55 protein-coding genes, 1 tRNA gene and 1 other RNA gene (2 of these 57 running past the window's edge) are annotated in these 55,756 nt (G+C 62.7%); 32 read left to right on the top strand and 25 right to left on the bottom strand.

The genetic code is table 11. The features are described 5' to 3' along the window. Window positions 1-2,401 carry the 3' portion of a DNA translocase FtsK gene (locus ACT53S_RS00795; protein WP_476065580.1) on the top strand. It extends 734 nt beyond the left edge of the window, so 2,401 of the gene's 3,135 nt are visible here — the last part of the coding sequence; its start codon lies beyond the left edge, outside the window; its stop codon occupies window positions 2,399-2,401. 65 nt (window positions 2,402-2,466) lie between these two features. Here the strand turns inward: ACT53S_RS00795 and ACT53S_RS00790 are convergent, their stop codons facing one another. After that, on the bottom strand, window positions 2,467-3,276 hold the full coding sequence (locus tag ACT53S_RS00790; RefSeq protein ID WP_113376986.1) for an SDR family oxidoreductase: 810 nt from the start codon (window positions 3,274-3,276) through the stop codon (window positions 2,467-2,469). A gap of 152 nt (window positions 3,277-3,428) precedes the next feature. On the opposite strand from ACT53S_RS00790, the gene ACT53S_RS00785 reads away from it, so the two are divergent. After that, entirely contained in the window at window positions 3,429-3,938 is a 510-nt protein-coding gene (locus ACT53S_RS00785; RefSeq protein WP_476065579.1) for a ferritin-like domain-containing protein, read from the top strand. A 41-nt stretch (window positions 3,939-3,979) separates the two neighbouring features. Here the strand turns inward: ACT53S_RS00785 and ACT53S_RS00780 are convergent, their stop codons facing one another. The 9 genes from ACT53S_RS00780 to ACT53S_RS00740 form a co-directional block, all read right to left on the bottom strand. After that, entirely contained in the window at window positions 3,980-4,423 is a 444-nt protein-coding gene (locus ACT53S_RS00780) for a hypothetical protein (protein WP_476065578.1), read from the bottom strand. A gap of 88 nt (window positions 4,424-4,511) precedes the next feature. After that, on the bottom strand, window positions 4,512-5,486 hold the full coding sequence (locus ACT53S_RS00775; protein ID WP_476065577.1) for a glutathione S-transferase family protein: 975 nt from the start codon (window positions 5,484-5,486) through the stop codon (window positions 4,512-4,514). Between the two features lie 120 nt (window positions 5,487-5,606). Then, window positions 5,607-7,415: an N-acetylglutaminylglutamine synthetase gene (gene ngg, locus ACT53S_RS00770; protein ID WP_476065576.1), complete on the bottom strand. Its 1,809-nt coding sequence runs from the start codon at window positions 7,413-7,415 to the stop codon at window positions 5,607-5,609. A 2-nt stretch (window positions 7,416-7,417) separates the two neighbouring features. Beyond that, the gene (locus ACT53S_RS00765) at window positions 7,418-9,193 is read right to left on the bottom strand and encodes an N-acetylglutaminylglutamine amidotransferase (RefSeq protein WP_476065575.1); all 1,776 of its coding nucleotides are present in this window, start codon (window positions 9,191-9,193) and stop codon (window positions 7,418-7,420) included. Between the two features lie 236 nt (window positions 9,194-9,429). Continuing rightward, on the bottom strand, window positions 9,430-10,842 hold the full coding sequence (locus ACT53S_RS00760; RefSeq protein ID WP_476065574.1) for a PepSY-associated TM helix domain-containing protein: 1,413 nt from the start codon (window positions 10,840-10,842) through the stop codon (window positions 9,430-9,432). Window positions 10,843-10,875: 33 nt separating this feature from the next. Then, complete coding sequence (locus ACT53S_RS00755) at window positions 10,876-11,553, bottom strand: helix-turn-helix domain-containing protein (RefSeq protein ID WP_113376980.1); 678 nt, start codon at window positions 11,551-11,553, stop codon at window positions 10,876-10,878. A 98-nt stretch (window positions 11,554-11,651) separates the two neighbouring features. After that, a complete protein-coding gene (locus tag ACT53S_RS00750) occupies window positions 11,652-12,050 on the bottom strand; it encodes a hypothetical protein (protein ID WP_476065573.1) in 399 nt (132 codons plus the stop codon). A gap of 113 nt (window positions 12,051-12,163) precedes the next feature. Beyond that, the gene (locus tag ACT53S_RS00745) at window positions 12,164-12,376 is read right to left on the bottom strand and encodes a SlyX family protein (RefSeq protein WP_113376978.1); all 213 of its coding nucleotides are present in this window, start codon (window positions 12,374-12,376) and stop codon (window positions 12,164-12,166) included. Window positions 12,377-12,458: 82 nt separating this feature from the next. Then, window positions 12,459-12,746 carry a hypothetical protein gene (locus ACT53S_RS00740; RefSeq protein ID WP_142072479.1) on the bottom strand — a complete coding sequence of 96 codons (288 nt, stop codon included), beginning with the start codon at window positions 12,744-12,746 and terminating at the stop codon, window positions 12,459-12,461. Window positions 12,747-12,904: 158 nt separating this feature from the next. Here ACT53S_RS00740 and recF point away from each other — a divergent pair, with 158 nt between their 5' ends. From recF to ACT53S_RS00725, 3 genes are read left to right on the top strand one after another with little or no spacing between them, the layout of a single operon-like run. Next, window positions 12,905-14,032 (top strand): DNA replication/repair protein RecF, encoded by a 1,128-nt coding sequence (gene recF / locus ACT53S_RS00735; RefSeq protein WP_476065572.1) that lies wholly within the window; start codon window positions 12,905-12,907, stop codon window positions 14,030-14,032. Window positions 14,033-14,074: 42 nt separating this feature from the next. Next, complete coding sequence (locus tag ACT53S_RS00730) at window positions 14,075-14,827, top strand: molybdopterin-synthase adenylyltransferase MoeB (RefSeq protein ID WP_476065571.1); 753 nt, start codon at window positions 14,075-14,077, stop codon at window positions 14,825-14,827. A 7-nt stretch (window positions 14,828-14,834) separates the two neighbouring features. Further along, window positions 14,835-15,311 (top strand): GNAT family N-acetyltransferase, encoded by a 477-nt coding sequence (locus tag ACT53S_RS00725; protein WP_476065570.1) that lies wholly within the window; start codon window positions 14,835-14,837, stop codon window positions 15,309-15,311. Between the two features lie 19 nt (window positions 15,312-15,330). On the opposite strand, the gene ACT53S_RS00720 is transcribed toward ACT53S_RS00725, so the two are convergent. Further along, window positions 15,331-16,335: a 2-hydroxyacid dehydrogenase gene (locus ACT53S_RS00720; RefSeq protein ID WP_142072471.1), complete on the bottom strand. Its 1,005-nt coding sequence runs from the start codon at window positions 16,333-16,335 to the stop codon at window positions 15,331-15,333. A 200-nt stretch (window positions 16,336-16,535) separates the two neighbouring features. Here ACT53S_RS00720 and ACT53S_RS00715 point away from each other — a divergent pair, with 200 nt between their 5' ends. After that, window positions 16,536-17,078, top strand: a complete 543-nt coding sequence (locus tag ACT53S_RS00715) for an SH3 domain-containing protein (RefSeq protein ID WP_142072469.1) — start codon at window positions 16,536-16,538, stop codon at window positions 17,076-17,078. On the opposite strand, the gene ACT53S_RS00710 is transcribed toward ACT53S_RS00715, so the two are convergent. Further along, window positions 17,071-18,063, bottom strand: coding sequence for an adenosine kinase (locus ACT53S_RS00710; RefSeq protein ID WP_476065569.1), 993 nt, complete (start codon window positions 18,061-18,063; stop codon window positions 17,071-17,073). The genes ACT53S_RS00715 and ACT53S_RS00710 overlap by 8 nt on opposite strands. Window positions 18,064-18,440: 377 nt before the next feature. Between ACT53S_RS00710 and ACT53S_RS00705 the strand changes: the two genes are divergently transcribed. After that, complete coding sequence (locus ACT53S_RS00705) at window positions 18,441-19,385, top strand: AEC family transporter (RefSeq protein WP_476065568.1); 945 nt, start codon at window positions 18,441-18,443, stop codon at window positions 19,383-19,385. Between the two features lie 77 nt (window positions 19,386-19,462). Here the strand turns inward: ACT53S_RS00705 and ACT53S_RS00700 are convergent, their stop codons facing one another. Beyond that, on the bottom strand, window positions 19,463-20,146 hold the full coding sequence (locus ACT53S_RS00700) for a c-type cytochrome (protein ID WP_476065567.1): 684 nt from the start codon (window positions 20,144-20,146) through the stop codon (window positions 19,463-19,465). 155 nt (window positions 20,147-20,301) lie between these two features. Here ACT53S_RS00700 and ACT53S_RS00695 point away from each other — a divergent pair, with 155 nt between their 5' ends. The 3 genes from ACT53S_RS00695 to ACT53S_RS00685 are packed head-to-tail and all read left to right on the top strand — an operon-like array spanning window position 20,302 to window position 22,552. Further along, complete coding sequence (locus tag ACT53S_RS00695) at window positions 20,302-21,066, top strand: 3-deoxy-manno-octulosonate cytidylyltransferase (protein ID WP_476065566.1); 765 nt, start codon at window positions 20,302-20,304, stop codon at window positions 21,064-21,066. Window positions 21,067-21,070: 4 nt separating this feature from the next. Beyond that, window positions 21,071-21,922, top strand: a complete 852-nt coding sequence (locus ACT53S_RS00690; protein WP_476065565.1) for a prephenate dehydratase — start codon at window positions 21,071-21,073, stop codon at window positions 21,920-21,922. Window positions 21,923-21,934: 12 nt separating this feature from the next. Beyond that, window positions 21,935-22,552, top strand: coding sequence for a hypothetical protein (locus ACT53S_RS00685; RefSeq protein ID WP_476065564.1), 618 nt, complete (start codon window positions 21,935-21,937; stop codon window positions 22,550-22,552). Between the two features lie 51 nt (window positions 22,553-22,603). Here ACT53S_RS00685 and nudC read toward each other — a convergent pair whose 3' ends face one another. Together nudC and ACT53S_RS00675 are read right to left on the bottom strand one after the other, a co-directional pair. Continuing rightward, window positions 22,604-23,563 (bottom strand): NAD(+) diphosphatase, encoded by a 960-nt coding sequence (gene nudC, locus ACT53S_RS00680; RefSeq protein ID WP_476065563.1) that lies wholly within the window; start codon window positions 23,561-23,563, stop codon window positions 22,604-22,606. Then, window positions 23,560-23,967, bottom strand: coding sequence for an HIT domain-containing protein (locus tag ACT53S_RS00675; protein WP_476065562.1), 408 nt, complete (start codon window positions 23,965-23,967; stop codon window positions 23,560-23,562). Before ACT53S_RS00675 ends, nudC begins: the two co-directional genes overlap by 4 nt. A gap of 92 nt (window positions 23,968-24,059) precedes the next feature. On the opposite strand from ACT53S_RS00675, the gene ffs reads away from it, so the two are divergent. From ffs to ACT53S_RS00660, 3 genes are all read left to right on the top strand, one after another. Further along, an RNA gene (gene ffs, locus ACT53S_RS00670) (signal recognition particle sRNA small type) lies at window positions 24,060-24,156 on the top strand. A gap of 80 nt (window positions 24,157-24,236) precedes the next feature. After that, complete coding sequence (locus ACT53S_RS00665; RefSeq protein ID WP_476065561.1) at window positions 24,237-26,114, top strand: DNA polymerase III subunit gamma/tau; 1,878 nt, start codon at window positions 24,237-24,239, stop codon at window positions 26,112-26,114. A gap of 46 nt (window positions 26,115-26,160) precedes the next feature. After that, complete coding sequence (locus ACT53S_RS00660; protein WP_113376963.1) at window positions 26,161-26,484, top strand: YbaB/EbfC family nucleoid-associated protein; 324 nt, start codon at window positions 26,161-26,163, stop codon at window positions 26,482-26,484. A 22-nt stretch (window positions 26,485-26,506) separates the two neighbouring features. On the opposite strand, the gene ACT53S_RS00655 is transcribed toward ACT53S_RS00660, so the two are convergent. Next, window positions 26,507-27,397 carry an alpha/beta hydrolase family protein gene (locus ACT53S_RS00655; RefSeq protein WP_476065560.1) on the bottom strand — a complete coding sequence of 297 codons (891 nt, stop codon included), beginning with the start codon at window positions 27,395-27,397 and terminating at the stop codon, window positions 26,507-26,509. Between the two features lie 78 nt (window positions 27,398-27,475). After that, the gene (locus ACT53S_RS00650; protein ID WP_476065559.1) at window positions 27,476-28,096 is read right to left on the bottom strand and encodes an MOSC domain-containing protein; all 621 of its coding nucleotides are present in this window, start codon (window positions 28,094-28,096) and stop codon (window positions 27,476-27,478) included. Between the two features lie 57 nt (window positions 28,097-28,153). Between ACT53S_RS00650 and recR the strand changes: the two genes are divergently transcribed. Together recR and ACT53S_RS00640 are read left to right on the top strand one after the other, a co-directional pair. After that, window positions 28,154-28,759: a recombination mediator RecR gene (recR, locus tag ACT53S_RS00645; protein WP_113376960.1), complete on the top strand. Its 606-nt coding sequence runs from the start codon at window positions 28,154-28,156 to the stop codon at window positions 28,757-28,759. A 22-nt stretch (window positions 28,760-28,781) separates the two neighbouring features. Further along, window positions 28,782-30,041, top strand: a complete 1,260-nt coding sequence (locus ACT53S_RS00640; RefSeq protein WP_476065558.1) for a lytic murein transglycosylase — start codon at window positions 28,782-28,784, stop codon at window positions 30,039-30,041. Between the two features lie 218 nt (window positions 30,042-30,259). Here ACT53S_RS00640 and ACT53S_RS00635 read toward each other — a convergent pair whose 3' ends face one another. Next, window positions 30,260-31,888, bottom strand: a complete 1,629-nt coding sequence (locus ACT53S_RS00635; RefSeq protein WP_142072444.1) for an MFS transporter — start codon at window positions 31,886-31,888, stop codon at window positions 30,260-30,262. Between the two features lie 236 nt (window positions 31,889-32,124). Between ACT53S_RS00635 and rimP the strand changes: the two genes are divergently transcribed. The 11 genes from rimP (at window position 32,125) to ACT53S_RS00580 (ending at window position 44,997) form a co-directional block, all read left to right on the top strand. Then, window positions 32,125-32,721: a ribosome maturation factor RimP gene (gene rimP, locus ACT53S_RS00630; protein WP_476066613.1), complete on the top strand. Its 597-nt coding sequence runs from the start codon at window positions 32,125-32,127 to the stop codon at window positions 32,719-32,721. A 56-nt stretch (window positions 32,722-32,777) separates the two neighbouring features. Continuing rightward, the gene (gene nusA, locus ACT53S_RS00625; protein ID WP_113378317.1) at window positions 32,778-34,385 is read left to right on the top strand and encodes a transcription termination factor NusA; all 1,608 of its coding nucleotides are present in this window, start codon (window positions 32,778-32,780) and stop codon (window positions 34,383-34,385) included. Beyond that, the gene (locus tag ACT53S_RS00620; protein WP_142072442.1) at window positions 34,385-35,068 is read left to right on the top strand and encodes an RNA-binding protein; all 684 of its coding nucleotides are present in this window, start codon (window positions 34,385-34,387) and stop codon (window positions 35,066-35,068) included. Before nusA ends, ACT53S_RS00620 begins: the two co-directional genes overlap by 1 nt. 101 nt (window positions 35,069-35,169) lie before the next feature. Next, complete coding sequence (gene infB, locus ACT53S_RS00615) at window positions 35,170-37,863, top strand: translation initiation factor IF-2 (RefSeq protein ID WP_476065557.1); 2,694 nt, start codon at window positions 35,170-35,172, stop codon at window positions 37,861-37,863. Between the two features lie 157 nt (window positions 37,864-38,020). Further along, window positions 38,021-38,425 (top strand): 30S ribosome-binding factor RbfA, encoded by a 405-nt coding sequence (gene rbfA, locus ACT53S_RS00610; protein ID WP_113378320.1) that lies wholly within the window; start codon window positions 38,021-38,023, stop codon window positions 38,423-38,425. Between the two features lie 12 nt (window positions 38,426-38,437). Further along, a complete protein-coding gene (truB, locus tag ACT53S_RS00605; protein WP_476065556.1) occupies window positions 38,438-39,367 on the top strand; it encodes a tRNA pseudouridine(55) synthase TruB in 930 nt (309 codons plus the stop codon). Between the two features lie 164 nt (window positions 39,368-39,531). Then, a complete protein-coding gene (gene rpsO / locus ACT53S_RS00600) occupies window positions 39,532-39,801 on the top strand; it encodes a 30S ribosomal protein S15 (RefSeq protein WP_112513272.1) in 270 nt (89 codons plus the stop codon). 315 nt (window positions 39,802-40,116) lie between these two features. Continuing rightward, window positions 40,117-42,261 (top strand): polyribonucleotide nucleotidyltransferase, encoded by a 2,145-nt coding sequence (gene pnp / locus ACT53S_RS00595; protein ID WP_476065555.1) that lies wholly within the window; start codon window positions 40,117-40,119, stop codon window positions 42,259-42,261. A 100-nt stretch (window positions 42,262-42,361) separates the two neighbouring features. Then, complete coding sequence (locus tag ACT53S_RS00590) at window positions 42,362-43,378, top strand: class I SAM-dependent methyltransferase (RefSeq protein ID WP_476065554.1); 1,017 nt, start codon at window positions 42,362-42,364, stop codon at window positions 43,376-43,378. A 117-nt stretch (window positions 43,379-43,495) separates the two neighbouring features. Next, window positions 43,496-44,524: an AraC family transcriptional regulator gene (locus tag ACT53S_RS00585; RefSeq protein ID WP_476065553.1), complete on the top strand. Its 1,029-nt coding sequence runs from the start codon at window positions 43,496-43,498 to the stop codon at window positions 44,522-44,524. A 212-nt stretch (window positions 44,525-44,736) separates the two neighbouring features. Then, entirely contained in the window at window positions 44,737-44,997 is a 261-nt protein-coding gene (locus ACT53S_RS00580) for a helix-turn-helix domain-containing protein (RefSeq protein ID WP_476065552.1), read from the top strand. 155 nt (window positions 44,998-45,152) lie between these two features. Here ACT53S_RS00580 and fabB read toward each other — a convergent pair whose 3' ends face one another. Next, window positions 45,153-46,376: a beta-ketoacyl-ACP synthase I gene (gene fabB / locus ACT53S_RS00575; protein ID WP_476065551.1), complete on the bottom strand. Its 1,224-nt coding sequence runs from the start codon at window positions 46,374-46,376 to the stop codon at window positions 45,153-45,155. Window positions 46,377-46,419: 43 nt separating this feature from the next. Beyond that, window positions 46,420-46,935, bottom strand: a complete 516-nt coding sequence (gene fabA / locus ACT53S_RS00570) for a 3-hydroxyacyl-[acyl-carrier-protein] dehydratase FabA (RefSeq protein WP_113378327.1) — start codon at window positions 46,933-46,935, stop codon at window positions 46,420-46,422. A 308-nt stretch (window positions 46,936-47,243) separates the two neighbouring features. Between fabA and irrA the strand changes: the two genes are divergently transcribed. Next, a complete protein-coding gene (gene irrA, locus ACT53S_RS00565) occupies window positions 47,244-47,660 on the top strand; it encodes an iron response transcriptional regulator IrrA (RefSeq protein WP_113378328.1) in 417 nt (138 codons plus the stop codon). Window positions 47,661-47,663: 3 nt separating this feature from the next. On the opposite strand, the gene ACT53S_RS00560 is transcribed toward irrA, so the two are convergent. After that, on the bottom strand, window positions 47,664-48,299 hold the full coding sequence (locus ACT53S_RS00560) for a trimeric intracellular cation channel family protein (protein ID WP_142072429.1): 636 nt from the start codon (window positions 48,297-48,299) through the stop codon (window positions 47,664-47,666). 129 nt (window positions 48,300-48,428) lie between these two features. Here ACT53S_RS00560 and ACT53S_RS00555 point away from each other — a divergent pair, with 129 nt between their 5' ends. After that, entirely contained in the window at window positions 48,429-48,902 is a 474-nt protein-coding gene (locus ACT53S_RS00555; protein ID WP_113378330.1) for a hypothetical protein, read from the top strand. A 6-nt stretch (window positions 48,903-48,908) separates the two neighbouring features. Here ACT53S_RS00555 and ACT53S_RS00550 read toward each other — a convergent pair whose 3' ends face one another. Continuing rightward, on the bottom strand, window positions 48,909-49,700 hold the full coding sequence (locus tag ACT53S_RS00550; RefSeq protein WP_476065550.1) for a YdcF family protein: 792 nt from the start codon (window positions 49,698-49,700) through the stop codon (window positions 48,909-48,911). A 141-nt stretch (window positions 49,701-49,841) separates the two neighbouring features. On the opposite strand from ACT53S_RS00550, the gene ACT53S_RS00545 reads away from it, so the two are divergent. Further along, window positions 49,842-50,039, top strand: coding sequence for a hypothetical protein (locus tag ACT53S_RS00545; protein ID WP_476065549.1), 198 nt, complete (start codon window positions 49,842-49,844; stop codon window positions 50,037-50,039). A 120-nt stretch (window positions 50,040-50,159) separates the two neighbouring features. Here ACT53S_RS00545 and ACT53S_RS00540 read toward each other — a convergent pair. Together ACT53S_RS00540 and ACT53S_RS00535 are read right to left on the bottom strand one after the other, a co-directional pair. Continuing rightward, window positions 50,160-50,235: transfer RNA gene (locus ACT53S_RS00540), tRNA-Ala, on the bottom strand. 154 nt (window positions 50,236-50,389) lie between these two features. Beyond that, a complete protein-coding gene (locus tag ACT53S_RS00535; RefSeq protein ID WP_113378333.1) occupies window positions 50,390-50,773 on the bottom strand; it encodes a TIGR02300 family protein in 384 nt (127 codons plus the stop codon). 288 nt (window positions 50,774-51,061) lie between these two features. Here ACT53S_RS00535 and cmk point away from each other — a divergent pair, with 288 nt between their 5' ends. Continuing rightward, on the top strand, window positions 51,062-51,694 hold the full coding sequence (gene cmk / locus ACT53S_RS00530) for a (d)CMP kinase (protein WP_476065548.1): 633 nt from the start codon (window positions 51,062-51,064) through the stop codon (window positions 51,692-51,694). Window positions 51,695-51,847: 153 nt separating this feature from the next. Continuing rightward, on the top strand, window positions 51,848-53,551 hold the full coding sequence (rpsA, locus tag ACT53S_RS00525) for a 30S ribosomal protein S1 (protein ID WP_062277411.1): 1,704 nt from the start codon (window positions 51,848-51,850) through the stop codon (window positions 53,549-53,551). 76 nt (window positions 53,552-53,627) lie between these two features. On the opposite strand, the gene ACT53S_RS00520 is transcribed toward rpsA, so the two are convergent. Beyond that, window positions 53,628-55,295, bottom strand: coding sequence for a hypothetical protein (locus ACT53S_RS00520; RefSeq protein WP_476065547.1), 1,668 nt, complete (start codon window positions 55,293-55,295; stop codon window positions 53,628-53,630). A gap of 240 nt (window positions 55,296-55,535) precedes the next feature. On the opposite strand from ACT53S_RS00520, the gene ACT53S_RS00515 reads away from it, so the two are divergent. Then, a protein-coding gene (locus ACT53S_RS00515; RefSeq protein ID WP_476065546.1) for a nicotinate phosphoribosyltransferase crosses the window boundary here: on the top strand, window positions 55,536-55,756 show its 5' portion. The gene runs 1,177 nt beyond the window's last position; 221 of the gene's 1,398 nt are visible here — the first part of the coding sequence; the start codon lies at window positions 55,536-55,538; its stop codon lies beyond the right edge, outside the window.

Below are 55,756 nucleotides of genomic sequence, written 5' to 3'. Positions count from 1 at the left end.
TATGACGGCCGAGGCCAATGTCCCGCCGCACCTGCAACGGTCGCTTGCGCAGCAGGCCGAGACGGCTCGCCTTGCCGCACAGCAGACGGCACCCGCGATACGCCCGCCGATGGTGCGCAATGCGTTTCTGAGGACGCCCCCCGCACAGGGCGGCGTGCAGCCGGCGGCGGCTCCGCAGACGGCCACGCAGGGGGGCGCGCCCGTCGCACAGAGCGCCTCGCCTACGACATCTGGCTTTGCCGCCTGGACGCAGATGACCACTCCTTCGGCTGCCATGGTCGAGGCCCCGGCTGCGATTGCTCCCCCCGCTGCCGATGCGCCGGCCCAAAATACACGGCTTCCGATTGCCGCCCTGCTCTCGGACCACATTTTCTTCGAAGCGCTGATCGACCAGACGGATGCGCCTGCCGAGATCGAGATGGCGCGTCCCACCCCATCCAACCCCATGGTCGCCTCGCCCAAACCGATGGCTGTCCAGCCGAAACAACAGGTTGCGCCGGCACCGGCCCCGAGCATCCCGGCGCGCATCCCTCAGGCGCCGGCTGCTATCCGCGCCGAGGTTGTCCGCTATCGGCCAGCGGGCTTGTCGACGCAAGTCTCAACAGGCAGCATTCGCAAACCGGCATTCGAGGCGACGCCGGGTTCGGTCGTCGCACTCTACCGGGAAGTGGCCCGTCGCCAGATCTCGGCATCCACATTGGACGGCGCTTCGCCACAGCACGCCGTGACCGAAAAACCGCCGGAGGCGGCGGTTCCGACCCCTGTGCAGGCGCCCCATCCGGCTTCCGTCTCCATCTCTGCAGCACAGCCGCGCCAGCCGCTGTTCCGTGCCCAGGAAGCGCTGGGTGAAGGCGAATACGAGCTGCCCTATCTCGACTACCTGCAAATGCCGCCGGTGCAGACAGGCGTGACGATGACGGCAGAAGCGCTGGAGCAGAGTGCCGGTCTCCTGGAAAGCGTGCTCGAAGACTTCGGCATCAAGGGCGAAGTGATCGACGTGCGCCCTGGCCCTGTCGTTACGCTGTATGAATTCGAGCCGGCCCCGGGGGTCAAATCCTCCCGCGTCATCGGTCTCTCCGACGACATCGCCCGGTCAATGTCGGCGCTTTCGGCGCGTGTCGCCGTGGTGCCCGGCCGCAACGTGATCGGCATCGAGCTGCCCAACCCGGTGCGCGAGACGGTCTATCTGCGCGAGCTGATCGAGACGCCCGATTATGCCGAGACGCGCTACAAGCTGCCGGTTTGCCTCGGCAAGACCATCGGTGGCGAGCCTGTGATCGCCGAACTTGCGAAGATGCCGCATCTGCTCGTGGCCGGCACCACCGGTTCGGGCAAGTCGGTCGCGATCAACACGATGATCCTGTCGCTGCTCTATCGCTTCCGGCCGGACGAATGCCGCTTGATCATGGTCGATCCGAAGATGCTGGAGCTTTCCGTCTATGACGGCATTCCGCATCTCCTGACCCCGGTCGTCACCGACCCGAAGAAGGCCGTGATGGCCTTGAAATGGGCGGTGCGCGAGATGGAGGACCGCTATCGCAAGATGAGCCGCCTCGGCGTGCGCAATATCGACGGCTACAATGCCCGTGCGGCCCAGGCGCGCGAGAAGGGCGAGACGATCACTGTTTCCGTCCAGACCGGCTTCGACCGGCAGAGCGGCGAGATCGTCTACGAGGAGCAGGAGCTCGACCTCTCGCCGATGCCGTACATCGTCGTCGTGGTCGACGAGATGGCCGACCTGATGATGGTCGCCGGCAAGGAGATCGAAGGGGCGATCCAGCGGCTGGCGCAGATGGCGCGTGCAGCCGGCATTCACCTGATCATGGCGACGCAGCGGCCTTCGGTCGATGTCATCACCGGCACGATCAAGGCGAACTTCCCGACGCGCGTTTCATTCCAGGTGACCTCGAAGATCGACAGCCGCACCATTCTGGGTGAGCCGGGTGCCGAACACCTGCTTGGCCAGGGCGACATGCTGCATATGGTCGGCGGCGGGCGCATTGCCCGCGTGCATGGACCCTTCGTTTCCGACGAGGAAGTCGAGAAGGTGGTTGCGCATCTGAAGCTACAGGGCCGTCCGGAATATCTGGGCACCGTGACCGAGGATGCCGACGAGGCTGAGGACGAGCCGGAAGAGGATGTTGCGGTCTTCGACAAGAGCGCCATGGGCGAAGAGGACGGCAACGACCTCTACGACAAGGCGGTCAAGGTTGTGCTGCGCGACAAGAAGTGCTCGACCTCCTATATCCAGCGCCGCCTGTCGATCGGCTACAACAAGGCCGCCTCGCTGGTGGAGCGCATGGAGCAGGAAGGCATCGTGGGCGCTGCCAACCATGTCGGCAAGCGGGCGATCATCGTCGGCGGGCGCGAGGTGAGCGGCGAAGGCGACTTCGAAGGCTGAGGCTTAGAACTTGACGCAATTCCGGACGGAAACCGCACACACTTTCCTGGAATTGCTAGGCGAGATCAGGGCCGGAACTCGGCCTTGACCTCCTTCATCGCCATGCGATCGACGATCTGAGGCGCGAGCAGCCTAAGCCAGCGACCGAACTTCATCCGGGGCGTCATGAGAACCTCACGGCGCCCCTTTTCCATGCCTTCGCGGATGAGCCGGGCACAGGTTTCCACCGGCATGGCACGGTCGTCCCGGATCATCGAGACGCCGGCCGGTGAACCGCCGGGGCCGAAACCGCGTTTGCGCAGATCGGTGTCGATCGTGCCGGGATAGGCGATCATGACCCTCAGCCCCTTTGGAGCGAGTTCGGCGCGAAGGGCCTCCAGAAAACCGTTCATGGCGAATTTGGTGGCGCAATAGGCGGTGCGGCCCGGCACGCCGACGAGGCCGGCCACCGAACTGACGCCGACGACGAGACCCCTGGATGCCAGCAGATGCGGCAGGGCGGCCTGGGTGAGCCAGACGACGGACCAGTAATTCATCACCATCAGTCTTTCCGACCAGTCGAGATCGGCATCGGTGAAATCAGAAAAATTGGCATGGGCCGACATGCCGGCATTGTTGACGAGCACGTCGATGCGGCCGAGGCGGGTCATGGTCTCGGCGATCAGGCGGCGGCAGGCTTCACGGTCCGTCACATCGGTGGGGATGATCTCGACGCGGGTACCGTGGCTGCGCAACTCGATCGCAAGGTCTTCCAGGCGCTCGGCATTGCGGGCTGCAAGCACCAGGGCGGTGTCTGCCTTGTCGCGGGAGGCAATCTGGCGGGCCAGCTCGCGACCGATACCTTCGGATGCGCCCGTGATGACGATGACCTTCATGCTCTGATCCTCCCGTTCGACCTTGCGGCGTCATGCGCCTTTTGTTCGCAACAGGCTGTTTCGGGCGAGAGGTCCCGTCAAGCCATGTTGCGGCGGAACAGTTTCCCGATGCGGCGGTTCGAGCAGAGCAACCGAAACGGGAGAGATCCACAATGGTAGAAGACCGACGCTCGCTATTCGTCACCGGGCTGAAGAACGCCCATGCGATGGAGAATCAGGCGCTCTCGATCATCAAGCCGCAATTGAAGCGGATCGAGAACTATCCGCAGGTCGCGGCCCGCCTGGAGACGCATCTGCAGGAAACCGAGACACAGATCACGCGGCTGGAGGACATCCTGGCGAGCCTCGACGAAGACAATTCGACGCTGAAGGACTGGATGCTCTCTGCCGGCGGCAGCATGGCGGCCATCGGGCATTCCATGGCAGACGACGAAATCCTGAAGAATTCCTTCGCCAATTTCGCCTTCGAGAATTTCGAAATCGCCGCCTATAACTCGCTGATCACGATGGCCGAACTCGGCGGCTTCCAAGGGGCGGTCGCCGGACTGCAGCAGAACCTCGCGGAAGAGAAGGACATGGCCCTCTGGCTCGAAGACAATCTGCGCGAGGTCACCACCGAGTTCGTGATGCGACGGGAAGCGGGCGAAAGCGCTAAAGTTTAGAGAGAGCGAGCAAAGCCCGTCGCCGACGGGCTTTGCATTCATCACATTTGTACCGGGCGAATGGTGTCGGTGGAGATTTCGCCTTCGAGGATAGCGCGTTTGAGATCGGATCTGTCACGATCGATCTCGACCACCGTGTAAAGCTTGTCCGACCGGAACGCACTGGCCATGGTCGTCGTCACATCTTCAGCCGGCTTGGCATCGATTTCCATGTAGTCGAGCTCGCGGGCCGAGGCGACGATGCGGGCATCACCGGCGGTGCGCGCGGCGACGACCACCGTGCCCTGGAAGGGCGAATTCTCCCAGCGCGGATCGTCGGCTTCGGCGATCGGCTGGAGCCGGTAGACGTTCAGGCGCTCGGGATGCGCATCGCCGCCCTGCCCGGCCTTGGCGGCATCGGCCTCGCGGCCGGCCCTCTCCAGGGGGCGAGCAGTCTGATCCGCTTTCGTCATGGCATGGTTGTTGTCGTCATTGTGGGGATCCATGGTCCTCTCCCTCGGTTCGGTCGTTATATCCAACCGCCAGAGATCGGCATGGTTCCACTGTTTGGCGGAAGCCAGCGACCGCGAGCTTTCAGGACGCAGTGCGGGCGAGCAAATCGATGACATGCTGCGGGCCGGTTGGGACGATGCCGGTCGCATTCAGCGTCTTGATGGAATAGTAGCCGCGCGTGATGTGGTCCATGTTGACGGTGGCGCGCACGCCGTAGAGCCTCAACACGCGCTCCATGTAGGCGGACAGGAACGGATAGTCGGCAATGCGGCGACGGTTGGTCTTAAAGAGACCGTGGTAGGCGGCATCGAAGCGGATCAGGGTGACGAAGAGGCGGATATCGGCTTCGGTGAAGCCGCTTCCGAACAGGAAATCGCGGCCATCCGACAGACGGGTCTCCAGTTCGTCGAGCATGGCGAAAACACCCTCGACCGCCTCGTCATAGGCGGCTTGCGTCAGCGCGAAACCGGCCTTGTAGACGCCGTTGTTCAGCTGGTCGTAGACGCGGGAATTGAGCACGTCGATGTCGGCGGCCAGCTCCTGCGGGTGAAGGCGCAGGTCCGACGGGACGAGACCTTCGAAGGCGGTGTCGAGCATGCGGACGATATCGGCGCTCTCGTTGTTGACGATGGTGCCGGTCTTTTCGTCCCAGAGCACAGGGACTGTTGCGCGGCCGGTGAAATCGGGATCGGCGCGGGTGTAGAGTTCGTGGAGGTAGGTGGCGCCGAAGAGCGGATCGGCATCGGCCCCCGGATAACCGCCGAACTGCCAGCCCTCTTTCGAGAGGGCCGGGGCGACGACCGTGACGGCGATGACGTCTTCAAGGCCCTTCAGGGCGCGGGCCATCAGTGTGCGCGAGGCCCAGGGGCAGATATAGCCAACATAGAGACGGTAGCGGCCGGCTTCGGCCGGGAAGCCGCCCTCTCCGGTCGGACCGGGGGCACCATCGGGGGTGATCCAGTGGCGGAAGGACGAGGTCTGTCGGACGAACCGGCCCTTCTCGTCAGCCTTTTGAACCGGCTGCCAATCCTCGGTCCATTTTCCATTCACCAGCATCGCCAATCTCCGTCACGCTGCAAGGCTCACGCCTCTCTTGATGACGTGATTATGAGCGGTTCGGTCGTTCAGTGAAATCGGAAGTTTCTTGAAAAACTGTTCGATGATGGTGAACGCGCATCAGGATCCCGGATCGGCCCGGCTGCCGGGAAAGAGGAGTTCGATGAAGCGCTCCGCCGTCGGCTGCGGTTCGTGATTGGCAAGGCCCGGGCGCTCGTTGGCTTCGATGAAGACATAGTCGGGCTGGGCCGGGTCTCGCACCATGAAATCAATGCCGACGACGGGGATCTTGATCGCTCTGGCGATCTGGCAAGCGGCATCGACAAGGTCGGGATGCACGATCTCGGTGACGTCATGGATGGTGCCGCCTGTGTGGAGATTGGCGGCCTTGCGGACCGTGATTTCCACGCCATCCTCCAGCACGGTGTCCAGGTCGAGGCCCTGTTCGGCGAGGCAACGTTTGGTCTCGACATCGACCGGGATGCGGCTTTCGCCACCGGTCGCGGCGGCGCGGCGGCGGGACTGCTGGTCGATCAGTTTGCGGATCGAGGAACGCCCATCACCGACGACACGCGGTGGGCGCCGGACGGCGGCAGCGACCAGACGGTAATCGATGACGACGAGGCGCAGATCCTCGCCCTCAAAGCAGGCTTCCAGCAGGACGCGGTCGCAGACCTGGCGGGCCTGCTTGATGGCCGTGGTCAAGGCCTCCAATGTGGAGACACCGACCGAGATGCCGCGACCCTGCTCGCCGCGTGCGGGTTTGACGACCAGCTTGCCATGTTTCTTCAGGAAAGCCTCGCGCTCGGCTTCCGGGGCGTCGGCAGAGATCTGCTCGGGCACGGTCAGGCCCGCCGCTTCGGCAAACCGGCGGGTGACCGCCTTGTCGTCGCAGATCGACATGGCGACGGCGGAGGTCAGATCCGACAGGCTTTCGCGGCAGTGGATGGCGCGGCCGCCATGGGCCAGACGGAAGAAACCGCCTTCGGCGTCCGTCACCTCGACATGGATGCCTCGGCGCAAGGCTTCGTCGACGATCAAGCGGGCATAGGGATTCAGCGCCTCATAGGATGCGACCGGCTGGGCGAAGAATTTCTCGTTGATGGCGTTCTTGCGCTTAACGGCAAAGAGCGGCACGCGGCGGAAGCCGAGCTTTTCATAAAGCCGGATCGCCTTTTCATTGTCGTGGAGGACGGAGAGGTCGACATACGAAAGCCCCCTCGCCTGGAAATGCTCGGCGAGCGTGCGCACCAGGCCCTCACCGATGCCGGGCTGGCGGGCCTGGGGATGAACAGCGAGGCACCAGAGGGAGGCCCCCTGCTCGGGATCGTCGAAGAGGCGTTTGTGGTCAATGCCGGTGACCGTTCCGACGATCTCGCCGGTCACGTCGTCTTCTGCGACGAAGTAGGTGACGGGGCGGTTGTCGCGTTCGCCGGCGAAGAAATCTTCGCGGACCTGCACCATTCCACAGGCGGCATAGACCGCATTGATGCCGCCGGCATCACCCTCGACACCGAGGCGGCGGATGGTGATGCCCCGTGGGCGACGGCCACCTGGCCTGTACGTGGCAAGGTCCAGGCGGTAGGTGTGCGATGGATCGAGGAAGATCTCCTGCGGGCCCCGCGACAGGAGGACATGCGGGTCGCCGACATAAAAGGCGATGTCGCGGCTCAGCGGCGCCTCGTCCTTGAGGGCAGCGAGCAGGGTGGCATCGTCTTCGAAGGTGCCGGCAAACAGAAGCCGGCCCCAGCCGCAGTCAAGCACCACGTTGCGTCCCGGCGCCGGCGCATCACCGGAGCGTGGCTGGCCCGTTGCGCCCCCCTTGCCAGGCTGGCGCAGCCGGGCCAGTCGATGGGAAAGGGCCTTGCTGATGCGCGGCTTGCGGGCGGCGCGCGGGGTGGCCAAAACGACCTTGTCGAGTTTCTTCATCGTCAGACCTCGTGTGCCTGCAGCCACATTTCCAGGAGCCCGATCTGCCAGAGTTCGGAGCCCTGCAGCGGGGTGATGTGTTCGGACGGGGACGCCAGCAGACGGTCGACATAGTCTTGCCGGAACAAGCCGCGCTCACGGGCGGCCCGGGAGGCGAGCGTGTCGCGGAGCATATCGAGATAGGGGCCGGCGATGTATTTGAGCTGGGGTACGGGAAAGTAGCCCTTCTTTCGGTCGATCACTTCACTCGGGATGACCTTTCGGGCGACGTCCTTGAGGATGCCCTTGCCGCCGTCGCGCAGTTTCTCCTCGGGCGGGATACGGGCGGCGAGTTCGACGAGTTCGTGATCGAGGAAAGGGACGCGGGCTTCGAGGCCGAAGGCCATGGTCATGTTGTCGACGCGCTTGACCGGATCGTCGACCAGCATGACGTTGCTGTCCAGCCTCAAGGCCCGGTCAACCGGGGTGTCGGCGCCTTCGGCGAGCAGGTGTTCGCGGAGAAGGTCGCCGCTGACGTCGCGGTCGGCCATCCAGCGGTCCTGGAGTTGTGTCTTGAGGGTGTCATGCGAGCGGTCGCGGAAGGCGCGGCCATAGTCGCGGACCACATCATCGGAGCCGACCAGCGGCGGATACCAGTGATAGCCGCCGAAGACCTCGTCGGCGCCCTGGCCCGACTGCACAACCTTGATATGTTTCGAAACCTCCTTGGAGAGGAGGTAAAAGCCGACATTGTCGTAGGAGACCATCGGTTCCGACATGGCGGCGATGGTGCCCGGGAGAGCGCCCATCAGATCGGCCGAGGGGACGAAGATCTTATGGTGGTCGGTTGCGAATTCGCGGGCAATGAGATCGGAATAGACGAACTCGTCTCCCTTTTCGCCATTGGCTTCCTCGAAGCCGACGGAGAAGCTCATCAGCCCGGTCTGGCCGGCTTCGGCGAGAAGGCCGACGATGAGGCTGGAATCGACTCCACCGGAGAGGAGGACGCCGACCGGCACGTCCGAGATCATGCGGCGCTTGACTGCAATGCGAAGCGCGTCGAGAAGGCGTTCCTGCCATTCCTGAGGGGTCACCGACCGATCATCGGCGCGGCGCTGGTAGGGTGGGTTCCAGTAGCGGCGATCGGTGAAAGTGCCGTCGCGATTGTAGACGCGCAGTGTGGCCGGCGGCAGCTTGCGCACACCCTTAAGAATGGTGCGCGGCGGCGGCACCACGGCGTGAAAGGTCATGTAGTTGTGGAGCGCGTCGACATCGAGACTGGTGTCGACGCCACCCGTCTTGACGATGGCGGGTAGCGAAGAGGCGAAACGCAGACCGCCGGGCATTTCGGCAAGGTAGAGCGGCTTGATGCCGAAACGGTCGCGGGCCATAATGACGCGCCCGCTGTCGCGCTCGTGGATGACAAAGGCGAACATGCCGTGGAAGCGGGAGACGCAGGCCTCGCCCCATGCGTGCCAGGCCTTCAGGATGACTTCCGTGTCGCCACCTGAGAAGAAGCGGTAGCCCTGCCGCTCCAGTTCAATGCGCAGTTCGCGGAAATTGTAGATGCAGCCATTGAAGACCAGCGAGAGGCCGAGATCAGGATCGACCATCGGCTGCTGGGATTTGTCCGAGAGATCCAGGATGCGCAATCGCCGGTGACCGAGGCCGACATTTCCACGCACCACGACCCCGGCGGAATCCGGACCTCGAGGGGCGAGCACATCCGCCATGATCGAAACTGCCTGAACCGACGGCGCGCTGCCATCGAACCTTACTTCTCCACAAATGCCGCACATGAGCCTGGCTGGAACCTCCGTTCAAAGACAAAACAAAAGGTGCCGACAGGCCGGAGTTCACCCCCGGCTCATCGAGCACATGTTTTGCAAATGACCGGAGGAGCGCATTGTTCCACGCTTTTTTCGGTGATCTCGCCGCAGCTCGTATGACGGTTGGTGCCGGCAGGCCGCCTCTCGGTGGCGAACGTCGGGATCGGAACCGCCCGTAAGGAGGGCGGTTCCATTTCGGCAAGCAATCAGCTGAGCGCCTTTTTCAGCGGCGTAATGTGGCGGAAGACCAGGAGGTCGAGCAGGAGAACGGCGACGAGGACCGCTCCGCTCAGCGGGAAGAGCAGCGAGACGGCGACCATGACGATCGCGCCGGTTTTCCAGAGGGGGCCGGGTTCGCCGGCGTTCGGCGCAACGAGGCGGGCGGCACCCTTGGGGCGACGCTTGAGCCACATGACGAAACCGCTGACCGAGAGGAAGATGATCGACAGACAGAAGACCGTGACCAGGACGAGGTTCCACAGCCCCATGTCGCCCTCGTGGAAGGCGATGCCGGCTGCCATGGCCTTGCCGGCGACGCCATAGTCGGCAAAGCCGACATCGGCGAGGATCCGGCCGGTATACTGGTCGATGTGAACGATGCGGTCGTCGAGCGGATTGGCGCTGTCATTGCTCATGGTGTCGCGCGAGATGCTCCAGACGCCGGTTTCATCGCCGGGGAAAGCGAGCTGGAAGCGTTGATCGAAGCCGAGTGCACGGGCGAGCGTGACGATGGCATCGAGGGTGACGGGCTGGCCTTCGGGCGTGCCTACAATGCCCGCTTCAGAGCCGGAGGCCGGCATCGGGGTCTGCTCGAGCGCCCAGGGCACTTCCTTGACGCCGTTGTGGTTCATGCTGGCATGGGTGACATCCGACAGGGGGACGTTGTCCCATTTCTCGGCCGGGAAGGTGCTCCAGGCCTGGGTGTATTTCTCGCCCCAGATCCCGGCCCAGGTGAGGCCCGACAGCAGGAAGACGACGAGGAAGAGCGAGGCATAGAAGCCGACCGACAGATGCAGCGACTTCCACAGCTGGCGGCCCTTGGCGGACAGCTGTGGGACGAGCACCGAGCCGAAGCCCCTGCCATCGCGCGGCCACCAGAGATAAAGGCCCGTGATGACCAGCACGATGCCAAAGCCGGCGGCGATTTCGATCAGACGGTCGCCGAGGTCCCCGATCAGAAGCGTGCCGTGGATCGTGTCCGCGAGATCGTAGAGACCGTTGCGGCGGTCCCAGTGGCCGAGGGCCTTGGCCGTGTAGGGATCGACGGCGACCATGAAGGAGGATTCGCCCTGGTTCACCCGGAAGAGCGAGGCCTGTTCGGGCGTGCGTGGGGCAATATACTGGACGATCTGGCCCGCGATCTCGCCATAGGCGGCTTCGGCCTGGGCCGAAACAGGGGCGGTCGTGGCCTGAGGAGCGACCACATAGGTCTTCTCACCGTCGCGGCCATAGAGCGTGGCCGTCCAGAGCATGATGAGGCCGGTGACGGCGAGCATGATCAGGAAGGGCGCGACATAGAGGCCGGCATAGAAATGCCAGCGCCAGGCGGTGATATAGAAACGGCGCGCGAGGCCCGCAGATTGTGCCGGAGGCACGGAGACGTCTGAAAGTATGGTCATTGTGGAAAGTCCTCGAAGAATAGGTTCGGTGTTTCAGGACAAGGGTCGATCGCCCGAGGCAATGCGGGCGAGATGCAGCGGCTCAAGCAGGGTCACGCGGTCGCTGTGCTGGAAATCGATGAGGCCGGCCTTCTTGAGCCGGGTGAAACACCGGCTAACCGTCTCGACCGTCAGCCCGAGCCAATCGGCGAGATCCGTGCGGGTGGGGAAGAGATGAAAGGTGACGGCGCCGCGCTTCTGCTGGCGGGCGGGACGACCAAACTGGCCGGCCAGGTCAAGCAGGGCCGAGGCGACCCTTTCCGGGGCCGTCTTGCGACCGAGCAGCATGGTGAGCGCCTGTGAGCGCGCCAGCATTTCGTTCAGCGCGGTTTCAAGATCGCCGTGGGACAGGGGTTCTGCGATCGGTTCGAGGCGTGTGAGACCCAGGGTTTCCGCAGAATAGCGGTTCCGGTCACCCAGCCCCAAGCCGACGAGGCGGCCGGGACCGACCAGATCGATGATCTGGCGCCGGCCATCCGACAGGGTCTGCGAGGTGGCAACACAGCCATCGACTACGCGGTATTGCGGGGAGCGGGAGAAGCCTTCGAGGAAAACCGTGGTGCGGGGCGGCAGGAGGGTCTGGTCCTCAGATCTCACCCTTTGCAGCGCAGTCCTCACCACAGCAGGGGACGGCGCCTTCTGCGCCTCACCATCGGCAAGCATTGACAACATGACGGATATCCGGATTGCGACCGGACATGCGTCAAACCCATGATCCCCGGCCTGATGATACGATAAGCCTTGCGCAGGAGCGCGAGGCCGTTGATCGATCAGGTCAGGACTGGAGGCGCACGAGGGGCGCTGTTGGGCGGGAAGAGCTGGCGATAATGCGCTTCTGCCGGCTGCGGCAGAACGGCTGCGATGACGACCGGCAAACGGATGCCGACGAGGTCAGCCGGAGCCGGCAATGCAAAGGCTGCGGAAATGCGGCAGGCTTCGCAATCTGAGGCCATCGTGTGGGACTTGGACTTGCCGTCCTGATCCGTGCCGGGAAGGCAGAGTTCCGGAAGTGTGCCATCCGGCAAAGTGAGACGCGCGACTTCGGCGGGGCTCAGCGTGGGGACGGCCGGCAAGGGCGGACGGTGCGCGAGGCCAAGCAGAACGAGCGCGACGACGCAGATGATGCGTATCGCTCGATCAAACCCGGTCCGGACGTCCCTTGATGCCATTCTATCCCCCGATAGGTGTCTCGTGGATAGCACCGGGATTTTCGCTCCGCAAGCGGGCGAAACTGTCGCATGCGGGGCGGCGTGTCACAGGCAGTGGGAGCAGCTGACGAATGTCAATAATGCGGCGGACGGGTGATGGCGGGAGCGTCGAGGGATTGCTCCTCAAGGGTCAGGAAGCGTTCCGTCAGGCGATCAAGCTTGGCGCGGGTTTGTTCGACGACCTTCCACTGCTCGGCCAGCTGGTCCGACAGTTCCTCGATCACGCGCGTCTGGTGGGCAACCGTTTCTTCGAGGCGCATGATGCGGTCATTCTCAGCGTCTGCCATCGTCGTCTCTCCGTCGGGTTCGGTTGCGCGCCCTCCTTGCCGGAAGACGGCCCGGGCGTCAAATGGGGGTCTGCCCCATCTGTCAGCGCTGCTTCTTCTTGCGATAGGGCATCAGCATGACCGCCGAGGCGGTGACAGCGGCGGCGAAGGTGAGCGCGAGCGGCACGACCATCATCAGAGCCGGGAGAATCGGGTGGAGCGAACGGGACAGGGACGTGCCGACACCGCCGATATCGAGCCAGAGGATGGCCAAGCCGACGATCAGGCCGAGGCCTGCGCCAACCAGCGCGTTGACGGCGAGAAAGCGCAGCATTTCCCAATGGTCGCGCCGTGCCTCCTCCGGCGTCAGTTCGTCGGATTGTCGCTGCATGATCGTCTCCCACGTTCCTCAAGCGACGACCATAGCAGAAAAAGGAGGTGCCTTCAGGGCGCCAAGGGTCGCAGCCGACACGTGCTCGGAAAAACATGCTGCACCTTGCCTTGGGCGCGCAATCGGCCTAGCTCAGAGTGCTGCAACTGATGCGACCGATGACACAGAAAACCTTTATCCAGCGGCTGAAGCTCACCGATTTCCGCAACTACACCCAGGCCGGCCTCTTGCTGGACGGGCGGCATGTGGTGCTGGTGGGCAAGAACGGCGCCGGCAAGACGAATTTCATGGAGGCGATTTCGCTTCTCTCCCCCGGTCGAGGCCTGCGGCGGGCGGTTCTGTCGGACATGCCGCGAATCGGGGCGGAAGCCTCCTTCACCATCTTTGCCTCGATCGACGGCATGAACGGCGAGGCGGATATCGGCACCGGCACGGAGACCACGGAAGAGGACAATCTGGTTCGGCGGCTCAGGATCAACGGCTCACCGGCAAAATCCGTCGACGATCTCACCGACCATCTGCGTATCCTCTGGCTGACGCCGGCGATGGACGGGCTGTTCACCGGACCATCGGCCGAGCGGCGACGGTTTCTCGACCGGCTGGTGCTGTCGCTGGACCCGGCGCATGGACGGCGGGCGAATGATTTCGAGCGGGCGATGCGTAGCCGCAACCGGCTGCTCTCCGAGGGGCGGTTCGACCCCTCCTGGCTGTCCGGTATCGAACAGCAGATGGCAGCACTCGGGGTTGCGATGGCGGCGGCGCGGCGCGAGATGTTGGGGCTCTTGGCCGGACTGATCGAGGCCGATCGGCAGACTTCGCCCTTTCCTTCGGCCGAGCTTTCCCTGACCGGGTTTCTCGACGAGCTCGGCGACCTGCCGGCCTTCGAGCTGGAAGAACGTTACATCGAAGTGCTGGCGCAATCGCGGCACCGGGATGCGGCGGCGGGGCGCACACTGGAGGGGCCGCACCGGGCGGATCTCACCGTGCGCCATATCGAAAAGAACATGGATGCGGAGCGCTGCTCGACCGGCGAACAGAAGGCCCTGCTGATCGGGCTGGTCCTTGCCCATGCGCGGCTGGTGGCGACGATGACGGGCTTTGCGCCGATCCTGCTCCTGGATGAGATCGCGGCGCATCTCGATGAAGGGCGGCGGGCGGCGCTGTTTGACCGGATCGATGCGCTTGGAGGCCAGGCCTTCATGACCGGGACAGATGTCGCGATGTTTTCGGCGCTCGGGGACCGGGCGCAGATCGTCACCGTGGAGGATGGCAGCCTCGATGTCTGAGACGACTTTGAATGACCACGAAGCAATGGCAGGATGGTGACCATGGACCCGCTGCTGCCCGAGGAAATCTCCCGCTATCACCGCCATATCCTGCTGCCCGAGGTTGGCGGGCATGGACAGCAATTGCTGAAGGCGGCGCGGGTCATGGTGATCGGGGCCGGCGGGCTCGGATCGCCGGTGCTGCAATATCTGGCGGCGGCTGGCGTCGGCAGGCTGTCGATCGTCGACGATGACGGGGTGTCGCTCTCCAACCTGCAGCGGCAGGTGATCCACGACACCGGTACGCTGGGAGAGCAGAAGACGGAGAGTGCGGCGCGGGCGATTGCACGGCTCAATCCGCATTGCCGGGTGATCCGCTTCGAGGAGCGGTTCGACGCGCATTTTGCGAGAGATCACCTGGCGGGCCAGACGCTTCTGATCGACGGCTCCGACAATTTCGAGACGCGTTATGCGGCAGCGGATGCGGCTGAGGCGGCGAAGGTGCCGCTGGTGACGGGGGCCGTGGGACGCTTCGACGGGACCGTGACGGTGCTGAAACCTTACGAGGCGGGACCGGATGGCACGCTTTATCCGCGCTACCGCGATCTCTTCCCGGAGCGGCCGCCGGAGGGGCTCATTCCGTCCTGCGCCGAAGTGGGGGTGATCGGGGCGCTGACCGGGGTGATCGGCACGCTGATGGCGATGGAGGCGATCAAGCTGATTACCGGGATCGGCGAGCCGCTTGTCGGCAGGCTTTTGATGTATGACGGGCTTTCGGCCCGGTTCGATACGGTGCGATACAAGAGACGAGGTTGAGCTCGAGATGGTGATTTTGCAGCGGATCGGCACGGGTGGATACGACGATCATGAGGCGCTTTTGGCGCTCATCCTCCGATCCTTCGCCTATATGGACGGCGTGATCGACCCGCCCTCCTCCGCGCATCGGCTGACGGCGGAGAGCCTGGCAAAGAAGGCCCGCGACGAGATTGGTCATGTGGCACTCGACGGAGGTGTGCCGGTCGGCTGCATCTATCTGCGACCGGAGGCGGATTGCCTTTATGTCGGCAAGCTGGCCGTCGAGCCTTCCGCGCAGGGGCGCGGCATCGGGCGGCGGTTGATGGATGAGGCGGAGGCGCTTGCGGACACGCTATCGCTGCCGGCACTCAGGCTGGAGACGCGGATCGAGCTTACAGGAAACCATCGCCGCTTCGGCGCCTGGGGGTTCGGCAAAACGGCGGAAAAAGCCCATCCGGGTTATGACCGCGTCACCTTTATCGAGATGAAGAAGCCTTTGGGATAAGGCCGCTCGGATCCTGCGCTCAAGCCCGGTTGGGCAAGACCCGGTTGGGCGGGCGGTGGCCGTCGAAATAGGTGCGGATGTTGATAATCACCTTGTCGCCCATGTCGATGCGGCCTTCGATGGTGGCCGATCCCGTGTGGGGGAGAAGCACGACCTTGCCCTCGTTGGCGAGCTTGACCAGCTTCGGGTTGACGGCGGGTTCCTTTTCGAACACGTCGAGGCCGGCGCCGGCGATCTTGCCCTCACGCAGGCACTGGATCAACGCATCCTCGTCGATGATGTCGCCACGGGCGGTGTTGACGATGTAGCTGGTCGGCTGCAGCAGTGCGAGACGGCGGGCGGACAGAAGATGGAAGGTGGCGGGCGTCGAGGGACAATTGACCGAGACGATGTCGACCCTCGCCAGCATCTGGTCCAGGCTGTCCCAATAGGTCGCTTCCAGCTCGTTTTCGGTGGCCGGATTGACCCTCTTCCGATTGTGATAATGGATCGACAGGCCGAAGGCCTTCGCGCGCCGGGCAACGGCCGTGCCGATACGGCCCATGCCGATGATGCCGATGCGCTTGCCCCAGATGCGGCGTCCGAGCATCCAGGTCGGCGACCAGCCTTCCCATTCGCCCGGACGGTCCATCAGGACACGGGCACCCTGAACGAGGCGGCGAGGCACGGCGAGGATCAGCGCCATGGTCATGTCGGCGGTGTCTTCGGTCAGCACATTCGGCGTATTGGTGACGGTGATGCCCTTGCGGGCGGCGGCATCGATGTCGATGTGATCGGTGCCGTTGGAGAAGCTGGCGATGAGCTTGAGCTGCGGCCCGGCCTCGTCGATCAGACTTGCATCGATTCGGTCGGTGACCGTCGGAACGAGGACGTCGCAGGACTTCACGGCGGCGATCAACTCTTCGCGCGTGCGGGGTTTGTCGTCGATGTTGAGCTCGGCTTCGAAGAGCTCGCGCATGCGCGTTTCCACGGCGTCAGGCAGTTTCCGGGTGATATAGACCGAGGGTCTTTTCCTGTTCGTCATGGGATGGTTCGATGCCTTGTTCAGAACTCGTTAACCAACGCGGAGGATACTCTCTCCCTTGAAGGGCAATTTCTAGCAAACCCGTCGGGGAAGACAAACAAAACTCGTCGCGGCGTCGCGGATTTGTCCCGGGCCCGTCGTCAGCCCGCCCCGAAGGGCCAGATAAGTCCTTTGTTTCCATTGCTTAGTCCGGAACGACCATGTTTGCGAACCTGTCCCGAGTCAGCCTTCTCTCCGGTGCGCTTGTCCTGTTCCTGATTGCAGGGACGCAGCCGGGTCTTACCCAATCGACCACCAAGGGGTCGAGCGGCCTGCCGCTGCCGCGTTTCGTCAGTCTGAAAGCGGAAAAGGTCAATCTCAGGATCGGACCGAGCACGGACTATGCCGTCTCCTGGCGCTACCTGAAGTCCGGCCTGCCGGTCGAGATCATCCGCGAATATGAAAACTGGCGGCAGATCCGCGATGCCGACGGGACCGAAGGCTGGGTGAGCCAGACGCTTCTATCCGGTCAGCGCACCGCCGTGGCCGCCCCCTGGATGCGCGGCAAGGGCAGCAATGTCTATGTGATGATGCGGCGCGATTCGATGTCTTCGGCTGCCGTGATCGCCAAGCTCGAGCCCGGCGTCGTCGTCAAGATCGAAGAGTGCAACGGCAACTGGTGCAAGGCCGAGACGCAAGGCGTCACCGGCTGGGTTTCGCAGGAAGAGATCTGGGGCGCCTATCCGGGCGAGGCCTTCAAATAAGGCCGATCTCGGCAGCGCCCTTCTTCAGGGACATCATCGGGCGCGGGCCGATCTGCTGGATGACGATGCCGGCGGCATAACAGCCGAGGCGGGCGCAATCTTCCAGCGTGCGATCCTGCGTGTAACCAAAGAGGAAGCCGGCGGCGAACAAATCGCCGGCGCCCGTCGTGTCGACGAGGCTTGCAATCTGGGTTGCGGGTACGCGAATGCGCTCATCACCCTTGACCACCACGGCACCCTGATCGCCCATGGTGACGGCCGCCAGCTTGCAATCCTGCGACAGGCGGGTGAGCGCTTCGGCGAAGTCATCGGTCTCATAGAGCGAGAGCGCTTCCTGCTCATTGGCGAAGACGATATCGACAGTCCCTGAGCGCATCAGGTCGAGGAATTCTTCGCGGTATCGGCCGACGCAGAAGCTGTCGGACAACGTCATCGACATTTCGCGGCCGTTCTCATGGGCGATGCGGGCGCAATCGAGGATCGCCTGCTTGGCGCGCGGCGGATCCCAGAGATAGCCTTCGAAATAGGTGACCTTGGACTGGGCGACGACCTCGGGCTCGACATCCTCAGGGCCGAATTCGACGCAGGCGCCGAGATAGGTGTTCATCGAACGCTCGCCGTCTTCGGTGACGAAGATCATGCTGCGGGCGGTCGGCGGCTGGGTCGTGCCGGGCGCCGTCTCAAAATGCACGCCCTGGGCGCGGATGTCGTGGGTGAAGATGTGGCCGAGCTGGTCTTCGGCGACCTTGCCGAAATAGGCGGCCTTGCCACCGAAACTGGCGATGCCGGCGGCGGTGTTGCCGGCACTACCGCCCGAGGCTTCCACGGCGGGGCCCATCAGGGAATAAAGCCGTTCGGCACGCTCGGCGTCGATCAGGTTCATCGCGCTCTTGGTGATGCCGTTGTCGATCAGGAACTGGTCCTGACAGCGGGAGATAATGTCGACGATCGCATTACCGACGGTCAGGACATCGAACTGGCTCATGGAAAGGGGCTCCGAATTTCTCGCTCGCCGGTCATAGTCGTTTTTATCGGTTAGGAAAGAGAAAAGACGGCTTTGCGGCCACTGTCATGTGCATGTCACTCATCCGGGTTATCCGGAGATGCGAGTGGCGCTCCCCCGCCACTCCTGAAAGCCATCAGGGCTTTCCTTTCGGGTACCGACCACGGATGTACTGGCGGCGACCCACATCTCGGATGATCCGAGCGGAAAAGCAGGCAAGGCCTGCTTTTTGACGTTCTGGGGTCCCTTCCTCTCGCACGTCTAGATCCGCGATCTTGTACTCGCGACGCGTTTGCGGTTGGCGCAACCCTGGCCTGCTCCTATGAATGGATCTTCCTCAGCAGACGAGTCGCCATTTCATGACCGCCATTGCCCAAGACGTCCTTCCTATCTTCATTCTGATCCTGTTCGGCTTTCTGCTGGTGCGGCTGAAGATCTTGTCGGCTTCGGTCGGTGACGGGCTCGGGGCCTTCGTCTTCAATGTGGCGGTGCCGATGCTGCTGTTTCGCACCATTGCCAATGCCGATTTTCATGGGGCCTCGCCCTTCCGGCTGTGGGTCTCTTATTTCGCCGGCGTCTTCGTCGCCTGGACGATCGGTCATCTGATCGCGACCCGGCTTTTCGGGCGGGACCGGCGGGAAGGCGTGCTGGCCGGCGTGTCCTCGGCCTTTGCCAACAATGTCTTCATCGGCCTTCCCCTGGTGGACCGAACCGTCGGGCCCGACGGGATTGTCGCGATGTCGATCCTGCTCGCCATCCACCTGCCGCTGATGATGATCATCGGGACCGTGCTGATGGAGCGTGCCGAACAGAAGACGAGCGGCCAGCCTTCGAACGGCATTCTCGCCGTCTCCCGGCAGGTGGGCCTCAATCTTCTGCGCAATCCGCTGGTGATCGGGCTGATTGCGGGCATGGTGGTGCAGTTGCTGGGCGGGCCGCTGCCCAAGATGATCGACGGGCTGGTCGGCCAGGTTGCCGGAACCGCAGCACCGCTCGCCTTGATTTCGCTTGGCATGACCCTGAACAAATACGGCATGCTGGGCAATATGCGGATCGCGGGGTCGATTTCGACGGTGAAGCTGGTGGTGATGCCGGCAACCGTCTGGCTTTCTTCGCATCTGCTGGGGCTGTCGCCGCAATGGACCGCAGCGCTGGTGCTGACATCCTCGGTGCCGACCGGCATCAATGCCTGGCTGATTGCCAACCGGTTCGGCGTCGGCCAGGGACTTGCCGCGTCGGTGATTACGCTCTCCACCGCCGTCGGTGTTCTCAGCGTCTCGCTGTGGGCTCTGTTGCTGCTCTGAGAACCAGAAACGCAAACGCCCGACCACGAGGGCCGGGCGCATGAATGGGCAAATCAGAAGCGTTCAGCGTTCGCCGATCACGGCGTTGCCGGCTGAGCCGGAGCGGCTTCGGCAGGTGCTTCTGCCGGTGCGGCAGGCGCGGCTTCCGCAGGAGCCTCTGCCGGTGCGGCAGCGGCATCGGCCGGTGCTGCGTCGGCTGCCGGGGCAGCGGCAGCGTCAGGAGCCGGCAACGGCAGCGGGCTGTCGGACTGGCTGTTCAAATATGCGATCAGGTTGGCGCGCTCGTCGTCTTTCTTGATCCCAGCGAAGCCCATGGCGGTGCCCGGGATGTGCTTCTTCGGCGCGGTCAGGAAGGCGTTGAGGTGGTCGAAGGTCCAGTGCTCCGATTGGCCCTTGGAGAATTCGGTGATGGCGGCCGAATAGCTGAAGCCTTCGTGGCTGGCGATCGGACGGCCGACAACGCCCCACAGGTCCGGACCGACCTTGTTCGGTCCGCCCTTCTCAATGCTATGACAGCTCGCACACTTCTTGAAGACGCCTTCGCCAGTCGCAGCATCGGCGCTGGCCAGCAAGACGGCGATCGGCGTCGCAGCAGCGGCCTCTTCGGCAGCCGGCGCTTCGGTTGCTTCGGCAACGATGGCGAAACCTTCCTTCTCAGGCGTTTCCGAATGGAAAATACCTTCCGAAGCGATGGACACGGTCATCAGCACGAAGACGGTCCCGAGAAGGGCACCGACGGCCATATTCATTTTAGAGTTCATCTGCAAAGCTCCCCATGCAGCCAGCCGATCAGCAACCGGACGATCTTGAAATCGCGCGGAACCTATGTCTTTTGCATAAGACATGCAACACGATTATGGTCCCGCAACTGGGACTTTTTGACACTTCTGTGCGGTGATTTGAAGGGGTTAGGACCATGAATAACGGCAAAAGCGGTGAAACGCTGGTCCTCATCCCCGCCCGCATGGCATCCACCCGTTTGCCGGGCAAGCCGCTGGCCGACATTGCCGGACTGCCGATGATCGTGCAGGTGGCAAAACGCGCGCAGGAAGCCGATGTCGGGCGAATCATTGTCGCCGTTGACGACCAGCGGACCTATGACGCAGTCGCGGCTGCCGGCTTCGAGGTGGTGATGACGCGGGTCGACCACCAGTCGGGTTCCGACCGGATTTTCGAGGCGCTCAGCAAGGTCGATCCGGAAGGGCGCGCAGAAATCGTCATCAATGTCCAGGGCGACCTGCCGACGATCGATCCTCAAACGATCCGCGCCGCTCTGAGGCCGCTTCAAGACCCAGCCGTCGACATCGCGACGCTGACGGTGGAGATCGAGGACGAGCAGGAAAAGACCAATCCGAATGTCGTGAAGGTCGTGGGATCACCGATTTCCGGCGACAGACTGCGGGCGCTCTATTTCACCCGCGCGACCGCTCCTTACGGTGTCGGGCCGCTTTATCACCATATCGGGCTTTACGCCTATCGCCGCGCAGCGCTCGAACGCTTCGTCTCCCTTTCGCCGTCGACGCTCGAAAGACGCGAGTCGCTCGAGCAGCTTCGCGCGCTCGAGGCCGGCATGCGCATCGATGTCGAGGTGGTGAAGACCGTGCCGCTCGGCGTCGACACGCCCGCCGATCTCGAGAAGGCGCGCCACATCCTTTCCGCATCCTCCAACGCAGGACACTGATCCCTTGGCTCCCACGAACAAGATTTCCTTCCAGGGCGACTACGGCGCCAATTCCGACATGGCCTGCCGGGATATGTTCCCGAATATGGAGCCGCTGCCCTGCCCGACCTTCGAGGATGCCTTCGTGGCGCTGGAGACGGGCGAGGTGGATCTCGCGATGATCCCCATCGAGAACACGCTGGCCGGTCGCGTGGCCGACATCCACTATCTGCTGCCGCTGTCGCGCCTGCATATCGTCGGCGAATATTTCATGCCGATCCGCTTCCAGCTGATGGTGCTGCCGGGCGTGAAGCTCGACGAGATCCGCACCGTGCACAGCCACATTCATGCGCTCGGCCAGTGCCGCAAGATCATCCGCAGCCATGGCTGGAAGGCGGTCGTTGCCGGCGATACGGCAGGGGCGGCAAAACTCGTGTCCGAAAAGGGCGACCGGACGATGGCGGCGCTCGCGCCGCGGCTCGCGGCCTCGCTCTACGGGCTGGAGATCCTGGCAGAGAACGTTGAGGATTCGGAAAACAACGTGACGCGCTTCGTCGTGCTCTCGCGTGACGAGGACGAGCCGAAACGGGTGAGCGAGGACGAGCGCTTCATCACCACGTTCGTGTTCAACGTCCGCAACATTCCGGCAGCCCTCTACAAGGCGATGGGCGGGTTTGCCACCAATGGCGTCAACATGACCAAGCTCGAAAGCTACCAGATCGGCGGCAAATTCATCGCGACTCAGTTTTATGCCGATATCGAGGGACATCCGGAGGACGCGCCGGTCAAGCGGGCGCTGGAAGAGCTGCGTTTCTTCTCGGAAAAGGTCCGTATCCTGGGCGTCTACAAGGCGCATGAAATGCGCGGCAAGCTCTAAGGCGACACCGGCGTGAGCGAACTAAGTCAGTCCTATGTTCGTTTGTTCAGCCGGGGCTATCTGACTCTGCCGCTCGTCGGCATTCCCTTGCTGGCCTACATAGCCAGCTACTACACTGGGACAGACGCGACTGGATTGCTTTCTTTCCTCAGTGTCTTTTACCCAAGACTGGCCTGCGACCTTGAAGCCGTCTCCAGCTATGCTGGATACAACGGTCACGCCTATGTGGGCTCAATCCTGCTCGGCATAGCAGGCTGCCTTGCTTTCACATTCATCAGCCTCGGAAATTTGATTGTTTTTGGCCACCGCCAAATTCGAACATATGTCGGCAGAGAGCACCTAAGCAAAAAGATGATGGCACTCGCCGTCATCATGTCACTGCCGCTGAGTGCTTTCGTGTTTATGATGCACTCCTACTTGCCGACGATTAACGGTTCGCAAGGTGGATGTTCCTGGCTGGGAAAGGGCCTGCCACCGAATGAATTCGCGCAACAGTTCTGGTTCTCTCTGTTCCTTTCGGGTTGGCTCTTGTTCACCCTTGTTCAGTTAGTTCAAGTTCTGATCGTCCACTTCGTAGGACTGTTCCTTCCTGCAAAGGCAACAACTCCTCGGCAAAGAATAGATAGGTAAACCACACGACAGCGTGGTGAGAACCGTGAAAGCGCATTCGGTTATGGCGGCTCAGTGCCGCCACTCGTACCAGTCTTCGATCAGCCTGCGGGCGATGGTGCCCTGGATCGGCAGCGACCGCCCGTCATATGAGCCTTCCGACAGCATCGCGCCGATTTCCTTGCGGGTGAACCAGCGGCAATCCTCCAGTTCCGTCGTGTCGAAAGTGATGTCGACATTCGTCGCCTCGCCGTAGCAGCCGATCATCAGCTGGTGCGGCATCGGCCAGGGTTGCGAGGCGTGATAGCGGACGCGGCCGACGGTGATGCCCGATTCCTCGCGTGTTTCGCGGCGAACGGCGTTTTCGATCGTTTCGCCCGGCTCGACGAAACCGGCGAGCGAGGAATACATGCCGGCCGGAAAGCGCGGGCTCCTCCCCATCAGGCACCGATCCTGCTTTTCATCGACGACCAGCATGATCGCAACCGGATCGGTGCGCGGAAAGATCTCGTGGCTGCAGGCGGTGCATTTGCGCTTGTAGCCGCCGATGAGGGTTTCCATCGTGCCGCCGCAGCGGCCGCAAAACTTATTGTCGGCATTCCAGCGCAGGAGGCTGAGCGCCTGGGCGACTTCGCCGAGCAGTTCGTCACCAACAAGAGCGTCGCGGAAGAGTGCGCGGGGATCGGCCGGCTTGTAGTGGGCGGCGAGTGCCTCCGGTTCAACACTGACGGGCACGGCAAGGCGCGGTTCGCCGGAAGGCTGGTGGCCCAGCAGGATCGCATCGTCGAAATTCGGTTGAAGCTCGGCGAGTTCGTAGGGGGCAAACAGCGGATCGAGCACCTGGCCATCGTGTTTCAGGACGAGCTGGGTGCCGGAGAAGGCAAGGATGTGGGTGCCCTCGACCTTCAGCGCGGTTTCGAGCGTGGTCTCGTCGCGATGTTCGCTGTCGCGGTCGAGCTTGTTGCCCGAGAAGGCGGTGAGTTCGCTGGGTTCGAGATGCGGGGCACGGTTGAGGAAAATCGAATTCTTCATTGGAATGCTTCAAGGATCCTGTTTTTCATGGCCTCAAAGGCCTTTTCCTCATAGGGGATGGCCTGGCCGAAACCCCAGATCGGGCCCGGCCAGTTCGGGTCATTTTCGAAACGCGCGACGACATGGACGTGAAGCTGGCGCACGATGTTGCCGATCGCGGCAATGTTGATTTTGTCCGCACCGGTCGCCTTTTTCAGCGCGGCACCGACCGTCAACTGCTCGAAGGTGAGGACGGCCTGATCGAGCGGCGTCAGATCGAAGACCTCCGACACGTCGGCTCGCTGGGGCACGAGGATCAGCCAGGGCCAGCGGCTGTCTCTAGCCAGTCTGAGGTCGCAGAGGCCGAGTTTGAGGATCGACTCGCTGTCTCGACCAAGACGCTCATCCAGGGTGAAGGGCTGCACGGTGTTTCTCTCCGGAACGTTTTGATCGAGGCTAGCAGTTTTTTTGGCGCTTGGCTTGCATTTGGCGACGTTATTGCCGATATGTCTCCTCGGGAGGTTGGTGGTGGACGAGCCACTCGCCAACCGGGTCAGGTCCGGAAGGAAGCAGCCCTAACGAGCGCGGCACGGGTCATCGTGCCAGCCTCCCACCTCATCTTCATTTCCGGCCTTTGTTTCCAACTCGGGCCGTGCCATGCCCGGCTGCGGGCGACGGGGAAGCTGGCAACGCGATGAGCGATTTCGAGCCGACTGCAGAGGCCAAGCCCGCCCCCGGCGGCTACCGCGTTCTTGCCCGCAAATATCGCCCCAAGGATTTCACGGACCTGATGGTCGGCCAGGAGCCGATGGTGCGGACGCTGACCAATGCGTTCGAGACCGGACGTATCGCCCAGGCCTATATGCTGACCGGCGTGCGTGGGGTGGGCAAGACCACCACGGCCCGCATTCTGGCGCGCGCGCTGAACTACAAGACAGCCGAGATCGACAAGCCGACGATCGACCTTCGCATCCCCGGCGAACACTGCCAGGCGATCATGGAAGGCCGGCATGTCGACGTGATCGAGATGGATGCGGCATCGCATACCGGTATCGACGATATCCGAGAGATCATCGAGCAGGTGCGCTACCGCCCGGTCTCGGCACGCTACAAAGTCTACATCATCGACGAAGTGCACATGCTTTCGACGGCGGCCTTCAACGGGCTGTTGAAGACGCTCGAAGAGCCGCCAGAGCATGTGAAGTTCATCTTCGCGACGACCGAAATCCGCAAGGTTCCGATCACCGTTCTTTCCCGCTGCCAGCGTTTCGATCTGCGGCGGATCAGTGCCGGTGATCTCGTCGGGCTGTTTTCGACCATTGCATCGAAGGAGGGCATCGAGGCGGAGGAAGAGGCGCTGGCGATGATCGCCCGCGCTGCCGAAGGCTCGGCGCGCGACGGCCTGTCGCTGCTCGACCAGGCGATCGCGCATGGCGGCGGCGTGGTCCATGCCGATGCCGTGCGCGCCATGCTGGGGCTGGCCGACCGCGCGCGTATCGTCGATCTCTTCGAGCATGTGGTGCGCGGCGACGTGGTCGCCGCCTTGTCGGAATTCGGCAGCCAGTACGAGGCCGGTGCTAATCCTTCGGTCGTTCTGACAGATCTTGCCGATTTCACCCATCTGGTGACCCGTCTCAAATATATCCCGTCCGCCTCGCAGGACCCCTCGCTCAGCGAAGCGGAGCGGGTGCGTGGCAGCGAACTGGCTGACAGCGTGGCCGTGACCACGCTGTCGCGCATGTGGCAGATGCTGCTCAAGGGCATTCCCGAAGTCGAGGCTTCCTCGCGGCCGGCCGGAGCGGCCGAAATGGTGCTGATCCGACTGGCGCATGCAGCACATCTGCCCTCGCCCGAGGATGCGGCGCGGCGCCTGCTCGAGATGTCGAATGGCGAAGGCGGGGACAACGCGCCTTCCGCGCCGCGCCCGAACGGCAGTGGTGGTGGCGCCTCCATGGCCATGCGGGTTCAGGCGATCGCGCAGCCTTCGCCGGACAGCGCTCCGCGCTCTGCCATGAGCCAGCCTGTCGCCCATCTGCAGAGCGTGCCGGCGGGCGACGCCCTGCCGCGCGGCATGGAAACAGTTCAGCCGAAGGTTCAGGACGTGCCGGCGATGCTGGTGCCGGTCAATTCGCTCGACGATATCGCCGATCTTTGCACCAAGAACCGCAGCCCGGTGCTGCGCGCCCAGCTTCGGCAGTTCGTGCATCTCGTCAAGATAGAGCCGGGGCGGCTGGAGATCCGGCTGGAGGCACAATGCCCGCCGACAATCGTCAACGAGCTGAAGCTGCGGCTGACCGAGTGGACAGGGATCAACTGGTGGGTGACACTGTCGAACGAAGCCGGCTCGCCGACCCTGGTCGAGACGGAGAATTCGACGCGGGCTGCCCGTTTGCTGGATGCGCGACAAGACCCCGACGTGGCGGCGATCCTGTCCCGCTTTCCGGGCGCAAAGATTACGGACGTGAGGATCAAGGCCGAGGCTATCGACGACGACGAGACGCCGGTCGCCCCGCCACCTGCGGCGGAATCGGCCGAGGGCGATATCCTTCCCGGCGACGACATCGAATTCTAGAGCGCGACGCGCCATATCTAATCGACACAGGACCAAGGAGACGACGATGCGCGACATCATGGGCATGATGGGCAAGGTCAAGGAAATGCAGGGCAAGATGGAGAAGATGCAGGCGGAAATCGCCGCACTCGAAATCGAGGGCAAGTCCGGCGGTGGCCTGGTGACGGTCGTGCTCACCGGCAAGGGCGAGCTGCGCGGCGTCAAGATCGATCCGTCGCTGTTCAAAGAAGACGAGGTCGAGATCCTCGAAGACCTGATCGTGGCCGCTCACAAGGACGCCAAGGACAAGGTGGAAGCGCAGACCCAGGAAAAGATGGCTTCGGTGACCGCCGGCATTCCGCTGCCGCCCGGCATGAAGCTGCCGTTCTGATAACCATACCGGATCGGGTCTGTCAGGGATAGACCCGATCTTGCCAAGGGTTTCTCCCTTCTCGCAGAAATGCGAGGCTCTGACGCCAGAAGCCGTCCTGATGGCGGGCGTGGAAGAGATCGAAGTGACCGACCCGGTCAAGGCCGAGGTCCTGCGGTGCGAGGAGCACCTTGGTCACCGGGGCGCGGCGATAGTAGCGCATGGCGCGGCTGATCGCTTTCGGCGTCGCAAATTCATCGTCCGACATGGTGACGCTGAGGATCGGGCCCGTCGCGCTCGCGAAACGATCGCGCATGACTGCAGCTGCCGCGCGCGACAGCCCCTGTTCGGCCCTGCCCTGCTGCAAGCCCCAGCCATAGGCAACACCCTTCGGCAGATCCTCGAGCCAGCCCAGGCGCTTGCCGGGGAAATGGCCGAGGGCCAGGGTTACTGCCGGCATCGCGACATGCCATTTGAGAAACAGCGGCAGGCGCCGCGCCGGGAGATAGTCTCCCCAATAACCATACTGGCCGCCGACCGACAGCATGGCCGTCACGCGCCCGACGGCCGGCGAATAGCCCGGCAGGAAACCGCCGATGCTATGGCCGACAACGAGGACACGCCCGGATTCGTCCGTCTCCAAGGCATGGCGAAGCGCTGTGTCGAAATCCTGCTCGCCCCATTGCCGCCAGGTGAAGGTGGAGCCTTCGAGGTTTTCGGGGCGCGAAAGCCCTATGCCGCGATAGTCATAGGTGAGAACGGCAAAGCCATGGGCGGCCAGGAAGGCGGCGTAGCGATGGTAGTAGCGAGCGTGCACACCCGTTGCCGGATTGATGATCACCGTGGCTCGCCGGATTTCTCCGGGCTTCAGCCACCAATGGCCCGTGAGCCTGATCCCGTCGGGACAGGTCAGGTCAGTCTTCGTCTGGTCCATCACGCCTCCCTGCGGGCGGGATGATGGCGGCAAGGCGCGCCGGGGTAAAGCGGTGGGAGGTTAGACCTTCGGCGCAGGCTATATCTCGCCGGCGAGGATCGCGTCCCGGGTCTTGTAGTGGACGGGTGCCAAGAGATAACGGGCGCGATCAGTCTCGCTCAGCTTCCGACCATAGGTCGCCATCATGTCCTGCATCGTGACGCGCTCGCCGGTATAGGGGGTGTAGACGACGGGCTGTCCGGCTTCGACCATGCCGCCCTTGAGCACACGGGCATAGGCGCCCGGACGGGCGGCCTCTGTATAGCGCTTGACGATTTTCGGGTCGCCCATGTGAGCGGCAAAGGTGGCGCAGGGCATGCGGGGCGAGGTGATTTCGAGCAGGATCTCGCCGATGGCGAAGCGATCGCCGGCCGCGAGCCTCTGGCTCTCCAGGTCTTCGATCACGAGGTTTTCGCCAAACATGCCGTAGTGAAGCTCCCGACCGAGTTCGCGGCTCCACCAGTCGATGTCGAGGCTGCCCTGGATGTAGACGGCCTGATCGACACCGCCATGGTGCTTGCGGTCGAGGATCGCATCGCCGACGAGGCCTTCGGCATCGACCATGACCGGGCCCTGGATGGCGAGCTTGTTGATGCCGGTCTTGTACTTCTTGCCGGGAAGGGTTTCCGGGCGGCCGAGGCAGACTGCGAGGATTTTCATCGGAGACGTCCTGTTCTGCGATTCCGTTCTTTTCTTATATGGGCTAGAAACGCCGCCATGGCAAAACGAGTCACCGGCCCCGAAATCGAGAAACTGATCCAGCTTCTGGCGAAAGTGCCGGGGCTTGGTCCCCGCTCTGCCCGCCGCGCGGCGCTGCACCTGATTAAGAAGCGTGACCAGCTCATGGGGCCGCTCGGTCATGCGCTCGGCGAAGCCTATGACAAGGTGAAAATCTGCTCGTGCTGCGGCAATGTCGATACGATCGATCCCTGCACCGTATGCACCGACGTGCAGCGCGACCAGTCGGTGATCATCGTCGTCGAGGATGTTTCCGATCTCTGGGCGCTGGAACGGGCCGGCGCGATGAATGCCGCCTATCACGTGCTGGGGGGAACACTGTCGCCGCTCGATGGAGTCGGACCCGATGATCTCAACATCAAGGGGCTGATCGACCGTGTCTCCAAGGGCGGGATCCGTGAGATCATCATCGCGGTCAACGCGACCGTCGAGGGGCAGACCACGGCGCATTACATCACCGACCACCTGACGGGGCTCGACGTGAAGATCACAAGGCTCGCCCATGGCGTTCCCGTGGGTGGCGAACTCGATTATCTCGACGAAGGCACCTTGTCTGCTGCCCTTCGCGCCCGGACGGCGATCTGACCGCTCCTTTGAGGAGGCAAACATGCTGCGACTGATTTCTCTGCCAGGCCGTCTGTTGACCCTTGCCGGCATTTTGCTCGGCTCTGCCACCAGCGCCTTGTCTGCGCCCTCAAAAGCAGAGGTGGAGGCGCAGTTCCAGCGCTGGATCGCAACCGATCTCTGGCAGGCTGCGAAAGTCGGGGGCATCGAAAAGTCGGTTTTCGACATGACCATGCAAGGCGTGACCCTGAATTGGGATCTGCCGGATCTCGTGCCGCCGGGCACGACGCCGCCGAAGGAACAGGCGCAGACCCAGGCAGAGTTCTCCTCGCCGGCGAGCTATTTCTCCGAAAAGCGGCTGCAGGGGCTCGCGGCCACCGGTCGGGCGCTTGCCGGACAATATGGCTCGACGCTGCGCAAGATCGAGGCGACCTATGGGGTTCCGGGATCAGTCCTTCTGGCGATCTGGGGCCGTGAATCCGGCTATGGCAAAGCCAAACTGCCCTACCGGGCGATCGACGTGCTGGCAACGAAGGCCTTCATGTCGACGCGCAAACCGCTCTTTCAGCAGGAGCTGATCTCGGCGTTGCACATTATCGAAGGCGGCGACGTGGCGGCGGAACGAATGATGGGTTCGTGGGCCGGGGCGCTCGGCCAGCCGCAATTCATGCCGGGCAGCTATCTGAAATATGCCGTCGACTTCGATGGCGACGGCAAGCGTGACATCTGGAATTCGGTGCCGGATGCGCTGGCCTCTATGGCCAACTATCTGGTGAAGAGCGGTTGGCAGCGGGGTCGTGACTGGGGTTTCGAGGTAGTGATCCCGGACGATGTGTCCTGCGCGCAGGAGGGACCCGATCGGGCGAAGCTCGTTTCCGTCTGGACCGGGGAAGGCATTCGCCGGGTTTCGGGCAAGGGCTTTCCGGCGAATGAAACCGGGCTGTCGGCCATGATGCTGGTGCCGGCCGGGACCCATGGCCCGGAATTCATCGTCACGCCGAATTTCTACGTGATCAAGGAATACAACAATTCCGACCTCTACGCCCTGTTCATCGGCAATCTGGCCGACCGGATCGGCTCCGGCGGCGGCGCCTTCAAGGGCGCGTGGGGCGATGTCGGCAAGATGCTGCGCTCCGACGTGCTCGCCATGCAGCAGGCGCTGGTGGCTCAGGGTTATGATGTCGGCAAAGTCGACGGGCTTCCGGGCTACAAGACGCGGCGGTCGCTCGGCGAATGGCAGGCGCGGCAGGGCATGCGACCAACCTGCTATCCCAGCGAAAGCCTTAAGGCGAAACTGCGCTGAGCCAATCTCCCCCTTATGAGTCTAGAGAGACTTCTATTAAGAGAAGACCCCTCCCCACCCTCCCCACAAGGGGGAGGGCTTAACCCGGCCGCGCCGCCGTGCGTTCGGAATGAGCGGAGTGAGCGAGCTCTTCTTCTCTCTTTTGGGAAAGCTGGCCGTCCTTCCTTCCAAGCACAGGCCCAGAGGGATGAGGTTTATTCCCAAGCGGTTGTCGTGGTTCAAGGGTGATCAATCGGGTGCTGGTGGAACACGTCATCCGAGGGAGGGATGGCCTGCCGTTCGATCATGCGATGGACATGCGGCGGTGAGGCGCCGCGATGGAGTTCCAGCAGACGGTCGGTGATCTCGGCATCGGCCTTTGTGCGCCGGTGGTTGTGGCGGACGTAATCCACCCAGGTCGGGACGTGATAGGTTTCAGTCCAGATGTCGGGGTTTTCCAGATCGCGCATCAAGGTCCAGTTGCGGGCACCGTCGCGCAGACGGATGCGGCGGCGCTCGACCATGACCGCCAGGAATTCCGGCATGTCCGCATCGGCGATCTCGAAATCGATCTGGATGACGATCGGGCCGCTGCGCGGACGAATGTCGAGCCGCAGGGCGGGTTCGTTGAACCGGTTCAGCGGGTCGAGATCGAGGGTGGCAAAGGCCGGCATGGGCAGGAAGAAACCGATGGCGACGCCTACTATCATCAGGATGCTGGAGGCGACGAGAGCCTCCGGGGAGCCGGAGTTTTCCGCCACGGCGCCCCAGATCCAGCTGCCCGTCGCCATGCCGCCGAAGGTGGCTGTCTGGTAGAGGGACAGGGCCCGTCCCACGACCCAGCGCGGCGTCGAAAGCTGGACCACCGTGTTGAACAGCGACAGGGCGAGAACCCAACAGGCGCCGGCCAGGACCAGGGCTGCGGCCGTCAGCCAGATCGAGGTGCTGATCCCTGTGATGGCGGCTGCGAGCGCGAAGCCGGCGAAGGATGCGCGGACGATATCCTCGCTCGACAGGATCTCGCGCAGGCGCTGGTTGCCGAGGGCACCGAGAATGGCGCCGAAGCCGAAGGCGCCGAGCAGGCCGCCATAGGACAAGGCGCCGCCTGACAATTGGTCGCGGGCCACGATGGGGAGCAGGGAGAGAATGGCGGTGGCGGTGAGGCCGAAGACGAAGCCGCGAAACAGCACCTTGCCGAGATTGGGCGACATGGAGACGTAGCGCATGCCGGCCCAGACCGCCTGGCCCAGCTGTTCGCGCGGCAGAGGGTTCTTGGGATAATCCGGCTTCCAGCGAAAGAGCGCGTAGACAATCGCGAAGTAGGAGACGGTGTTGACCGCAAAGGCGGCGGCCGCGCCGGCAAAGGCGACAATCATGCCGCCGATGGCCGGACCGACGCTGCGGGTGATGTTGAAGCCCATGCTGTTCAGCGAGACGGCGGCGGCAAGATCCTGCCGCGGGACGATGTCACCGACCGAGGCCTGCCAGGCTGGATTGTTCAGCGCCGTGCCGCAGCCGATCAGGAAGGTGAAGCCGAGAAGCGACCAGGGCGTGATCATTCCGAGGAAAGCGAAGAGCGTGAGCAGGGCCGAAACCGTGATCATGAAGAGCTGGGCGGCGATCATCACGCGGCGACGATCGAAACTGTCGGCAATGGCGCCGGCGACCAGCGAGAGCAGCATGATCGGCCCGGTGTTGGAGGCCTGGACCAAGGCCACCATGTTTTCCGAGGTCGAGATCGAGGCCATCATCCAGGCGGCCCCGACACCCTGGATCAGCCCGCCGAGATTGGAGGAGATGCTGGCGAGCCAGATCCGCCGGTAGAACTCATTGCGCAGGGGAGAAAGAGGGGAGCGTCTGTCGGGCACGGGGTGGCTCGTCCTTTGGTCGGGGGAGAGCTGGCAAGCAGCCGGGGTGAACTTGCAACATGCAACGCATCAGAGGCAAGAATGTTTTCGCCCCCTGGAAAAGCTTGCAATTGCCGGGTCGCTGGCGTATATGACGTTCAAATTCTTGATCGACAGATGAAGGGTGGGCCCGGAAGGACCCGCTCTTTTTTATTGGCGATCACAGCCAATCGGGAGTAAAACGATTGTCCGAAGAGATGCCGCAGCCGGCACCCGGCGAAGCACGGATCATCATTGAGACGGGGCTTGACCGTCGTATCGCAGATATCATCGAGCCTGTGCTCGTCGCGATGGATTTCAAACTGGTTCGCGTGCGCATGATGAACCAGAACGGAATGACGCTGCAGATCATGGCAGAACGCAACGACGGCACGATGACCGTCGAGGACTGCGAAGCTGTGTCGATGGCGATTTCGCCAGTGCTCGACGTCGAGGATCCGGTCGACAAGGCCTATCACCTCGAGGTTTCGTCGCCGGGCATCGACCGTCCGATGGTGCGCAAGTCCGATTTCACGCGCTGGAACGGCCATCTGGTGAAGTGCGAAACCTCGATCCTGGTGGACAACCGCAAGCGTTTTCGCGGCAAGATCACCGCGGTCAACGAGGATGGCTTCACGCTTGAGCGTGATCAGGTCGCCTATGGCGAGGAGCCGCAGGTGGTGATCCCGTTCAATACGCTTTCGGAAGCCAAGCTCATCCTGACGGACGATCTGATCCGTGACGCGCTGCGGGCCGACAAGCTGGCCAAGGCGCAGGCCGCGAACCAGAACGACGAAGACGACAGCGAAGAATAACGTTTGACCCAAAACCTCGCGGCAAGGCGCCCGGGGGTGAAGACGGAGACCTACACATGGCAGTCAGTGCTAACCGGCTCGAGCTCTTGCAGATCGCAGATGCCGTTGCCCGTGAAAAGGTGATCGACCGCGAAATCGTGCTCGCCGCCATGGCCGACGCGATCCAGAAGGCTGCCCGTTCGCGTTACGGCACCGAGACCAATATCCGCGCCGACATCAACTCGAAGACCGGCGAAATCCGCCTGCAGCGTCTTCTCGAGGTTGTCGAGAAGGTCGAGGACTACTCGACCCAAATCGCGCTGGAACTGGCCCGCGACCGCAATGTCGACGCCAAGCTCGGCGACTTCATCGCCGACCCGCTGCCGCCGATGGATTTCGGCCGCATTGCCGCACAGTCGGCCAAGCAGGTCATCGTGCAGAAGGTGCGCGAAGCCGAGCGTGACCGCCAGTATGACGAGTTCAAGGACCGCGTCGGCGAGATCATCAACGGCACCGTCAAGCGCGTGGAATACGGCAACGTGATCGTCGACCTCGGCCGTGGCGAAGGCATCATCCGTCGCGACGAAATGATCCCGCGCGAAGCCTTCCGCTATGGCGATCGCGTGCGTGCGTACGTATATGATGTTCGTCGCGAGCAGCGCGGCCCGCAGATCTTCCTGTCGCGTACCCATCCGCAGTTCATGGTGAAGCTGTTCACCATGGAAGTGCCTGAGATCTACGACGGCATCATCCAGATCAAGTCGGTTGCCCGTGACCCGGGTTCGCGCGCCAAGATCGCCGTCATCTCGAACGATAGCTCGATCGATCCGGTGGGCGCCTGCGTCGGTATGCGCGGTTCGCGCGTCCAGGCCGTTGTCGGCGAGCTCCAGGGCGAAAAGATCGACATCATTCCGTGGAGCCAGGACCCGGCTTCCTTCATCGTCAACGCCCTGCAGCCGGCTGAAGTCGCCAAGGTCGTTCTCGACGAAGATGCAGAGCGGATCGAAGTCGTGGTTCCGGACGAGCAGCTGTCGCTGGCCATCGGCCGTCGCGGTCAGAACGTTCGTCTGGCCTCGCAGCTGACCGGCTGGGACATCGACATCATGACGGAAGCCGAGGAATCGGAACGCCGTCAGAAGGAATTCAACGAACGCACCAACCTCTTCATGGATGCGCTCGACGTCGACGAAATGGTTGGCCAGGTTCTGGCATCGGAAGGCTTCGCGCAGGTCGAGGAAGTCGCCTATGTCGATCTGAACGAAATCGCCTCGATCGACGGTTTCGACGAAGACACGGCGCAGGAAATCCAGACCCGCGCCCGCGAATACCTCGACAAGATCGAGGCCGAAATGGATGCCAAGCGCAAGGAACTCGGCGTTTCCGACGAACTGCGCCAGATCGACGGCCTGACCTCGGCCATGCTGGTTGCGCTCGGCGAAGACGGCATCAAGACGATCGAGGACTTTGCCGGTTGCGCCGCTGACGATCTCGTCGGCTGGAGCGAGCGCAAGGATGGCGAGACGAAGAAGTTCGAGGGCCTCTTCTCGAAGTTCGACGTAACGCGTGCCGAGGCTGAGGCCATGGTCGTGCAGGCGCGTCTGGCCGCCGGCTGGATCACCGAAGAGGACATTGCTGCCGAAACGGCTGAAGCGGAAGGCGAAGCCGACGTCGAGCAAGAGGCGTGATGACCGCGCTGACGCCCGAGGCGCCGGAGAACGAGGACGATTTCGACCTCTCCGAAGCGAACGGACGGATGTGCATCGTCACCCGTGACAGCGGATCGCCCGATACGCTGTTGCGGTTCGTGGCAGCACCGGACGGAACTGTCATTCCCGACCTGAAGCGCACGCTTCCCGGTCGGGGATGCTGGGTGAGCCCCCGCCGCGAGGCGGTGGACAAGGCCGTGGCGAAGAAGCTTTTCGCCCGCGCCCTGAAGCGGGATGTGAAGGCGGATCCGGAACTCGGGGCCGCCGTCGACCGTCTGCTGGTTTCCCAGTTGACGGGCATGATGAACATGGCGCGCAAGGCCGGCCAGTTCATCAGCGGCGCTGCCAAGGTGGAGGCCGCAGTGAGAAATGGCGAGGCCATCGCGGTGTTCCATTCAAAGGATGCGGCGGCGGACGGCATACGCAAGATCGACCAGGCCCGAAAGGCCTGGCACCTCGGAACAGGAGCCGATGCGGAAATTCCCGCGTTCCATCTTCTGACCGGGGCGGAATTGGACGAACTGATGGGCCAGAATGCGTTTATCCATGCTTGCGCGCTTGCAGGGCAGGCGGGTGAGGGTGTAGTGAAACGCGCAACTCTGCTCGAAACCTATCGCGGCCCGACGCCGCAGGTCTCGAGCGCTGGCCCGAAACCACAATGACGCGGTCACCGGCGAAAGCCGGCCTCCGTGGTTTAGGACAGTATGTGAACGGCGTGGTCTGATGCTCGGCATCCGGCCTCGCTCGAAGGAACGGGAACGGAATGACCGACAACAAAGACGACAAGACAATCGGCGTGAAGAAGACACTCACCCTGAAGCCCTCGGGGATGAGCCAGGGTACCGTGCGCCAGGACATGGGGCGCGGCCGTACGAAGTCGGTCGTCGTCGAGACGGTGAAGCGCCGCCCGACCCGCCCGCTGGATGAAAAGCCGATCACCCCTATCGCAGCACCGGCAGCCCAGGCACCCGCTCAGGCACCGGCACCGGCCCCCGTGGCCGCTGCTGCGCGCCCGGCGCCTGCACCGACGCAGACCCGCGTGCACCAGCCGACACCGCAGCCGCAGCGTCCCCAGCAGCCGCAGCGCCCGCAATCTTCGCAGCCGCCACGCCAGCAGGACCGCCCGCGGGGCGCCGTTCTGCACGATCTGTCGGCGGGCGAAATGGAGGCGCGTCGCCGTGCGCTTCTCGAAGCCCAGGCCCGTGAAGTCGAGGAAGCCAAGCAACGCGTGATCGAAGAGGCCCGCCGCAAGGCCGAGGCCGAAGAAGCCGCCCGTCTGGCTGCCGAAGAGGCCGCCCGCCGTGCAGCAGAGCCCCAACCCGAGCCGGAACCGGAAATCGTTCCGACACCCGTCGTTGCGCCTGTTGCCAGCGCACCGGCTGCAGCCCGCCCGAATGCCGCGCCTGCGGCACCGGCGGCCGCACCCGGCTTCGCCCGCGGCCGCAAGGCAAACGACGACGACGATGATCGGGCATCTCCGCGCGCTGTTCCGGGCCGCGGCAAGGTCGCCATGCCGGCTCCGGCCAAGGTCCCTGCCCGTCCGAAGGCCGAAGAAGATCGCCGTCGCGGCAAGCTGACGGTCACGAGCGCTGCCGTTGACGACGAAGGTGGCGCAGCGCGCGGCCGTTCGCTCGCCTCCATGCGCCGTCGCCAGGAGAAGTTCCGCCGCAGCCAGATGCAGGAAACCCGCGAGAAGGTCATGCGCGAGGTTATCCTGCCGGAAACGATTACGATTCAGGAACTGTCGCAGCGCATGTCCGAACGCGCGGTCGACGTCATCAAGTACCTGATGAAGGAAGGCCAGATGATGAAGCCGGGCGACGTCATCGACGCCGACCTCGCCGAAATCATCGCGACCGAATTCGGCCATACCGTCAAGCGCGTTTCGGAATCCGACGTCGAAGAAGGCATCTTCAACGTCAAGGACGACGAAGGCGAGCTGGTTTCCCGTCCGCCGGTCGTGACCATCATGGGTCACGTCGACCACGGCAAGACCTCGCTGCTCGACGCCATCCGCAAGACCTCGGTCGTCTCGGGCGAAGCCGGTGGCATCACCCAGCATATCGGTGCCTATCAGGTCGAACAGAACGGCCAGAAGATCACCTTCATCGACACCCCCGGCCACGCCGCCTTTACGGCGATGCGTGCCCGTGGCGCTCAGGCGACCGACATCGCGATCCTCGTGGTGGCTGCCGACGACAGCGTGATGCCGCAGACGATCGAATCGATCAACCACGCCAAGGCGGCCAACGTGCCGATCATCGTGGCGATCAACAAGATCGACAAGCATGAGGCAAACCCGGACAAGGTTCGCCAGCAGCTTCTGCAGCACGAAGTCTTCGTCGAATCCATGGGTGGTGAAGTGCTCGACGTCGAAGTCTCGGCGAAGAACAAGCTCAACCTCGACAAGCTGCTCGAAGCCGTGCTTCTGCAGGCCGAAATTCTCGACCTGAAGGCCGACCCGAAGCGTACTGCCGAAGGTACCGTCATCGAAGCGCAGCTCGACCGCGGTCGTGGTGCGGTCGCGACCGTGCTCGTTCAGAAGGGCACGCTGAAGCCCGGCCAGATCATCGTGGCCGGCGATCAGTGGGGCCGTGTCCGCGCGCTCGTCAACGACAAGGGCGAACACGTCAAGGAAGCGGGTCCTGCCATGCCGGTCGAGATCCTCGGCCTGTCGGGCACGCCTGCTGCCGGCGACAAGTTCGCCGTGGTCGAGAACGAGAGCCGTGCTCGCGAGATCTCCGAGTATCGTCAGCGTCTTGCCCGCGACAAGGCGGCTGCCCGCCAATCGGGTCAGCGCGGTTCGCTCGAGCAGATGATGAGCAAGCTGCAGGATACCGGCTTCAAGGAATTCCCGCTGGTCATCAAGGCCGACGTGCAGGGTTCCGTCGAAGCGATCGTTGCAGCGCTCGACAAGCTCGGCACCGACGAAGTTCGGGCCCGCATCGTCCATTCGGGCGCCGGTGCGATCACGGAATCGGATATCTCGCTGGCCGAGGCCTCCAACGCCGCGATCATCGGCTTCAACGTCCGTGCCAATGCCCAGGCGCGCACCGCGTCCGAGCGTGCCGGCATCGAGATCCGCTACTACAACATCATCTACGATCTGGTGGATGACGTGAAGGCAGCGATGTCGGGCCTGCTCTCGCCGGAGCGTCGCGAGACCTTCCTCGGCAATGCCGAAATCCTCGAGGTGTTCAACATCACGAAGGTCGGCAAGGTCGCAGGTTGCCGCGTCATCGAAGGCAAGGTCGAACGTGGGGCCGGCGTGCGCCTGGTGCGCGACAACGTGGTCATCCACGAAGGCAAGCTCAAGACGCTCAAGCGCTTCAAGGACGAAGTCTCGGAAGTGCCGATGGGTCAGGAATGCGGTATGGCCTTTGAGAACTACGAAGACATCCGCGCCGGCGACACGATCGAGTGCTTCCGCGTGGAACACATCACGCGTACGCTCTGATCCCAGGCGTTTCGAACCACGATCTCTTCGGGCGCCGGATTTTCCGGCGCTCGCTGTTTATGGAGATCGCGATCTTCGGCATCAGCCGAACCTAGAACACATGGCATGACCTGGACGGCCAGACCTCTGGCCGCCGCATGCGAAAGGCAACTGAACCATGACCAAAGCAACCTCATCGGCACCTTCGCAGCGCATGCTGCGCGTCGGCGAGCAGGTGCGCGCCGCCATCACTCAGGTCCTGCAGCGCGGCGAAGTCCGCGACGACGTCATCGAGAAGACGGTGATTTCGATCTCCGAAGTCCGCATGTCGCCGGACCTGAAGATCGCGACCGCCTATGTGACGCCGCTCGGCGTCAAGGACCATGACAGCGTGATCGCCGCGCTGAACAAGAACGCCAAGTTCATCCGCGGGCGGCTGGGCAATCAGCTGCGCCAGATGAAATACATGCCGGAAGTGCGCTTCCGCGACGATACGAGCTTCGACAACTATCAGAAGATCGACGCGCTGCTGCGCTCGCCGGAGGTTCAGCGCGACCTCGGCACCGACGAAGAACAAGACTGAGAAAAGAACTAGATGTCAAAACCCCGCAAGCCCAAGGGCCGTCCGATTTCGGGCTGGCTCATCCTCGACAAGCCGGTGGATTTCGGCTCGACCGAGGCGGTCGGCAAGATCAAGTGGCTGTTCAATGCCCAAAAGGCTGGCCATGCCGGAACGCTCGACCCGCTCGCATCCGGCATGCTGCCGATCGCGCTCGGTGATGCGACGAAAACCGTGCCTTACGTGATGGACGGGCGCAAGATCTACGAATTCACCGTGACGTGGGGTGAAGAACGCTCGACGGACGATCTTGAGGGCGAGGTGACGCAGAGCTCGGACAAGCGCCCGACCGAAGCCGACATCAAGGCACTGCTTCCGAACTACACTGGAACGATCAACCAGACCCCGCCGCAGTTCTCTGCGATCAAGATTGCCGGCGAGCGCGCCTATGATCTGGCGCGCGATGGCGAGACGGTCGAGATCCCGTCACGTGAAGTGGACGTCCACCGGCTGACGCTGTTGAAATGCGAGACGGATCGGGCCTTTTTCGAAGTTGAATGCGGCAAGGGGACCTATGTGCGTTCGCTCGCCCGCGATTTCGGCCGCGATCTCGGCTGCTACGGGCATATCTCGAAGCTGCGCCGCAGCTATGTCGCCCCGTTTGCCGAAGAAACCATGGTGCCGCTGGCCGACCTGGTGGCGCTTGAAGCAATCGAGGACAAGGACGAGCGCCTGGCGGCGCTGGATGCCTTCCTGGTCGACACGGCAGAAGCGCTTTCCGCCCTCCCCCAGCTCAGGATCACCGAAGATCAGGCGCATCGGCTGCGGATGGGCAATCCGATCATCGTGCGCGGGCGCGATGCCCCGGTGGCCGAGCCGGAAGCGGTGGCGCTTTCCGGCAGCAAATTGGTGGCGATCGGCGAAATTGCCGGTGGCGAGTTTCACCCGCGGCGGGTCTTCAACTGAAACCGTGCCGTCGAATGCTCTTTTCTTTGGCATCTTTCCTTATGGCCGGGAATGGAGTATAGGCGGCACCAGCTTGTGCCAATGGCGCATGCCTTCACGGCCAATGCTGGACGACATCCCGGCGTTTGGCGACTTCTGTTCCTAAATTCCAGAAAGGATTTACGATGTCGATCACTGCAGAGCGCAAGGCCGCCCTCATCAAGGAATACGCAACCGCCGAAGGCGACACGGGTTCTCCGGAAGTCCAGGTCGCGATCCTGACCGAGCGCATCAACAACCTGACCGAACACTTCAAGGGTCACAAGAAGGACAACCACTCGCGTCGTGGCCTTCTGACCATGGTTTCGAGCCGCCGTTCGCTGCTCGACTACCTGAAGAAGAAGGACGAAGGCCGTTACACGAAGCTGATCACCAGCCTCGGCATCCGCCGCTAACAAGTTCCCGGCGGACCTTCCCGACGAAGGTCCGCCGGTTGCCTTTCCGGGTCAGGCGAAACGACCCGCGACCGGTTCCGCGCGACGATCGCCCGGAACGAACGACAGGCCGGATGGGCCGGATCTGTCGACGACAACCGATGACCTGTCATGGGGCAGGATTGTTGGATGCTTCCGCGCCCGAGGGCGATATTGCGGGACGACCCGCCGGATCCGAAGCCTCCCACTGTCTTGCCCGTGATTGCGTCAGCACATTGCAGACCGCCCGCCCCTGCCCTTCCGGCAGGACGAAGGTCCGCATATGAAGGACAAGATATGTTTGATGTTCACAGCGTTGAAATCGAGTGGGCAGGCCGCCCGCTGAAGCTGGAAACGGGCAAGATCGCCCGCCAGGCCGACGGCGCCGTTCTCGCCACTTATGGCGAAACCGTTGTTCTCGCTACCGTCGTTTCGGCCAAGGCGCCGAAGCCGGGGCAGGACTTCTTCCCGCTCACCGTCAATTACCAGGAAAAGACCTATGCCGCCGGCAAGATCCCGGGAGGCTATTTCAAGCGCGAAGGCCGTCCGTCGGAAAACGAAACGCTCGTTTCGCGCCTGATCGACCGTCCGATCCGCCCGCTCTTCCCGGAAGGCTACAAGAACGACACGCAGGTCGTCGTGACCGTCATCCAGCATGACCTGGAAAACAACCCGGACATCCTGTCGATGGTTGCTACCTCGGCCGCTCTGACGCTGTCTGGCGTCCCGTTCATGGGCCCGGTCGGCGGCGCCCGCGTCGGCTACATCAACGGCGAATTTGTTCTCAACCCGCATCTCGACGAGATGGATGAGTCTGTTCTCGACCTCGTCGTCGCCGGTACCTCCGACGCCGTTCTGATGGTCGAATCCGAAGCCAAGGAACTGAACGAAGACGTGATGCTCGGCGCCGTCATGTTCGGTCATCGCGGCTTCCAGCCGGTCATCGACGCGATCATCAAGCTCGCGGAAGTCGCTGCCAAGGAGCCGCGCGAGTTCGAACCGGAAGATCATTCCGCTCTCGAAGCCGAAATGCTCTCGATCGCCGAGACCGAACTGCGCGCTGCCTACAAGATCACCCAGAAGGCCGATCGCTATGCTGCTGTCGACGCCGTCAAGGCCAAGGTGAAGGCACACTTCTTCCCGGAAGGCGAAGAGCCGAAGTACACGAACGAAGTCGTTGGTGCCGTCTTCAAGCACCTGCAGGCCAAGATCGTTCGCTGGAACATCCTCGACACCAAGAGCCGTATCGACGGCCGCGATCTGTCGACCGTTCGTCCGATCGTCTCGGAAGTCGGCATCCTGCCGCGCACGCATGGTTCGGCACTCTTCACCCGCGGCGAAACGCAGGCGATCGTCGTTGCGACGCTCGGTACCGGCGAAGACGAGCAGTATGTCGACAGCCTGACTGGCATGTACAAGGAACGCTTCCTGCTGCACTACAACTTCCCGCCCTACTCGGTCGGTGAAACCGGTCGCATGGGCTCCCCGGGCCGCCGCGAAATCGGTCACGGCAAGCTCGCATGGCGCGCTATCCGTCCGATGCTGCCGTCGCCGGAACAGTTCCCCTACACGCTGCGCGTCGTCTCCGAGATCACCGAGTCGAACGGCTCGTCCTCGATGGCAACCGTCTGCGGCACCTCGCTCGCTCTCATGGACGCCGGTGTTCCGCTGGCCAAGCCAGTTGCCGGTATCGCCATGGGCCTGATCCTGGAAGGTGAGCGCTTTGCGGTTCTCTCCGACATCCTGGGTGACGAAGACCACCTCGGCGACATGGACTTCAAGGTAGCCGGCACCGCTGACGGCATCACCTCGCTGCAGATGGACATCAAGATCGCCGGCATCACCGAAGAGATCATGAAGGTCGCTCTCGGCCAGGCCCAGGGCGGTCGCAAACACATCCTCGGCGAAATGGCCAACGCCCTTTCGGAAAGCCGTGGCCAGCTCGGCGAATTTGCACCGCGCATCGAAGTGATGAACATCCCGGTCGACAAGATCCGCGAAGTCATCGGCTCGGGCGGCAAGGTCATCCGCGAAATCGTCGAGAAGACCGGCGCCAAGATCAACATCGAAGACGACGGCACGATCAAGATCGCTTCGTCCTCCGGCAAGGAAATCGAAGCGGCCCGCAAGTGGATCCACTCGATCGTGGCCGAACCGGAAGTCGGCGTGATCTACGAAGGTACCGTTGTGAAGACCGCCGACTTCGGCGCCTTCGTCAACTTCTTCGGTTCGCGTGACGGCCTCGTGCACATCTCGCAGCTCGCTTCCGAGCGCGTTGCCAAGACCTCCGACGTCGTCAAGGAAGGCGACAAGGTCTGGGTCAAGCTGATGGGCTTCGACGAGCGCGGCAAGGTTCGCCTGTCGATGAAGGCCGTCGACCAGGCCACCGGCAAGGAAATCGTTGCCGAGAAGAAGAAGGAAGACGGCGAAGCCGCTGAATAAGCGCGTCGGCGTCAGACCCTATCTCGAGGCGCGGGAGACATCCCGCGCCTTTTTCGTAAGCCCCTGAGACAATTCAATCCGCCCAACGAGAAGACCGACCATGAGCCGCGACACGCTGAAGACCCTGTTTCATCCGTTTACCACCGAGGCGGTTCCGCTGCCGGGTGCGGATGCGCGTTATCTCTTCCTCGGCGCCGAGGCGGGTTTTTCCAAGCCGGAAGGCTTCGCGGCGGAACTGACCGTTGTGCAGGATTTCCGGCCGGAGTTTCGCCGGCTTGAAATGAGCCACCAGAAACCGGTGGCCGTTGTCGATGGCGAGAATTTCGACGGCGCGCTCGTGCTGTGCAGCAAGCACAAGGGTCTGAACGAGGACCATGTTGCCGAGGCTCTCTCGCGGGTGAAGGCTGGCGGCCTGGTGATGATCGCCGGGGCCAAGGAAGAAGGGATCCTGCCACTGCGCAAGCAGCTGGACCGGCTGGGCCTCGCTCCGGAATCGACGCCGAAGTATCACGGCGTGGCCGTGTGGTTCACCGTACCCGACGACGCGACCGGCGCGATTGCGGCACTGGCTGCCAAGACCGTGACGGTCGAGGGACGCTTTGAAACCAAGGCTGGGCTGTTCTCGCATGCGCATGTCGACGAGGGCTCCGAACTCTTGGCAAGCCGACTGCCCACAGACTTCGACGGCAATGCTGCCGATTTCGGGGCTGGCTGGGGCTATCTCTCCGTGATGCTGGCCGAGGCCTCGCCGCGGACCAACCGCATCGACCTGTTCGAGGCGAGCCATACGGCCCTAGAACATGCCAAACGCAACCTCGCCCGCAACCATCCCGATCTCACCACACGCTTCTTCTGGCAGGATCTCGCGACCGAGCCGACCAAGGAGAAGTACGACCTGGTGATCATGAACCCGCCCTTCCACGAAGGGCATGCGGCCGAGCCGTCGATCGGTGCAGCCATGATCAAGGCGGCATACGAGGCGCTGCGCAATGGCGGCAACCTCTTGATGGTTGCCAATCGCGGCCTGCCCTACGAGCCGGTGCTGGCGGCGCATTTCAAGCAGCATGGCGAAGTCTGCCGCAACGCGCGCTTCAAGGTTTTGTGGGCGAAACGCTGACGCGCCGGCGTTTCACGATGGAGTGATGCAAATGAAGCCGTTGGCGCGCTCGACTCCGGGTGCGCCGTGGCTTACCATTTCATGCCAAGATCTTCCCTTTGGGCGACAGGGAATGGCATGGCGGGGCGCAATCTCACCGATGAACTCACAACCGTGGCCGGACTGGCGTCCGCCGTGGTGGTCCATGCGCAGTCCTACGGCATCGACATCCATCCGATCTGCAAGGCGCTGGAGATCGATCCGGCCTGTTTCCAGGACATGACAGCTCGCATCAGTCTGGACCGTCTGTGCAGGCTTCTGGAGGCCTGTGCGCTGCTGGCGGACGACGAGGCTTTCGGCGTCACCAGCGTGAAAGCCTATGAAGCGGGATCGACCGGACCCTTCGGTTACGGACTGATGTCGGCGCCGACGGGCCTCGATCTCGTCCGCTTTCTGGACCAGCATATCCAATATGTGACCCATACGAGCTATTCGCGGCTGGTGATCGACGCTCAGGGGGCGCATCTTGCCTGGACATTCGCTCCCATCATCGTCAAACGCGACCAATATGTGGACATGTCTGTCGGGCTCGTGATGCAGCGTGTGCGGGATCTGGGCGGACCGACCGCAGATCTGGTCGAAGTCGAACTGGAACGGCCTAAGCCACGCAATCTGCAGCCTTTCCGCCAGTATCTCTCAAAGCGCGTCAGCTTCGGCGCCGGCATGAACTGCGTGCATTTCCCACAGGCTTTCCTGGAGACCCACAACCCGACGGGAGATCGACGCCTGTTCGAGCTCATGGATCTGCAGTGTCGAAGCCTGAGGCCGCCTGCGGCGGAACTGCCGGGTGACTTCGTCGATCAAGTTCGCAAGCATCTGCTGGTGCATGTCTCGCAGGACGACTATCCGCTCTCGGAGATCGCGCCTTATTTCGGCCTCTCGGAACGGACCTTTCAGCGCCGCCTGGCCGAACACGGTACGAGCCTCAATGAGCTGCGTGACGGCATCAAACGGGATGTGAGCTACAATCTTCTCACCGAAAGCGAATTGCCGATCTCCGAGATCTGCTATCGGCTGGGCTATTCCGCACCGAGCGCCTTTACCCGTTCGGTGACCCGCTGGTTCGGCTCAACCCCGACCGAGGTACGGGAGCGAAAATCCGCTTGAGACGGAACCGCTTGACAAGCCAAACGGGATATTATGTCTTTCAATGAACCAGCAAATCAAGGCATCTGCACGATGCTCTTTATTAGCGTCTGCCGATAAAAAATTGGCGCGCAGGGTTAACGACTTTCATTGCTGTCTCCCTATAACCGCCGCGCTGACGTCATGGTGTTCATGACGTTCTCCCATGGTGCTTCCCGGCAATGAAAATGATGATGACCGATCCCTATCAGGCGCTCGGGCAGGAGCCCGGTTTCTCCTTGCTGACCGACAGAGAAATTCGCTGTCTGCAACTCGTTGCGGAAGGCAAGCGAGCGGAGGATGCGGGGAATATCCTGGTGTTGTCACCGGAAGAGGTCAGTGACGCGCTGGCCTCCGCACAGATCAAGCTCGAGGCGCGCAACCTTTTCCATGCCGTCAGCATCGCACTGCTGATGGGCGTGATCCGACACACCGATCCCTTTCAACCGAAGTAAGCCGTACTCCCACGGCTGGCGGACCACTTCGGAAGGCGATGGCCTGGCGCGGTAACGTGCCAGGCCTTTTGTTTGACGTCGACCGCATGGCCCCAAACGACAATGGGGTGGCCAAGGCCACCCCATCGGATCGTCAGGAATGCGCGGCCAGTACCTCAGCCGTTATGGCGCTGGAAAACGAGCGTCGCGTTGGTGCCGCCGAAGCCGAAGGAGTTGGACAGCACGGTGTCGATCTTGGCGTTGTCGATGCGCTTGCGCACGACCGGCACGCCTTCGAATTCCGGATCGAGTTCGGTGATGTGGGCGCTTTCGCCGATGAACTTCTCCTGCATCATCAGCAGGCCGTAAATCGATTCCTGCACGCCGGCAGCACCCAGCGAGTGGCCGGTCAGCGACTTGGTCGACTGGATGTGCGGGATCTTATCGCCGAAGACTTCGCGGATCGCACCGATTTCCTTGCTATCACCCACAGGCGTCGAGGTGCCGTGCGTGTTGATGTAGTCAACTTCGCCCGTCACGGTGGAAAGTGCCTGGCGCATGCAGCGGATTGCGCCTTCGCCCGAGGGAGCGACCATGTCGTAGCCGTCGGATGTCGCGCCGTAGCCGACGACTTCAGCATAGATCTTGGCGCCGCGCGCCCTGGCATGCTCAAGTTCTTCCAAAACCAGGACACCCGCGCCGCCGGCGATGACGAAACCGTCACGCGAGACGTCATAGGCGCGCGAGGCCGTTGCAGGCGTGTCGTTGTACTTGGACGACATGGCACCCATGGCGTCGAACAGGCTCGACATCGACCAGTCGAGATCCTCATGGCCGCCGGCAAAGACCATGTCCTGCTTGCCCCACTGGATCATCTCATAGGCATTGCCGATGCAATGGGCGGAGGTCGAGCAGGCGGACGAGATCGAATAGTTGACGCCGTGCAGCTTGAACCAGGTGGCAAGCGTGGCAGACGCGGTCGACGACATGGCCTTCGGCACGGCGAACGGGCCGATGCGCTTCGGGCTCTTGTTCTGGCGGACGATATCGGCCGCTTCGACGATCTGCCGGGTGGAAGGCCCACCGGAGCCCATGATGATGCCGACGCGCTCGTTCTGCTGATAGTCGGCGTCTTCGAGACCGGCGTCAGCGATCGCCTGCTTCATGGCGACATGGTTCCATGCGCCGCCCTGGGACAGGAACCGCATGGCGCGACGATCGACCAGTTCGGTCGGGTCGAGGGTCGGCTTGCCCCAGACCTGGCACTTGAAACCGTTCTCGGCGAAATCGGGAGAAAAGGTGATGCCCGACTTGGCATTGCGCAGCGACGCCGTGACTTCAGCGGCATCGGCACCGATGGAGGACACAATGCCAAGACCCGTTACTACAACCCGTCTCATCTCTCAGACCTTCTTCATAAACTCAGGTGTGGACGGGGCCGGATCAGGCCGCCTTGTCCTTCGACAGACCGACGCGCAGGTCGGTTGCCTGATAGATAGTTTCGCCATCGGCCTTTAACCAGCCGTCGGCCGTTCCAAGAACGAGACGACCGCGCATGACGCGCTTGAAGTCGATGCCGTATTCGAGGAGTTTCGTATCCGGGCGGACCATGCCTTTGAACTTTACTTCGCCCGTGGAGAGCGCCATGCCGCGGCCCGGCTCGCCGAGCCAACCGAGGAAGAAGCCGGTCAGCTGCCACATGCCGTCAAGGCCAAGGCAGCCGGGCATGATGGGGTTGCCCTGGAAGTGGCAGGGGAAATACCAGTCATCCGGGCGCACGTCGTATTCGGCGCGGATGTAACCCTTGTCGAAGGCGCCGCCGGTTTCCGAGATGTCGGTGATCCGGTGGACCATCAACATGGGCGGCAGGGGGAGCTGGGCGTTGCCGGGGCCGAAGAGTTCGCCGCGGCCGCAGGAGAGGATTTCTTCGTAATTGTAGCTGGACTGTCTCGTAACCATCGTTCTTCTTCTTCCCCCCTCTGCTTCTGGTGTCCGGACCCAATAGACCAAGACGGCGCTAAAATGAAGCCTTTCCCGCTGGCAGGTCGCAGACGCGCATTCGTGCCTTTTGCCGGCACCGCCGGTTTTCGTTCCCGTCGCATACAGGAACGAAAAGGCCATCACCAGACCCAAGAAGCCGAAAAAGCGGGCCGCACCATGGCCCCCGGGGCTTGTCCCCACCCAAACTATTGAAACGGCCGGTTTTTGAGGCTATATCGAACGAAAGGCGGCAACACGGCCGCACAAACTGGAGTTCGTCTTTGACGATGGCACCCTGCCAAACCGGCATCGAGCTGAAATTGCGTCGTTCGGGCCTGCGCCCAACGCGGCAGCGCATTGCGCTGGCCGGGCTTCTGTTTGCGAAGGGCGACCGCCATCTGACGGTGGAAGAGCTGCATGAGGAAGCGATTGCGGCCGATTTTCCGGTGTCGCTGGCGACCGTCTACAACACGCTCCACCAGTTCACCGAGGCGGGCCTGATCCGGGTTCTGGCCGTCGAAAGCGCCAAGACGTATTTCGACACGAATGTGTCCGACCATCACCACTTCTTCGTCGAGGGTGAGAACACCGTTCTCGATATTCCCGTGAACAACATCTCCATCGACAATCTTCCGGCACCTCCGGAGGGCATGGAAATCGCCCACGTCGACGTGGTTATCCGCCTGCGGCCGAAACAGGCCTGAACCTCACATCACCTCGTCGGGATGACGGCCGGGCCTGCGTTTGTAGGTCGGGAATGTCCAGCCGAAATAAAGCGCACCGCCGCGGATGACAAACGCCGCCGCAACACCTGCGATCGAGGCGAGATACAGGGGCGCGCCCAGTTCATTGGCCAGCGTGAACACAGCCGCACCCGAGAGCGCCGCCGTGATGTAGATTTCCGGGCGCAGCAGGACCGAGGGTTCGTTGGCGAGGAGATCGCGGAGCACGCCGCCGAAACTTGCGGTCAGCGTTCCCGTGACAATGGCAATGGTGGGCGAACCCGTGGCCGCCAGCCCCTTCACCGCGCCCATGACGCAATAGGCGGAAAGACCGATCGCATCGAGCCAGATCAGCAGGCGATAGCGCGATTCGACCAGATGGGCGGTGAAGAAGACGAGGACGCCCACGGCACAGCAGACGAGGATGTAATTGGGATTCAGCACCCAGAAGACGGGCGTGCGGCCGAGCACGATGTCGCGGACCGTACCGCCACCGACGCCGGTGGCGACGGCAAAGAAGAGAAAACCGATCATGTCGAGCTGTTTGCGGGAGGCCGCGAGCGCGCCTGTGGCGGCAAACAGGGCAACGCCGGCGTAATCGAGATAAGACAGCAGCGACATTCATCCCTCCCCTAGCCCCCATGCCGGGCTACAGGGCCAGATTTGAATCATGCCGTTAACGCCGAGGCAAGCCGCAGAGGCTAGAGTTTTCCAAACTCAAGACGCCATCCAGATCCGGAGCATCCGACCGTGTCGTTCTTCAAGTCTCTGTTCCTTGCCTTCATCGTCGCGCTCGGCGCATCGCATGCGACGGCTCAGCAGGAGCTGCTGAAGGACCCCGAAACCTATGAAAAGGCCCATTACAGCAAGCGCTGTGGCGAGGCGAAATTCGGCGCCGGCTTTATCGAGCGGATCGACATCAACAATGACGGCATCAAAGATGCTGTGACCAACAGCAGCGAAATCATGTGTGACGGCGTGCGCGGACCGGACTGCACTGCCGATGGCTGCCCGTTCAACTTCTACCTCCAGGTCAAGGAGGGCGGCTACTTCATGATCGCCACGGCGCAGATGTATTCCTATGATTTCATCAAGCGTTTCGGCAACATGGTCTTCGTCCTGAAGATGCATCCGCGCTATTGCGAGCGCGACGAAGGGGCCGAGCCCTGCGAGATGACCGTCAGGGTGCGTGGCACGAAATTCCTGACGATCTCGAAGAAGTGACGGGCCTCAGGGCGCCGGGAACACCGTATCGATCCGGCCGAGGAAACGATAGGCGACGAGACCGACCCATTCGCGCGTGGCGGTCGCCATCTGCTGGGCGTTCAGCGTCGGCTGGGTGAAATCAAAACCGAGGGCGGCCTTGCCCGTCGTGCGGAAATCGGTCGGCCAAGGCGTGACGGCGAGACCTGCCTTGCGAAACAGCCCGACCGAACGTGGCATGTGAAAAGCCGAGGTGATCAGGAGACAATTCGAAAGGCCATTGTCGGCGAGAATCTGGCGGCTGTTCTGCGCGTTTTCGTCAGTGTTGCGCGAGGTGGTCTCCATCACAAGCCGATCCGGCGACAATCCAAAGGTCTGGAAGAAGCGCACCGAGGCGGCCGCATCTCCTTCATAAGCACCGCTCAGCGAACCGTCGCCACCGGAGACGAGGATTTTGGCGTCCGGATAAAACAAGGCCAACCGGAGCGCCTCGACGAAGCGGTCGGCCGCCTGGTTGAGCTCGATGCCACCCCTGGCCGTCGTCACCTCCGTCTCGAAGGCGCCGCCCAGCACGATCATGCAGGCGACATTGGCGGGATCGGACGCGGGGCGGGGAAAGCGCGCCTCAAGCCCCTGCAGCAGATAGGAGCCGGTCGTTGTGTAGAGCGTGAGGAACAGCACGAGCATGGCTGCAGACAAAGCACCAAGCGCCGTGCGACGCCAGCGCAGGAGCATCAGCAGAAGCGACGACAGCCCCAGGAGGAAAACCAATGACAGGGGCTGGACTGCCATCCAGAAGAGTTTCGACAAGACGAACATGGGTCGCTCCTTCGCTCGCGGGCTCTTCAACGCCTCGGCGCATCGGACAGCCTTCCGTAACGTCAGCTTCGCTCAAGCAGGCGTTACTAAACCCTCGTGCCACTGTCACCCTTTGGATTCGCACTTTTTGAGGAGTGGACCTTGCGCTTCGCCATCGACACCGTGGACGATTCCGGCAATGACCGCATCTATATCGGCACCCCTCTCGGCGTTACCGACAACACCCTGCGCCTGCGTCTGCGCGAAGGCGAAGTGAAGCTCGAGATCCGCAAGATCATCGACTGGTTCCAGATCGACCGCAGCGAGAACGGGGAAACGGTGGAGCTGTTTCCGCGGTGAGCGGAGAAGCAGGTCAGGTCGCCCCGCACTTCGTTGGCAGACCATAACCGGACGATAAGTCACGGCTCATCTTCACCGGTTCGGCGATAAATATATTCAACATCTTGTTCTGGAAAGTTTTGGTGGAGCTAAGCGGGATCGAACCGCTGACCTCTTGCATGCCATGCAAGCGCTCTCCCAGCTGAGCTATAGCCCCATCAGGGTACCGGGTAACTTCCGGCTCCGGGAACCCCTTCGAAGCATCGCTTCCGTCGGGGTGGCGGCTTGATACTTCCGGTGATCGGAGATGGCAAGCCGAAAAATGAAAGCCCGGGCATTTTTTTGTGCCCGGGCGCGAAATCCTTGAAAAATCAGACTTCGTCGTCGTCGCCGGGGACGCCGATCAGGCCGGACATGTCGTCATCGTCGTCATCTTCGTCGGCTTCGAGGAAGGTGTCGTCGTCATCGCCGTCGATCTCGACGTCGTCATCGCCCATATCGGGGATGTCGTCGCCCGATGCCTCGTCGGCATCTTCGAGCGAGACGAGTTCGACGTCGGTGTTTTCGGTATCGACTTCCGCGACGTCCTCTTCCTCAGCCTTTTCCATGATGGCTGCGACCGAGGTTTCCTCGAAATAGGAAAGCGGCCAGGACTTGCCCGTGTACGGCGACACGATCGGGTCCTTGTTCAGGTCGTAGAATTTCTTGCCGGTGTCGGGGCAAGTGCGTTTCGTTCCAAGTTCTGCCTTCGCCACTGTCAAAGCCTCATGAAGTCGTGAAGAATAGGGGGCATGCGCCTAGCGCCCGGCACGAGGCCGGCCAAACTGTAGTCGGTCCCCTTAATTGCTGGCACTGCATCTGTCAAAGGCAATCTGCGGGGGAATGTCGCACACCTCGAGGATCGATCTGTCCTTCGGTCTCATCGCCCGCACGCGTTGCCGACACGCAGCGGCGATCGACAGCTCGTTGGCACCGGTTCGCTTGGCAAGTAGCGCCAAGCTTTGTATCAGGCATCTGACAACCACAAAGATTAAGGGACCTGCATGATCATCGCCATCGACGGGCCGGCGGCGGCCGGCAAAGGGACGCTGTCGCGCAGGATCGCCGAGACCTACGGCTTCCACCATCTGGATACGGGGCTCACCTATCGGGCGACCGCAAAGGCGCTGATCGATGCCGGTCTGCCACTCGACGACGAGGCCGTCGCCGAGAGGATGGCACTGGCCGTCGAACTCGCCGGCCTCGACCGTGATGTGCTTTCCGCCCATGAGATCGGGGAGGCCGCCTCGAAGATCGCCGTCATGCCGGCCGTTCGCCGCGCTCTGGTGGAGGCGCAGCGCACCTTTTCGAAACGTGCACCCGGCACGGTGCTCGATGGCCGCGACATCGGCACCGTCGTCTGCCCGGAGGCCCCTGTGAAGCTCTACGTCACGGCTTCTCCGGACGTCAGAGCAAAACGTCGCTACGACGAGATCCTGTCGAAGGGTGGACAGGCCGATTTCGAGGCAATCTTCGCGGATGTGCAGAAGCGCGACGAACGCGACATGGGACGCGCCGACAGCCCCTTGAAACCAGCGGATGATGCGCACTTGCTAGACACGTCCGAAATGAGTATAGAGGCCGCATTCTTGGCGGCGAAGGAACTAATCGACGCTGCCCTGACGAAACTGCGCTGATCCGGAACCGGCCGAGCCGCTTTTCGTTTCAGCTGGCCATTTCCCCGTCCCCGCGCCGGACAGCTCTCCAATGAGAGCGGATGGAGGATTTGGTCCCGACCAACACGAACCACCGGCGCTCACGCATCCCAATGGATGCGACTAGGAGATTTCATGTCTGTTTCTACCCCGTCGCGCGAGGACTTTGCAGCCCTCCTCGAGGAATCCTTTGCCAAGACCGACCTGGCCGAAGGCTATGTTGCCAAGGGCATCATCACCGCCATCGAGAAGGACGTCGCCATCGTTGACGTCGGCCTCAAGGTCGAAGGCCGCATCGCTCTGAAGGAATTCGGTGCACGCGCCAAGGACGGCACGCTCAAGGTCGGCGACGAAGTCGAAGTTTACGTCGAGCGCATCGAAAACGCTCTCGGCGAAGCTGTTCTGTCGCGCGAGAAGGCTCGTCGCGAAGAAAGCTGGATCAAGCTCGAAGCCAAGTTCGAAGCTGGCGAGCGCGTTGAAGGCGTCATCTTCAACCAGGTCAAGGGCGGCTTCACGGTTGACCTCGACGGCGCCGTTGCCTTCCTTCCGCGTTCGCAGGTCGACATCCGTCCGATCCGCGACGTTACCCCGCTGATGCACAACCCGCAGCCCTTCGAAATCCTCAAGATGGACAAGCGTCGCGGCAACATCGTTGTATCGCGTCGTACGGTTCTCGAAGAGTCCCGCGCCGAGCAGCGTTCTGAAATCGTTCAGAACCTCGAAGAAGGCCAGGTTGTCGACGGCGTCGTCAAGAACATCACCGATTACGGTGCGTTCGTTGACCTCGGCGGCATCGACGGTCTGCTGCACGTCACCGACATGGCATGGCGCCGCGTCAACCATCCTTCGGAAATCCTGTCCATCGGCCAGTCGGTCAAGGTTCAGATCATCCGCATCAACCAGGAAACCCACCGCATCTCGCTCGGCATGAAGCAGCTCGAGTCGGATCCGTGGGATGGCATCGCTGCCAAGTACCCGGTTGGCAAGAAGATCTCCGGTACCGTCACGAACATCACCGACTACGGTGCATTCGTCGAGCTGGAGCCGGGCATCGAAGGCCTGATCCACATCTCGGAAATGTCCTGGACGAAGAAGAACGTTCATCCCGGCAAGATCCTTTCGACCACGCAGGACGTCGACGTCGTCGTTCTCGAAGTCGATCCGTCGAAGCGCCGTATCTCGCTCGGTCTCAAGCAGACCCTCGAGAACCCGTGGCAGGCATTTGCCTATAGCCATCCGGCCGGCACTGAAGTCGAAGGCGAAGTCAAGAACAAGACCGAATTCGGCCTGTTCATCGGCCTCGAAGGCGACGTTGACGGCATGGTTCACCTCTCGGATCTCGACTGGAACCGTCCGGGCGAACAGGTCATCGAAGAGTACAACAAGGGTGACGTGGTCAAGGCCGTCGTTCTCGACGTCGACGTCGAGAAGGAACGCATCTCGCTCGGCATCAAGCAGCTCGGCAAGGACTCGGTCGGCGACGCCGCCGCTTCCGGCGACCTGCGCAAGAACGCCGTCGTTTCGTGCGAAGTCATCGGCATCAACGATGGCGGCATCGAAGTGAAGCTGGTCAACCACGAGGACATCACGTCCTTCATCCGCCGCGCCGATCTGGCTCGCGATCGTGACGATCAGCGTCCGGAGCGTTTCTCGGTCGGTCAGGTTGTCGACGCTCGCGTCACCAACTTCTCCAAGAAGGACCGCAAGGTCATGCTGTCGATCAAGGCTCTCGAGATCGCAGAAGAGAAGGAAGCCGTTGCTCAGTTCGGTTCGTCCGACTCGGGCGCTTCGCTCGGCGACATCCTGGGCGCAGCCCTGAAGAACCGCAACAACGACTAATCCTCGCTGTTGAGTGAATAAAAGAACCCGCCGAGAGCGATCCCGGCGGGTTTTTTGTTGGTCGAAACGACGAATGTCAGGCGAAATCGGACAAGCGCAGATAGAGCGCCTGGGCGGGATCCACCTCGGGAAGGGGCAAGGCAGCGGGCTCTGCCGCATCGATCAGTGGCGGAGCGGGATCGATATCGGCCGGTTCGTCCCCGTCGCTGGCAGCCGATCCCTGGGCCATCAATTCGCTTTCCTCCTCCGTCGCATCATCCGCCGCCTCTTCGTCTCGCGGATGTTCTTCCTCTGCGGCCTCGCCGGACCCTTTGTCTTCTCGCGTCTGCCTGCGTGCCTCGCTCCGCGATGTCGCGTCATCGTCGCTGTCGATGACGTAATTGACGAAGGCGAGCGGAAGCCCGTCGCCAGAAGCCGGCACGCGCGGGGCATCGCGATGATCCGGGGGCAGATTGGATCCCGTCAGAGCCAGGCGCTCTTCGAAATGGAGCGGGCGATCCGGGGCGGGGAGATCGGGCTCTTCAACGGTGCTCGCGACCAACATCCCGTTGTGCGACGGTTCGTTCTCCGCTTCCATCTCTGCAGGGCTCGCAGGCGTCAGCGCGTCGAGAGCGCGGTCGACGACATCCGGCTCGCCTTCAGCTCCGTAAAGCGCCAGCAAGGTGCGGATCAATTGCGTCTCCGCCAGTTCTTGCAGAAGCGCCGCAGTCGAAGCCGGCGTTGAAGGGCGGCCGGCCGGAAGCGCCGCGACCATCCGCTCGTCCGGATCAAGCCCTTCGGCCACGGTTGCCAATTCGCGCTCGCGGCCCGATGTTTCAGATAGTGCGGATTTCGATCGTTCCGTCGGCGGCGGTGCATCCGGGCCGGCGGCATTCCGGACCGCGCCGGCTGCTTCGACGTCAGCCTGCCCCGCTGGTGTCTGGCGGCCGACAAGCGTCGGATCCGCAGCCCTTGCCAAGCGTTCCCGCATCTGACGCAGAGCCTGAAGATTGGCGCTGTCGGCGGCTTCGGAAGCGTCCGGCGCATTCGGCGTTGCCGCGTCGTAGGAAAGATCTTCCTCCGCAGGCAACGCGGTTACCGGAGGATAGACGATCGTGCCGCTTGTTCGCGACGGCAGGGCAGCGACCGGCGGCTCTGTCGTCGAAGACGATGCAGTCAGAACCTGGAGTGGCCGGCCCGGTGCGGGTGGAGAAGGTCGAGGTTCGACACTCCGAGTATCGACGGTTTGTGCGAGCGGCATTCCGCCATTCTGCCGGTAGGACGAGATCACTGCCCGGGCGCCGGGATCGCGGTCCTTCTGGCGGTACAGCTCCAGATAGATCGCCAGCGTTGCGGCTTCCGGCCCCTGCGGATTGCGGAGCGCCTGGAGCAGGGTTCGCAGTTGCAGCCCCGCAAAGGCGTCGGAGAGCATCGCCTTCAGTTTCTGCTGGTCCGCCGGTGCGAGCGTCGCAATGGCTTCGATCAGGCGGGCGGCAAACGTCGTCAGCGATTCGCCCGGTTCCTGTTTCATTTTCAACGCAACGGCGAGGACTTCGGTCAGTACGACGAGGTTCTGCGACATACGCTCCGGCGCGCTGAGAAGCATCATGTTCAGATTGCCGGAAATTGTCCCGGCCGCGCTGGTCGAATAGGGCTCAAGACCGACGGTCGGCTGGATTTTCTCAGACGTGCGGATTTCTGCCTGGGGGCGGGTCTCCTGGACCGGCTGATACAGGTTCGTCGGAGCGCTGACGGGACCGAGCATGGCGACCTCTCGCTTTCAGGCTGGCCTTTCCCACATGGTCTCCGCGTGGCACCCGACGGGACCGGAGAACGGCTGGGGCGTGGCGCATCTGTCTGCTTTCAACGAGAAGTGTCGCAAAACATGGTTAACAAATGGCAAATTGTTGCGTTGCGGTAGCCAATGCTCAAGCTTCGCGCATACCTGGGGTGGCACACTGCCTGCCGGCGGCTTTGCGCCGCGCAACTCTCGACGGGCGCCAGCATGACATCCAATCTCATCCTGAACACGGACAGCTATAAACTCGGAACGTATCTGCAATATCCGGCAGACACGCGCTCCGTGAGCGCCTTTGTCACCACGCGTGGCACCTCGTTCAGGCCGGAAGTGATGTTCTTCGGCCTCCAGATGTTCCTGAAAGATTACCTGTCACGCCCGGTGACCCGATTGGATGTGGCAGAGGCCGAGGATGTGGCTTCGGCTCA

The organism is Allorhizobium sp. DMC15 (assembly GCF_056314065.1).
Note: the sequence above shows the minus strand (reverse complement) of the source record. Positions and strands in the feature narration are given on the sequence as shown.

Excerpts from the sequence above, each read along its gene's own strand:
- truB (WP_476065556.1), top strand. The coding sequence starts at position 38,438 with ATGTCAAAACCCCGCAAGCCCAAGGGCCGTCCGATTTCGGGCTGGCTC.
- ACT53S_RS00785 (WP_476065579.1), top strand. The coding sequence starts at position 3,429 with ATGGTAGAAGACCGACGCTCGCTATTCGTCACCGGGCTGAAGAACGCC.
- ACT53S_RS00660 (WP_113376963.1), top strand. The coding sequence starts at position 26,161 with ATGCGCGACATCATGGGCATGATGGGCAAGGTCAAGGAAATGCAGGGC.
- ACT53S_RS00695 (WP_476065566.1), top strand. The coding sequence starts at position 20,302 with ATGAATAACGGCAAAAGCGGTGAAACGCTGGTCCTCATCCCCGCCCGC.
- ACT53S_RS00590 (WP_476065554.1), top strand. The coding sequence starts at position 42,362 with ATGAGCCGCGACACGCTGAAGACCCTGTTTCATCCGTTTACCACCGAG.
- ACT53S_RS00620 (WP_142072442.1), top strand. The coding sequence starts at position 34,385 with ATGACCGCGCTGACGCCCGAGGCGCCGGAGAACGAGGACGATTTCGAC.
- rimP (WP_476066613.1), top strand. The coding sequence starts at position 32,125 with ATGCCGCAGCCGGCACCCGGCGAAGCACGGATCATCATTGAGACGGGG.
- infB (WP_476065557.1), top strand. The coding sequence starts at position 35,170 with ATGACCGACAACAAAGACGACAAGACAATCGGCGTGAAGAAGACACTC.
- ACT53S_RS00580 (WP_476065552.1), top strand. The coding sequence starts at position 44,737 with ATGACCGATCCCTATCAGGCGCTCGGGCAGGAGCCCGGTTTCTCCTTG.
- ACT53S_RS00755 (WP_113376980.1), bottom strand. The coding sequence starts at position 11,553 with ATGTTGTCAATGCTTGCCGATGGTGAGGCGCAGAAGGCGCCGTCCCCT.
- ACT53S_RS00585 (WP_476065553.1), top strand. The coding sequence starts at position 43,496 with ATGGCGGGGCGCAATCTCACCGATGAACTCACAACCGTGGCCGGACTG.
- ACT53S_RS00790 (WP_113376986.1), bottom strand. The coding sequence starts at position 3,276 with ATGAAGGTCATCGTCATCACGGGCGCATCCGAAGGTATCGGTCGCGAG.
- ACT53S_RS00745 (WP_113376978.1), bottom strand. The coding sequence starts at position 12,376 with ATGGCAGACGCTGAGAATGACCGCATCATGCGCCTCGAAGAAACGGTT.
- nudC (WP_476065563.1), bottom strand. The coding sequence starts at position 23,563 with ATGAAGAATTCGATTTTCCTCAACCGTGCCCCGCATCTCGAACCCAGC.
- ACT53S_RS00730 (WP_476065571.1), top strand. The coding sequence starts at position 14,075 with ATGGACCCGCTGCTGCCCGAGGAAATCTCCCGCTATCACCGCCATATC.
- ACT53S_RS00520 (WP_476065547.1), bottom strand. The coding sequence starts at position 55,295 with ATGCTCGGTCCCGTCAGCGCTCCGACGAACCTGTATCAGCCGGTCCAG.
- recF (WP_476065572.1), top strand. The coding sequence starts at position 12,905 with ATGACACAGAAAACCTTTATCCAGCGGCTGAAGCTCACCGATTTCCGC.
- rpsA (WP_062277411.1), top strand. The coding sequence starts at position 51,848 with ATGTCTGTTTCTACCCCGTCGCGCGAGGACTTTGCAGCCCTCCTCGAG.
- ACT53S_RS00560 (WP_142072429.1), bottom strand. The coding sequence starts at position 48,299 with ATGTCGCTGCTGTCTTATCTCGATTACGCCGGCGTTGCCCTGTTTGCC.
- nusA (WP_113378317.1), top strand. The coding sequence starts at position 32,778 with ATGGCAGTCAGTGCTAACCGGCTCGAGCTCTTGCAGATCGCAGATGCC.
- ngg (WP_476065576.1), bottom strand. The coding sequence starts at position 7,415 with ATGAAGAAACTCGACAAGGTCGTTTTGGCCACCCCGCGCGCCGCCCGC.
- ACT53S_RS00760 (WP_476065574.1), bottom strand. The coding sequence starts at position 10,842 with ATGACCATACTTTCAGACGTCTCCGTGCCTCCGGCACAATCTGCGGGC.
- ACT53S_RS00710 (WP_476065569.1), bottom strand. The coding sequence starts at position 18,063 with ATGAGCCAGTTCGATGTCCTGACCGTCGGTAATGCGATCGTCGACATT.
- ACT53S_RS00720 (WP_142072471.1), bottom strand. The coding sequence starts at position 16,335 with ATGACGAACAGGAAAAGACCCTCGGTCTATATCACCCGGAAACTGCCT.
- ACT53S_RS00700 (WP_476065567.1), bottom strand. The coding sequence starts at position 20,146 with ATGAACTCTAAAATGAATATGGCCGTCGGTGCCCTTCTCGGGACCGTC.
- ACT53S_RS00665 (WP_476065561.1), top strand. The coding sequence starts at position 24,237 with ATGAGCGATTTCGAGCCGACTGCAGAGGCCAAGCCCGCCCCCGGCGGC.
- ACT53S_RS00740 (WP_142072479.1), bottom strand. The coding sequence starts at position 12,746 with ATGCAGCGACAATCCGACGAACTGACGCCGGAGGAGGCACGGCGCGAC.
- ACT53S_RS00725 (WP_476065570.1), top strand. The coding sequence starts at position 14,835 with ATGGTGATTTTGCAGCGGATCGGCACGGGTGGATACGACGATCATGAG.
- ACT53S_RS00780 (WP_476065578.1), bottom strand. The coding sequence starts at position 4,423 with ATGGATCCCCACAATGACGACAACAACCATGCCATGACGAAAGCGGAT.
- ACT53S_RS00715 (WP_142072469.1), top strand. The coding sequence starts at position 16,536 with ATGTTTGCGAACCTGTCCCGAGTCAGCCTTCTCTCCGGTGCGCTTGTC.
- recR (WP_113376960.1), top strand. The coding sequence starts at position 28,154 with ATGGCAAAACGAGTCACCGGCCCCGAAATCGAGAAACTGATCCAGCTT.
- ACT53S_RS00640 (WP_476065558.1), top strand. The coding sequence starts at position 28,782 with ATGCTGCGACTGATTTCTCTGCCAGGCCGTCTGTTGACCCTTGCCGGC.
- fabB (WP_476065551.1), bottom strand. The coding sequence starts at position 46,376 with ATGAGACGGGTTGTAGTAACGGGTCTTGGCATTGTGTCCTCCATCGGT.
- cmk (WP_476065548.1), top strand. The coding sequence starts at position 51,062 with ATGATCATCGCCATCGACGGGCCGGCGGCGGCCGGCAAAGGGACGCTG.
- ACT53S_RS00705 (WP_476065568.1), top strand. The coding sequence starts at position 18,441 with ATGACCGCCATTGCCCAAGACGTCCTTCCTATCTTCATTCTGATCCTG.
- ACT53S_RS00765 (WP_476065575.1), bottom strand. The coding sequence starts at position 9,193 with ATGTGCGGCATTTGTGGAGAAGTAAGGTTCGATGGCAGCGCGCCGTCG.
- irrA (WP_113378328.1), top strand. The coding sequence starts at position 47,244 with ATGGCACCCTGCCAAACCGGCATCGAGCTGAAATTGCGTCGTTCGGGC.
- rpsO (WP_112513272.1), top strand. The coding sequence starts at position 39,532 with ATGTCGATCACTGCAGAGCGCAAGGCCGCCCTCATCAAGGAATACGCA.
- rbfA (WP_113378320.1), top strand. The coding sequence starts at position 38,021 with ATGACCAAAGCAACCTCATCGGCACCTTCGCAGCGCATGCTGCGCGTC.
- ACT53S_RS00655 (WP_476065560.1), bottom strand. The coding sequence starts at position 27,397 with ATGGACCAGACGAAGACTGACCTGACCTGTCCCGACGGGATCAGGCTC.
- fabA (WP_113378327.1), bottom strand. The coding sequence starts at position 46,935 with ATGGTTACGAGACAGTCCAGCTACAATTACGAAGAAATCCTCTCCTGC.
- ACT53S_RS00775 (WP_476065577.1), bottom strand. The coding sequence starts at position 5,486 with ATGCTGGTGAATGGAAAATGGACCGAGGATTGGCAGCCGGTTCAAAAG.
- ACT53S_RS00750 (WP_476065573.1), bottom strand. The coding sequence starts at position 12,050 with ATGGCATCAAGGGACGTCCGGACCGGGTTTGATCGAGCGATACGCATC.
- ACT53S_RS00650 (WP_476065559.1), bottom strand. The coding sequence starts at position 28,096 with ATGAAAATCCTCGCAGTCTGCCTCGGCCGCCCGGAAACCCTTCCCGGC.
- ACT53S_RS00550 (WP_476065550.1), bottom strand. The coding sequence starts at position 49,700 with ATGTTCGTCTTGTCGAAACTCTTCTGGATGGCAGTCCAGCCCCTGTCA.
- pnp (WP_476065555.1), top strand. The coding sequence starts at position 40,117 with ATGTTTGATGTTCACAGCGTTGAAATCGAGTGGGCAGGCCGCCCGCTG.